The sequence below is a fragment of the Paenibacillus sp. GXUN7292 genome (assembly GCF_050864975.1).
Taxonomy (GTDB): Bacteria; Bacillota; Bacilli; order Paenibacillales; family Paenibacillaceae; genus Pristimantibacillus.
Genome location: NZ_JBOZWO010000001.1, coordinates 346,029 through 403,699 on the forward strand (window position 1 = coordinate 346,029; position 57,671 = coordinate 403,699).

A 57,671-nucleotide genomic window follows, 5' to 3' on the forward strand; every position below is an offset into this window, starting at 1 on the left:
GGGATGAGAGCAAATTTCCGGATCATCGGTTGCATGCCACGTCATGCCAACAGACTGCATCAGCCTCTCCATCATTTTTCGATAGTCCCAAACATTCATTTTTGTTCCTTCCAAATCCCAATGCCAATAATATTCTGTCGCAAAAACAATGGCATTTTCCAGCTGTTCCTCGGCGAATGCCATTTGAACCATTCGTTTTCCAAGACCGTAGGAGCGGTAATCCTTCGCAACCTCGACAGCCCCAAGCTCGATCAGGTCTACCATATTGCCCTTGGACCAGCGCTCAAGCTCGTCTGGATAATGAAAGGTTATATATCCAACGATAGTATCGTTTTCGCGCACCGCAATAATGCGGCCTTCCTCTAGGCCGGCAATCTCGACAAGCGCTTCAAGCTGATCTGCGGGCCTGCGAAAAGCATCCAGCGAGGAATGTATGGATAATTTCGCCAGCTGCTCGGCAGGAATAGGTCCTTCTATCACTAGTTCGCGATTGTCGGACAAAGAAATCGTACTGCGTTGCAAACGTTTACGATGCTCCAAAGTGATTTTCCCCTCTCACAAATAATTTGCAACTTCATTAGCTAATAAGAGTGATTTGTGTAAATTTATCCCCTAATATTGTTTATAGCAAACATTTAGACAAATGAAAAGCGTAGTCGAGATGAATTCGATTGTGGTATAATAGAAAAGGTGGATGTAAGCGTATTCTTGTTCACAATATTGTGACAGATATTACAGGAGAGTGATCGAATGACTAATTTGCATCAGGAGCGACTAGAAGTAACGGCTCAAAATCCAAATTTGCCAAGTTATGAAGCTGCAAGAGAAACATTCAACTGGGAATCCGTAGAGAAAGAGTTCAGTTGGTATGAGACGGGCAAAGTAAACATGGCCTATGAAGCGATTGATCGTCATCTTGAGCAAGGAAGAGGCAGTAAAACTGCATTGCTTTATAGTGATAATGAGCGTAATGAGTCTTATACGTTCGAACAAATAAGCAAACAATCGAATCGATTTGCCAATGTGCTCCGCAAACTGAACATTCAAAAGAGCGAGCGTGTATTTGTATTTATGCCTCGTACTCCTGAACTCTACTTCAGCGTTTTCGGCATTCTTAAAGTGGGCGCTGTTGTCGGTCCGTTGTTTGAGGCGTTTATGGAGCAGGCTGTCAAGGACCGCTTAAAGGATAGCGAAGCAGTTGCTATCGTTACTACGCCTGCCCTTTTAGCAAGAATTAAGCGAGACGAGCTGCCGCTTCTCAAGCATGTCATCGTTGTTGGCGACGATATAGCAGAGGAAGACGGAATAGTTGATTTCAAGAAAGAGATGGCCGCTGCTTCGGAAGAAGCGCATATCGAGTGGCTGGGACGCGAGGATGGAATGATTCTTCATTACACATCCGGCTCCACTGGCAGCCCGAAAGGCGTATATCATGTACAGAACGCAATGGTTCAGCAAAAGTATACAGGCCGAATCGTTCTCGATTTGAAGGAAGATGATGTATACTGGTGTACAGCCGATCCAGGCTGGGTTACGGGAACAGCATATGGAATATTTGCACCATGGCTGAATGGCGTAACGATGGTAGTCCGCGGCGGACGCTTCAGTCCTTCGGATTGGTACAGTGTATTGCAAAATAATGGCGTAACCGTTTGGTATAGCGCTCCTACAGCTTTCCGCATGCTTATGGGAGCAGGGGATGATCTTACCAAGCAATTCGACCTATCCAAGCTTCGCCATGTGCTTAGCGTTGGCGAGCCTCTTAACCCTGAAGTCGTGCGCTGGGGAATGAAGGTATACAATCAGCGTATTCATGATACTTGGTGGATGACGGAGACGGGAGCGCAGCTAATTTGCAACTATCCTGCCATGGAGATTAAGCCAGGCTCGATGGGCAAGCCAATTCCAGGCGTTGATGCTGCTATCGTTGATGACAGCGGGAATATTATGCCTCCATACAGAATGGGAAATCTTGCCATTAAAACACCATGGCCGGCTATGATGCGGCAGGTATGGAAAAACCCTGCTAAGTATGAGGAATACTTCCATCTGCAGGGCTGGTATATTTCCGGTGATTCGGCTTATATGGATGAAGACGGATATTTCTGGTTCCAAGGCAGAATTGACGATGTTATCAACACCGCTGGCGAGCGGGTGGGGCCATTCGAGGTAGAAAGCAAGCTTGTTGAGCATCCAGCAGTAGCGGAAGCAGGCGTAATCGGCAAGCCGGATCCGATGCGCGGCGAAATTATTAAAGCATTTATTTCCCTGCGTGAAGGCTTCGAGCCATCGGAAGAGCTGAAGCAAGAAATAGCCCAATTCGTAAAAGTTGGTTTAGCAGCTCATGCAGCTCCTCGCGAGATCGAATTTAAAGACAAGTTGCCTAAGACACGAAGCGGTAAAATTATGAGACGTGTCCTTAAAGCTTGGGAGTTGAACCTTCCAACAGGCGACCTGTCAACTATAGAGGACTAATCAAATTATTTCTTTTTACTTATAGAAAGAAGAGCGGCGAGAGGATTTTCCTCTCGCCGCTCTTTATTTTTACGAAGCGATCTTTACCTTATTAGAAGGAGCAGATTCACCGCTGCTGTTTTCAGCCGTTATATAGTAGGTTCCAGTCAGTAAAGGTGAAATATGCTCGAAATTGGTTTGTCCTGTGGAGGCGATTTTAGAAAAATTACCGTTGCTTTCAGGACTGTAATAAATATTGTACTGATACGTTTGTTCAGATATTGGACTTGCAGACCAATTGAGTAAAATGCTCATATCTGATTTCTCATAGCTTAAGCCGGAAGGGGAGGCTGGCAATGGCAATTCTGATGAATTGCCGTCGCCATTGCCATTGCCGTTGTTATTCCCGTTTCCATTGCCATTCCCGCTATTGTTGCTTCCGTTGCCATCTATGCCGCTATTGTCTCCATCGTTGGGATCTGTTGGGTCCGGTATTTCTGGCAGCTTATGCCCATACTCCATAATGGAGCTTGGCGCTGACTCTTTGCCCGATACGTCAACAGCGACTACGTAAAATGCAGCGCTGCTGCCGGCTGGTGCTGCGAAGGTAGCTTTATATTCTTCGTCCAGCAAAATAGAAGAACCTGCTTTTTCGTAATTGCCAGGCAGTAAAGAACGATAAATGCGATACCCGACCACATCTTTGGCTTTGCTGCCTGTGAAGGTTATCGTCAGCTGTCCGCCGCTTTCCTTCATCTGCACATTTGAAGGCGCGTCAGGCGCAGCGCCGTCATCTACGCGCGGATCAACTTTGGAAGGTGCATCCTGCCCGGCATCAGCAGGCAAATAAACGCTCATATTGCGTCTGTTTTTGGCCGGCAGCTTACCTTGAGCCGCTTCAATCTCGTCCATTAGGGCATCGAGCGGCTTTTTACGCTTGATTACAATTTTTTCTTTCAGCATATCCTGAGGCGTCGCATCCTGAGGCACATAGTTGATGCCTTCATAAGAGATATATGACATTTGCACCAAGGCGTCATCTGATTTTTTCGGCAAGTATGCTTTGTTGAACCAATCCGTAACTAGCAAGCCGGATTGACGGGTCAGAGCGGTAGGTAATAGGCCGCTTGCTTTGGATACAGTTGCTTTTACAATGCCGTCCGGCATAGGGAATTTATCTGTATTAAACAATTCTGGCTTAGCCTCTGTCGTTTTATTCATAATTAACGACCAGATTGATCTCGCTCGCGTTCTACCGTTATTAGATAAAGTGTGAATCGGTTTTTCATAGCCGGCCCATACTCCAAGCGTAATATCCGGTGAGAAGCCGACAAACCAGACGTCAGCGTAGCTTTGTGTAGTACCTGTTTTACCTGCAATCGGTATTTTGCTGAACTGTTTGAACTGGCTAGTCAAAGAATGTCCGGAGCCGCTAGGGCTTGTAATAACGCTTCTAAGCATGTCGCCTACAAGGAAAGCAGTTTGTTCAGAGAATACGCGCTTTGGATTATGCTGATGCTCGTATATTACTTTTCCATTGGCGTCGGTAATCTTTTCAATCATATAGGAATCGTTGTACATGCCTTGGTTCGGAATTGAACCGTAAGCGTTGGTCAGCTCTTCGACGGATACGCCGATGCTAAGCCCGCCAAGAACGCCTGTCTGTGCATGATCATCCTGCGGCTGCAGGGTAGTGATGCCCAGCTTTCTTACAAAATCCCAAGCGCCTTTAATCGTTACGTCATCGTTGAAGATTTTGAGCGCCGGCAGGTTGATGGAACGGGCAAGCGCATCTCTGGCAGTAACCAGTCCCGAAAACTTGTTGTTTACGTTCATTGGGATGTGGAAGCCTTTTTGACCGTCCTTCATAACGATGGGAGCATCGTCTATTATGCTAGCAGGCTGGATTAAGCCTTGCTCGATAGCAGGCAAATATGCCGCTAATGTTTTCATCGTGGAGCCGGGCTGACGGGTCATTTGAGTCGCGTAATTAAGCTGCTCTTCATAGAAGTCCCGGCCTTCCAGCATGCTCAGTATAGCGCCTGTGCGGTGATCGATCATTACCGCAGCAATTTGCTCAAGTCCTTTTTCTTTGCTGTACGGAGAGAAATTGTTTTCGTCGTTGCCGATTTCTCTCATTAATGAATAAATATCTTTATCGATTGTTGTATAAATATGATATCCGCCACGGAGCAGCGTCTCGCGCATATTTTCAATCAGCTCGGCATTTTCCTTCTTGCGAAGATCTTCCTTGGTCAGCTCAGGACGCTGCTTAAGCAACAGCACCTCTGCGGCTTGACGCTCAGCTTCAAGCATTAAATAAGGATAGGTGTTATATGCCTTCTCAACAGATGGGGCAATTGAGCCCCTAATATCAAAATTTAAAGCTTCATCATATTGTTCATTCGTTATTCTGCCTGTCTCTAGCATACGGCGAAGTACTAGCTGCTGACGCTGTACAGCGTATGTAAATCCTTTTTCATTGAATTTACCTGAGCCTGTAAATGCAGTATATAGAGATGGCAATTGCGGCAATCCTGCTAAGTATGCGGACTGGGCGATATTAAGTTTGGATAAGTCCTCAATCCCGAATATGCCGCGTGCAGCAGCTTTAATGCCGAATACCTGGTAACCGCTAGAACCGTTGCCGAATGGCATTTTGTTTAAGTAAGCAGCCAAAATTTCTTTCTTGGTAAGGTGGCGTTCCATACGCAAAGCCAGGAAGATCTCTTTAATCTTGCGGCTGTCCGTTTTGTCTAGGCTCAAAAACACGCGTCTTGCCAGCTGCTGTGTCAGCGTACTGCCTCCAGTTTGCGTATCTTCATTAAATAGCTTCTGCTTCACAGCGCGGCCAAGCCCGTTAATATCAACGCCATAATGCTCGAAGAAATTTGTATCCTCAGTCGACAGCAGCGCATCGATAACGGATTGTGGAATTTCATCGTAAGTAATAACAACACGGTCTTCATCAGTGCGGAGCTGGCCAACGAGCGAATTATCATTAAAATAAACGTAGCCAGTCATTGAATATTCGCCGACCTTCTCCTGAATAACCGATTGGGGGCGAATTTCTTCATCCTTGACCAGGGCGGCTACGTATCCGGTTGCAATACCTCCGGCCAGGAGCCCGAAGAATATGCCGAAGAATATAATCCATTTCACTGTAATAAAGGACACAAGTCCAAATGTACGCCATTTACTATACCGCTTTGGCGCAGGTTTTTGTTCCTCTTGCATCTATTAAACTCCTCCTCCAAAATAGCAGTTTCATTATAACACAAATCGTCAAGGGATACAGTTGTCATTGTCGTTTGCTGTAAGTTAGGCCAGCTGCAAATATATATACGCAGTTTTATAGGAAAAAGTTGTAGCCGGTTCTGGTGCGAGTGCAGCGTTATGGAATATAAAGTAAATGTGCCTGTTCATAGGACGGCGAAGTATTTTATTGTTGACGCATATCGCTGAAAATAAAGAATAATTATTATTTTAGAAACCAGTTAAAAGGAAAAACGTACTATCTATAGAAAGCTATAACAGGCGGAATTTGTCGGAAGGGAGATGAGCGTGTATGGAAACTTTATTTCTAGTGTTGCTAATAACAGGCATATTATATGCGGTAGTCACCTTTTTCTTTGGCGATTGGGTAGGTGATGTGCTTGATGGCTTTCCGTTATTTCAGTCGACAGTGCTCGTCAGCGGGTTGACGGCGTTTGGCGGAAGCGGACTGCTGCTTTATCGTTACAGCCCCTTGCAAGGATTCATTTTGGTTGGCGCCGCGCTAATTATTGCTGCAGCTTTAGCAACCTTAGTATTTTTCCTGTATGTCAAGCCAATGAAAAACAGCGAGAATTCAATTGCGTTTAAGCTGCAATCATTGGAGGGGGCTATTGGAGAAGTGCTGACGCCGATTCCGGCTTCTGGCTATGGCGAGGTGCTTGTAAAGGTTGGCGCAGGCGTCACGAATCAAATCGCTGCCAGCTATGACGGCACATCGATTCCATCCGATGCGAAAGTCGTTGTCGTGGAAGTAAAGGAGCATACACTTTTTGTATCGCCCATTCGCCTGTAACCATCATTTTAAAATAGAAAGGAGATATGCTTATGCAAGAAATTTATGTTATTCCAGCTATTGTTGTTGGTGTTATCGTTATTCTTGGTCTTGCCTTTTGGGCTAGATACAAGACGGTCAGCCCGGACGAAGCGATGCTGGTCACAGGTTCTTTTCTCGGAACCCGCAATTCCTTGATTGATGAATCGGGAAGAAAGGTAAAAATCATTCGAGGAGGCGGCGCGTTTATATTGCCGATTTTTCAGAAGGCAGAGTTTTTGTCCTTGCTTTCCTTGAAGCTTGACGTATCGACTCCCGAGGTGTATACCGAGCAAGGTGTTCCTGTTATGGCCGATGGCGTAGCCATTATTAAAATCGGCGGAGCAGTAGAAGATGTTGCTACCGCAGCCGAGCAGTTTCTAGGCAAGCCTACGGAAGCGCTTAAAAGCGAAGCACAAGAAGTATTGGAAGGTCATTTGCGCGCTATTCTCGGCTCCATGACGGTTGAAGAGGTTTATCGCAACCGCGATAAGTTTGCTCAAGAGGTGCAGGCAGTTGCTGCAAAGGATTTGAAAAAAATGGGTCTGCAGATCGTTTCCTTTACCATTAAGGATTTGCGTGATAAGCATGGTTACTTGGATGCGCTTGGTAAGCCGAGAATTGCTGCGGTTAAGCGTGATGCCGAAATAGCGGAAGCCGAAGCGGTTCGTGATGCGCGTATTCAGAAGGCGCATGCAGCTGAAGCTGGCCAGAAGGCGGAGCTGCTGCGTGATACGAATATCGCCGAAGCTGAAAAGGATAAAGAGATGAAGGTTGCTTCCTTTAAGCGCGATCAGGATACAGCGCGCGCTGAAGCGGATCAGGCCTATTCTATTCACGAGGCGAGAGCGAAGCAGAATGTTGTTGAAGAACAGATGAAGGTTGAGCTCGTTCGTAAAGAACGTGAAATCGATTTGGAAGCCAAAGAGATTTTGCGCCGTGAAAAGCAGTATGATGCTGAAGTGAAGAAGAAAGCGGATGCTGACCGCTATGCTGTTGAGCAGGCTGCTGAAGCAGACAAAGCAAAGCGTCTCCGCGAAGCGGATGCATTGCAATATCGCATTGAAGCGGAAGCCCGCGCTTTGGCGGAGCAGAAGCGTCTTGACGGTCTTGCGGTAGCTGAAGCGGAAAAAGCGAAAGGTACAGCTGAGGCTGAAGTTATCCGTTTGCGCGGTTTGGCAGAGGCGGAAGCGAAGGAAAAGCTGGCTGAAGCGTTTAGTAAATTCGGCGAGGCTGCGGTTCTTGATATTATTGTTAAAATGCTTCCAGAGCTTGCTGGCAAAATTTCCGAGCCAATCAGCAATATTGACAAGCTGACAGTTGTCGATACAGGAAATGGAGAAGGGGCTGCTCGTGTGAGCAATTATGTTACTTCTTTAATGGCCACTGCTCCAGAAATGTTGAAGAGCGTATCTGGAATCAACGTAAACGAACTTATCCAAGGCTTGACTCAAAAGGCTATTAAGCTGCCGACAGCAGACGCAGCGCCTGTCAAAGCGACAGCAGAGCCTGCTGCTAAAGTGATTGCTGCCGCAGAACAAGTCGATCCTTCAAAGCTGTAAAAAGCTTTAGGATCCCGATCAGGCAAAACATAGAATATCGAAAGAAACAAAAAGAAGGGGCTGTCCCAAAAGTAGGTTTGCTCGCTTGATGAGATAGCTCGCTACACAAAAAAACTTAAAAATAAAGGAATGGCGATGCAAAGGGAGATCATCCCTGCATCGCCATTCCTGATTTTTGGTCCATAGCTGCCTTCTTGAGTAAATTATGGGCGAGCGAAAGCCACCCGACCTCAAGGCTAACCTTCGGCAGGCCTCGAAGCAGAAAACGCGATATACGTGATGAGGCTGGCACGCTTGGGAATGCACGTTGTTCCGCAATGAAGGTCCTTTTATATCAAGTCATTTAATTATGCTGGCAATAGGTATAACGATTAAAGAGTGGGGCGTGCCGCCGCCTGAGTCGTTTCAAAGGCGACTATGGTAATAGAGCGCCCTATATTATAAGGCGCCCTAAAAAAAGGTTTTAGACTGTGCGACGACGACGCTTTTTACAAACTACAAGTACTTTTTGACCAGGATGAAGAAATATCGTAATCGGTCTTCTGTGTTTTCTCATAGAAGTCACCACCTTGTACCAAGATAATCTAGTATATGTTTTTTTAGTAGATTTGATTCGGACGGGTGTGTATTTTCTGGAAAAACCTAGTAATCTGATTGACCCTATTCACTAAATATATTGGAGCGGTGTACAATGGCCGACAAACAAATTACCAATAGGAGGAATAAAAGTCACAAATGTATTAAGAAAAGGCCCAAAATGGGCCTGGGGGGCGAAAAATATAAGAAGGTAACTTTTAACTTATTTGTTGGGGGGTGATGAAATTAGAAGCCAAATCCACCGCCACCAAAGAAACCACAAGTACAAGCAATAATGACCAAAAGAATGAAGAGTACAAGAATAAAGCTAGAGTTGTTATTGCCACAACCAACACCACCTACAGCACCCACTAAGCTCTCACCTCCTGTGTGTTAGTACACGATAAGATATGCACTCTTTTCATAATGTGATTGGGTGTTTGTACTGAGGCATTTAAACCGTGATATTAGTTTAGATGCATCAGGATTCGCCAGCTTCAAAATAAAAAGACCGGACAGTTTTTTTGTCCGATCCTATGGGAATTAGATTAAATCAATCCATAGTCCCATGTAACTGCCAATAAAGTTGAACAATTGCTTTTCAAACATGAAATGCTTCTGGTAGAAATGTATATGTTTTTCTGGGTCTATATGTTCATAAAACTTTCAGAATGTTCCTTACGAAAAAAAATGAAAAAGTCGTCCCTATATGAGACGACAATTATCTATTCCTCATTTAAGTTGTGTAAAGGTACAGTTAGCTCTTTCTCTGGATCATCAATAGGGTAGATCCTTGCCATTTCAGTTGTTTCGTCAACATGTTGGATATATATTTTTAATCCTTGATAGGTCACGTTAGCCATGTTGGGTGAATCGACGATCTCTTGCGCTCTTTGCTTGTTAATGTTGAAAACCTCCACATTTGTTATGACTACATTTTATTATTATACAAATATCAATAGTTATTCTTATTTATAGGATCCCTATTCTTAGACATGGGACTTCAGGTGTTTTTTAGACCTTAACTTACCCGCTAATGGACCTTAATGATGGCACAAATGTAGCATCTATGTTTTTTTCCTTTTTTTGTTTCAGGTTTTCATCAGAAACGACTTAACACCACCAACAAAAGAGGATTTTGAAGAACATAAACAGATGCACGCAGACCACAAAAAATTCATGATTGAAAAGTATTGAATTAACTCTATGCTAGAAGTAATAAAAAATCGTAAGTGTAGAGAGGTGAATCCTTTGATAGAATGGTATTATGCCACTAACCAATAAAATCCACTTATGATCTTTGTATCACAGGTGGCTTTTTTATAGGAATATATTACTAGAAATCATTGTGTATTATGTATGAATTTGTAACAATTTGTTTATGTTTAAGTATTATATTGCAATTAAAAACGAACGTTTTGGTGAACCATTGAGCAAAGAAGAAGCTCTTAAACAGTACTTTGAACTCAAAGCAAGTTTTAAAGACTTATGCATATTGATTTATGATGAGAAAGATAGATTATGTGGGAGAATACCTAAAAAATAGCCGCATTAGAAAGCATCCCTGCCACTCTTTTGTATATACTATCCATTAGCGTCTACCCACGAATTATTATTATTAATTAGCCCTAAAAACAGCCCCAAATAAGTGCATTTCTTTGCTTTTTCCTGCATTTTTGTCAAAATGAAAAAAAGCCCAGAACCCTTGATATAAGGGTTCTTAGGGCTTTTTGTGCATCCAGAGAAAATCCGTTAACGGCTGTAGAACTCAACGATTTGCTTCTCGTCGATTTCCTGGGACAATTCGTCACGAGCAGGTAGACGAACGAATTTGCCTTCTAGCGCTTGCTCGCTGAACTCCAAGTAGTTAGGAAGGTGATTGCGGCCTTCCATAGCTTCTTTAACCGTTTTAAGAGAACGGCTGCGCTCACGCAAACTAATTACATCGCCAACAGAAACAGTGTAGGAAGCGATATCCACTTTCTTGCCGTTTACTGTAATATGACCATGAGATACAAGCTGGCGTGCGCCTGCACGAGTGTTAGCAAATGCAAGACGGTAAACAAGGTTGTCCAGGCGGCTTTCAAGAAGGATCATGAAGTTCTCGCCGACAATACCTTTCATCTTAGCAGCTTTGTCGTATAGGTTACGGAATTGCTTCTCTTGCAAACCGTACATATGACGAAGCTTTTGCTTCTCTTGCAATTGAATGCCGTATCCGCTAATTTTTCTGCGTAGGTTTGGTCCGTGTTGTCCTGGAGGGAACGGGCGTTTCAAGTCTTTTCCGTTACCGCTCAAGGAAATGCCTAGGCGGCGGCTTAATTTAAATTTAGGTCCTGTATAACGTGCCATGCGTCGTGTTAACTCCTTCATCAAATGAAATTTTGATAAATGGGGTTGTGTTTCGCCGAATACGTTCTGCTGACGAATTAGCTCGTCCCTGATTTGCACTTCAGCCGCTGGCGAATCAGTGAACATATTACATGAGGGTGACACAAAACCCGTACGCCCATATATTCAACATTTATATTATAGGAGATTCATTGCAAAAGTCAAGAGAAAGACAGGCGGGAATTGAAATGCGAATCAAGGTACCACTTTGAGCCGATTTGTTTCATAATAATAATATTTCTAATTTTAAAATAAAAGCATTCAAGGCGATATGAGAAAACTGTCAGATTCATTAATCTTTTGTAAAAAAGAGTCTAAAGTCCTATAAATTTTACATTATTATAGTGCAAAATCCTTAACAATCAAGTATGATGAAAGAAAGAGGGCTCATCTCCTTGTAAATTGCTGAAAGGGTGGGAGCTGAATGAAAACTATACTTAATAACGAATTAATTTGGTTTGCCAGCGAAGATTTTAAACACGCTGATCAGCCGTACCTCCCCCCCTTGTTGAGTGAGAGCTTTGCAAAGTGGAGAAGCGAGGCAGCACAAATAACAGCTAGTGACGAAGGGTATTTTATTTTAGTTGACGACTGCGGCAGGAGGCACGGCGTTAGCGGGAACACCTCCTCGTTTCAATTAGAGCAAGGCGATTTGAACATCCTATTGCAGAGCGTAATCTCCGAAGCAATTAGAGAAGGCTCGCCAGCAGTGCGCAGTCACGGAGAATTCAAGGTGATGGCGGTACCTCTCCTTAAGCGTACGGAAGATGCAGTGTTTGCTGTATTTTTATACGCAGCTCTCCAGCACACCAGCATGACGGAGGCAACAATACAAGCATGCGCCATGCATTATCGCAGTTGCTTCTATTATATATTTGAACAAATTTACATGAAGGCTATCATTGAGCAAGAGGAACGGATGGTACGCGAGGCAAGAAGAGGGGAAGCACTGCTTATTGCATCTCGCAAAATGTACAATCAGAATGACGTTTCCAGTGTGCTCAGCGAGCTGCTTAAAGGCGTAGAAATATTGTATGAATCCTCAGAAGCTCATCTGTATTTGTCCCAGGATCATGTGCACGGTGATCCGAGAGTGCATCCGCTAGTATTCGACGTGATGGCCCATGATATTATTGCAGAAGCTTTTTTGAATGAAAAGCCTGTTATTGAACCGTATGCAAACGGTCAGCTCGCGATAGCTGTGCCGCTGACGGGCAAGCAGGCCGCTTATGGCATACTTAAGATTTTAATCGCAAGCGATAACTGGAATGATTCAGATTTGCACATCATTCGCTTGTTCGCGGACACGGCAGGCTCGGCATTTGAGAATGCAAAGCTGTATGAGCAGTCTAATATGCTTATTAAGGAGCTCAGGCTGATTAATGAGATGACCAAGCGGCTCAACCAATCGCTAAGCCTGAAAGAAATATTTCAATTCGCGACGAATGAACTGTTGTCGATTTTTCAAGCCGACTACTGCTGTATACTGCAGCTAAGTAAGGAAAGCGATTCCTTTGAAGTGAAGGCGAGCAATGTGCCAATGCTTGTCAAAACCAAATTTGCGATCGAGTACGGATTCAGCGGCATTGTTTATCGTACGAAAGAGCCTTTGATCATTTCTGATTATATGAATTCTTCCGCCGTTTCTTCTACTTTAATGGATAATACAGATTCCCGTTCATTAATTGCAGCCCCTATTTTTGTAGAAGGAGAAGTCATCGGCGTTATTTTAATTGCACACCGCATTGCGAACTACTTTTCCTATGAAAATTACAAGCTGCTGCAAGTAATCAGCACGCATGTAGGTTTGGCGATTGCCAATGCATCGCTGCATGCAGAAGTGCGCCGCATGGTGATTACAGATAATTTGACCGGGCTGCATGCGCGCCATTATTTGAATGAGCAAATCGTTAACAAGCAACGTTATGATAGCTGCGGTTCGTTAATTTTGGCCGATATTGATTTGTTTAAACAAATTAACGATACATTCGGTCATCTCATTGGCGACGAAATATTAGTTCAAGTTAGCAGCATTATACAAACCGCTATACGATCAGGCGATATTGCAGCCAGATGGGGCGGGGAAGAGTTAGCGATATATTTGCCGAAGATCGGCATTGAGCAGGCGCGTGTCATTGCCGAGCGAATACGCGATCAGGTTTCCAGCAAAACGAATCCTCGAGTAACGGTATCCTGCGGCGTGTCTGAATGGCAAAGCACACATGAGAAGATAAGTGTAGAATCGCTGTTTTACCGGGCGGATATGGCCCTGTATGACGCCAAGCATAAGGGCCGCAACAGGATCGTTGTAGCTGCGGAATAGCAATAGGAGAGCTAGCAGTCAAACTATATATGTTCGATCGAAGGAACGCCGTCAGGCGTTTTTTTATTTTAATAATTACTATTGGAAGGAATAATGAACGGTTTGCCTAGGGATGCTAGATTGTAACTGGCCTATTGGCAGAAGTGTGAAAGTCTGCAGCGGAGCAGAAAGCTTTCTGTCAGAATAACCAGAACAAAGCTATTGGAGGACGCAGTAATGAAATGGTTAAGCAAGAACCGTAAAAAGGCTTTAGTCAGCATCGTCGTCATTGCAAGCAGCATCGCGCTGGCAGGCTGCAACATCATGAAGCCCAGGCTGGAAGCAAAGGACTGGATTTCGCTGGCCTATGCGGGACTGGAAGCAACGGATCATTATGAATTCACAGGCTCTACTTCCATTGAAGCAGATGGTTATTCTATGATGAAGCCGTTTACCTTTCAAGGGAAAGTAACCGACCATAATCAATTGACCGTGCAGTCCAGCGCCGAAAAATCGCAATATTCGCATCCTTCGCAAATTTTAAGACAGCTGAAGGCGGATAACTATGAGGCTTCTATCGTTGAGTTTGGCAAAGATCCGGAAACATCTGCGTCTACAGTAAAAATAAAATTGGATGAGCTAAGCGAGAATGCTAAAAAACGCTGGGAGGAGCAGCTTAAGGATCAATTGAAGGAAATTGCTGTCTCATTGCCAGACGGCAGCGGCAGCCACACCAAAGAGTGGGAAGAGGAGCTTAAGCGCTCCGAGGAGCAGCTGGCCGCTATGCTGGGCACGCTGCAGGTAAGCTCATCGACTGCAGTTGTTATCGATACAGCGCGCATGCTCCCGCTTAAGCTGAATGAGTATACACAATTTCAATATGAGCGCGACGGCAAGCTGATGAAGGAAGTAAGAAGAACCGTTCTGCATCTGCATTCCTTTGACGGCCGAGCAAGCAATGCTATGCAGCGCTAATGAAATCGTGATACGATTATATTATGAAATTTTAGTTATGCAAGCGGGAAGGAGATTAGACAATGCGTGATCCAAGATTACAAAAGCTGGCACAAAATTTGGTGCAATACTCAATTGATGTACAGCCAGGTGAAAATGTTTTGATTGATATGATAGGCAAAGAGGTAGAGCTAGCCAAATGCTTGATTGAGGAAGTGGCGAAGCGAGGCGGCAGGCCTTTTGTTGAAACAAGCGATCGCTCCGTTTTGCGGACTATGCTGATGCATGCCACTAAAGAGCAAATGGAGCTATGGTCGTCCTTGGATTTGGAAAGAATGAAGCAAATGCAAGGCTATATAGCTGTTCGCTCGGGAGACAACATCAATGAACTGGCTGATGTGTCTGAAGCTAACATGCGACTGTATGATCAAATCTATCGTAACCCAGTACATATGGAGCAGCGAGTGAAGCGAACGAAGTGGGTTGTGCTTCGTTATCCGAACGCATCGATGGCGCAGCTTGCCAATATGAGCACAGAAGCGTTCGAGGATTTTTATTTTAATGTTTGCAACCTCGATTATTCCCGTATGGATAAGGCGATGGATCCGTTGCAGCAGCTGATGAATCGCACGGACAAGGTGCGCATCGTTTCGCCTGGCACGGACTTAACCTTTTCAATTAAAGGAATCGGCGCGAAAAAATGCGCAGGCAACCGCAATATTCCTGACGGTGAAGTCTTTACAGCGCCAGTGCGCGATTCCGTACAGGGCACGATTACGTACAATGCGCCAAGCGTACAATCGGGTGTGACATTTGAGAACATTAAGCTGACATTTAAAGATGGAAAAATTGTTGAAGCGACGAGCAACGATACTAAGCGGATCAATGAAATATTCGATATGGATGAAGGCGCGCGCTATATAGGCGAATTTGCAATCGGTTTTAATCCTTATATTCAGCATCCGATGAATGATATTCTTTTTGACGAAAAAATCGACGGCAGCCTGCACTTTACGCCAGGCCAGGCTTATGAAGAGACCGATAATGGGAATCGCTCTGCCTTGCATTGGGATTTAGTATTGATACAGCGTCCTGAGTACGGAGGCGGAGAGATTTATTTTGACGATGTGCTCATTCGCAAGGATGGACGATTTGTTATTCCGGAACTGGAATATTTAAATCCTGAGCATTTGAAATAGGCGTGAATATGCTTTTAAGCATAATCATTATAGGCTGTGAATATATACTGATAACCGCTTTAAAATATAAAATTTCTCTTGAAGGATAGTACGTTTTAGGTTAACATGGTTTCAAAGGAAAGCTTTACTAAAAATAGTATGGAGGGATCCCCCATGTCCAATAACGCAGCTATCGTTGAAATTTCTCAGGCAGCAGGTCAATTCACATCATCTATCGTTCTACAGGCTGATAATAAATATATAGATGTGAAAAGTATTTTGGGACTATTTACTACATTGGTGGGCGGTCATTCCTATGAGCTCCATGTACACGGTCCGGATGCAGAAGCAGCTAAAGAAGCAATGTCAGCCGTTTTTGCAAAGCATAACCTGAATGTAAAAGTAATTTCTGAATAATAGTGTCATGGCAAAGGAGCGCTTCTTACGAAAAAGAAGCGCTTTTTTGTTTTGTCCTTGTGTATTGACAAGTTTTCGACTAATATAAATATATAAGACAGTGGATGTGCACTTAGGGGGGAAAACGATGTCTGTGCCTGAAATCACAATATTAATGCATGAGAAGGCGCTTCGTCTTCTTCAAGAGGATGCTAGTAAAATAGAGAAGCTAATCGAAGTTCAAATGGAAAACTTGACGACGCGTCAATGTCCGCTATATGAAGAAGTGTTAGATACTCAAATGTATGGTTTTTCTCGCGAAGTGGATTTCGCTGTACGAGCAGGCTTGCTTGGAGAATTAGCGGGTAAAGAAATCATTAGCAGGCTGGAACGGAATTTAGCAGTGCTATATGAAGCATTGGATCGAAAGAGCAGCCTTTAATACAGGCTGTTTTTTTTATTGCTTTCGCGGAAGAGGATAGGCTGGTTTGTTAGGTTGGTGCACCGTGTAAAAAATAGTGCAAATTTGGACAAGATTCATTTATTTATGATTTAAAAAATACAATAAATGCTTGTTTTTACATGACAATTGTCATATTTATTGCTGAAAGCCGCGTTCGTTCTTGCTTGTGGCCCACAGTTCTATTACAATGGACGTATATGGTAAATGGAGGAGTGAATGACATGACCGAAGACCTTCAAACGGGTATGATTCGAATTTCTGATGATGTAGTAGCTACAATTGCAGGACTTGCTGCGCTGGAAACTCCTGGCATAGCAGCTATGTCCGGTGGTATTTCCGAGGGCCTTGCAAAGCGTCTGAGCGGTAAAAATGTTCAGAAAGGCGTATCGGTCGAAGTCGGACAATTGGAGGCTGCCATTGATCTGCGTATTATTGTCCACTATGGTATTCCCATTCAGGAAGTTTGCCGTCAGCTTCAATTGAACGTTCGCGAGTCAGTTGAGAATATGACTGGTCTTAACGTAGTCGAAGTAAACATAAAAGTAGAAGGTGTAGCTTTCAAAGAAGAAGAAGCAGTTGAAGAGCCGCAGCTTCGTTTGAAATAATTGACTAACGGCATTTCTCAATTCGAGAAATGCCGTTGTTTTTATAAGCAAGATCAAGTTGAAAGCAATGCAGTACACCAATATTTTAGGCTCAAATGTTAAAAAGCTGCCCTACAATTGTGGGCAGCCATGCATATTCATATAAGTGCGGTTATGTTTGATTAGCTTAATGCTTTGGCAAGCTGCTGCAAGCGCTGCTTCACCGTGTCCATAATATGTCCTGGAACTAGCGATTCATACTCCAAGCCATGAGGGAATGTTGCCCGTCCGATATAAACATGCTCAATTTCAAGAACAGCATGCGGATTTTCGAGCTTGCCTTCGATTGCTCTGGCATTAATGCGCAAATAGTAATCTGAGCCGGAAGCGCGATCAGAAAGCTTAAGGTCATATGTTGCACGGAAGTAATCCCACTGCCAGCGCACGAAGCCAGCTTTTTCAGTGGAAGCATCCAAGTGATGAAGTTCAGTTTGAATGCCGTTAAGGCCGCTATTTTCAATAATCATTGTGTTTCCTCCCAGTTATAACTAATTATCATGGTTGATCGTCTTTTCTCATGATAGTATGTTTCCCCACTCCGCGCAACCCTATGATGCGGTCAATTGACGGTTAAAAACAACAATTTCAAGAAATGTTCATCACAAACGTACATTTAGGACCATTTATGATGCCATCCTTTTATATTCAAGCATTTATTTGCTAAAATACATACACGAAGCAATAGGATCCCAGATCTACATTTATGCTTTATTCAGAAGAAGGAGGGGGAAGATAATGAGCAAGCAAGCAGAACAATTTATGGGGCGCATTGAAGAGCTTATTATAAATTGGCGAAGACATCTGCATCAATATCCGGAGCTTTCCTTTCAAGAAGCGGAGACATCCAGATGGATTGCCGGACAATTAGAGCAGCTGGGCTGCCAGCCATTAACCAATATAGGCGGTCACGGCATCATTGTAACAATTGACAGTCATAGGCCAGGACCAACCGTTGCCCTTAGAGCGGATATAGATGCCTTGCCGATTCAAGATGAAAAAGATTGTACATACCGGTCAAGGCACAGCAATGTCATGCACGCCTGCGGGCATGACGGCCATACTGCAGCATTATTAGCGATTGCTGCCTATTACCAGGACAACAAGGATTGGGTTGGCGTAAGAAAGCTGATTTTTCAGCCTGCGGAGGAGGTTAGCCCGGGTGGAGCGGCAAGCATGATCAAGGCTGGAGCGCTGCAAGGGGTTGATGTTATATATGGGGTACATTTATGGACGCCGCTGGATATAGGCAGCTGTTCGTCCGTCAGCGGCGCATTTATGAGCACAGCAGATGAATTTATAATTGATATTTTTGGAAAAGGGGGCCATGGCGGCTTGCCTCACCAATCGGTAGATGCCATTATTGCGGGGACTGCTCTTGTACACTCTGTACAAACGATTGTTAGCCGCAATGTTAATCCGCTGCAGCCGGCCGTCATAACGATTGGCTCTATACATGCAGGCTCTGCTCCTAATGTGATTGCAGAGAGATGCCAATTAAAAGGGACGATACGCTCCTTCGACGAGCCTACGCGCCAATATATGCAGCATAGGCTGGAAGACGTTATCCAGCATGTATGCGCGCTGTACCAAACTGAATATAAGTACGAGCTTAGAGAAGGCTATCCTACGCTTGTCAATAATAAGGAGGAGACGCAGCGATTTTTTGAAGTCGCGCGGGCGCAATTCGGCGAGGAAAATACGATACAAGCACAACCGATCACAATTGCAGAAGATTTTTCCTATTATTTGCAGCAGATCCCGGGATGCTTTATGTTTGTAGGCGCGGGCAATGATGCGGCAGGCGCCAGCTATCCTCATCATCATCCTATGTTTGATATTGATGAGCGGGCAATCGCATATTCCGCCCGTTTGCTAATCGGCATGGCGGAAAGCTACTGCGCCGAGCACAAATAGCCTCCAGCTGTATGTGCATCAGCTTGAAGGCTTTCGTTCAAATGAATTTAGTTATCCTCCCACACAGCCACCAGTTCATTTTTGTCCGTATACAGCTCTGCTGGATCTTTTTCATTAAGATGCCAGATATTATCTGCTTCCCAAATCAATGTATTTGGGGAGCTCTTTTTATTAACAGCATTTTTTCCTGAAGCGATTTGTACGGAACTATTGGCCTCCAGTGCATAATCATGAAAAACAAAGGTTTGGTTATCTTTTACGCTAACGAGCTTCCATCCGTCAAGCTCGATGCTGTTTTGCGATATATTCGTAATTACGACGAGCTCATCCTCTTTATCAACCCAAATACGAATTCCTAATTCATCCGCTTTTTTTACAGGGATATCCACATTTCCTGCTTCTGTGCCTGAGCGCCAAATGCCATTTTGATTTTGCTTGGCTGTTTGTTCAATTCCTTTGTAAATATTTTCCATCTTCACATTAGGTTCGTTAATGACAACAGTCGCCAATCCTTCCTCAAGCAGCAGCTCATTAAGAATTCTGCCATCTCTCAGCTCAACGATTGCTTCTAATTGTCCTAAAGCATTAACTGCCTGTTTATCAAAGGTAAGTTTTACTTCTTTTGAATTTTCTAATTGGGTGCGAGTGAACAGTGCAGCCTGCAGTCCTAAATGCTTAAGATCATCGGGTGTATTTTTGATTTCCGGCACTTCCAGTGATAAAAGCTTAACTGTATTTGTTTTATCGCCATTTTGAATATGAAAGGTGTCTCCATCGACAAAGCTGGATACCGTATACCACTGGTTAGCTTTAGGCACGTCAACCTTGGAGCTTGTCTGGCTGGAGCAGCTGGCAAGCAATATAGTAAATAAGATAAAAACGATATATTGTTTCATTAGAGGAAACCTCCTGCATAATGAGTAAAAGTTTTCTGATTGTCATTACTATACCATATCATAACTGAAATCATAATAATTTGGATATGCCAAAGAGCATAAATTTCGCAACAACTATTCATACTGGATAATAAGGGTTATTAGAGAGGGAGCGAATGTAAGGAAAATGAACTATTCGGCAGGCGCAATTACCGTCCAATCGGATTTGACCATATTACTTAATCATGCACATCCTGATGCTGCTGTGGCAAGAGAAAAATTAAACGCTTGGACAGAGCTGCTCCATAAAGCCGGAACGATCCATCTTTACAAGCTGTCGGCGCTATCTTTATGGAATGCAGTGAGCATGGGTGAAAATGAACGAGATATGCTCGAGTGGATGAAACAAAACAGTACGAACGGATTGCCGCTTAAGGCAGAAGCGATGATACGGGCATGGTTGAACAGGTTTGGCAAAGTAGTGCTGTATTATGATAAGGAAAGGCTTATATTGGCTTTTGATTCCAGTTTGCTGCATACTGCGCCATTAATGAGCTTGGTACATAAGTGGGCTGTATCATCAATCAATGAGTGCCGTTTCGTAGTTAATGCTGAAGATCGCGGGCTCATTAAACAAGAGCTCACGCGAAGCGGCTTTCCGGTTATCGATCAAGCGGGCTATATAGCGGGGGAAGATTTGCCGGTGCAGCTGCGGACGACAACGCGGAGCGGCGTTAGCTTCAGGCTGCGCAGTTACCAGCAGGAAGCGCTGGCAAGATGGAAGCATCAAACAGAGCTGCTGTGCGGCAGCGGTGTTGCCGTTTTACCCTGCGGAGCGGGCAAAACGGTTGTTGGCATTGCGGCGTTGGCAAGCTTACGCAAGGCTGCGCTAATATTGACCTCCAGCTCTACCTCTGTACAGCAATGGAAACAAGAGCTGCTCGACAAAACAACTTTAACTGAGCAGGATATTGGCGTATATTGCGGACGAAGCAAGCAGGTTCGGCCGATCACAATTGCTACGTACAATATTTTGACTCATCGCAGTTCCAAAACTGCTGATTTTGCGCATATGCAGCTTTTTACCGAGCGGGAATGGGGAATCATTATTTATGATGAGGTGCATCTGCTGCCTGCTCCTGTATTCCGCATGACAGCCGATATACAAGCGACTAGGCGATTAGGGCTGACGGCGACTTTAATACGTGAGGACGGCTGCGCTGAAGATGTCTATTCCCTAATCGGCCCTAAGCTATATGACATGAATTGGAAAAATGCGGAGCAGCAGCAGGTTATAGCCGAAGTTCATTGTACAGAAATCCGGGTGCCCCTGGATAAAGCTGTGCAAATGAAGTATGAGAAGGCGGGAGCGCGCGAGAAGCTGCGTATCGCTTCGGAAAATGCAGAGAAGCTGACGGTTGTACGGCAGCTTTTAGAAAAGCATGCGGATAAGCAAACGCTCGTTATCGGGCAATATTTGTCACAGCTTAGCGAGGCGGCCCAGCTGCTGCAAGCACCTCTATTGACTGGCGAGGTAAGCCATGAAAAGCGGCAGAAAATATTTGATCAATTCAAATCAGGGCCAATTCGAGTGCTCGTTTTATCTAAAATAGCTAATTTGGCTGTTGATTTGCCGGATGCGAGCGTTGCGATACAGCTATCCGGCAGCTTTGGCTCCAGACAGGAGGAGGCTCAGCGGATCGGCAGATTGCTAAGGCCTAAGCAAGGTACGAATGAAGCTTGGTTCTATACGCTTGTTACCGATCAAACGAAAGAGACGGAATTTGCAATGAAGCGCCAGCTGTTTATGCTTGAGCAGGGGTATCAGTATGAACGGGTAGAGCTTAAAGAAAAGGTATAGATTAAGGGTGATTATTGATGCTTTTGTCTGATATGCTGGCAAAATTATGTGCAGCCAGAGTTGAAGAGATCGGATCTTATCATATATGGAGAAAAGCGTTGCGGAAAAATGAGCAATGGCATAAAGCGGTTATTCAGGCTGAGGCTGCCAAGCGAGCCGCATTTTATTTGGAGGCGGAAGCAAGGATGGTTTTGCCAGCCTATATGAATGTTTGCGGTGTGCAGCCCATTGAAGAACAGCAGCTTATGGAGCGATTAATGCAGGAAACGAAGCAATCCGGTGTAAAATGTATGATCGGGCTTAAGCAGCTGGAAGGCGCTGGCATTTTGTTTGCGCTTCAAAGGGTATGGGGGGAGAGGCATTACTTGATGCCAACGGACATTTTTTTAAGCTGGCATATTATATTTTTTCCGTGTGCTGCTCGTCCGCTGGATGCTGATCAGGAGCTTGCGCTGTGGGGAGCAGGCGAGGTGCTGGCAGGAGCGCGTCCGCTGGATCGGCAGATGCTCAGCATGCTGGCCGAATTGGGTCGCTCCGGGCTCAAATTTACTAGCAAGGGCTTGCTGCCGCTGCCTGTTGCAAAGCGTTTAGCGGCTGCTGTCGATATGAAAGATAATGCTTTGCAAGCCATTGGGCTTGCTGCATCGGGCAGTCAGCCTTCCAATGCAGTTGCTTTTTTGCTTGCTGCCGCGCTGTCTCTTGGCCTGCTTGCTAGAAGCGAACAGGCCTTAAGCTGGAACATGGCAAAGCTGCACAGCTGGCTGGCAATGCCGCCAAATGAGCGGATCAGCCAGCTGCAGACGCTTGTCCTTGATCAGGCGATCAGTAATACTAAAAATACTAATGCAGGCGAAGCGGCTGCCTACACTCAGCTGGATTGCGGGCATTGGTACAATTCATCCGAAGTAATTGCTTATCATCAATTACTTCATCAATGCGGCTGGCTTGATTCAATTTATGACGTTAAGAGCAAGCAAACCTATATTCGAAAACGCTTGTTGGGGCAATATTCCGGCAGCGAAGTGATCGTACAGGCAAATGGAGAAATTTTAGTGCCTGCTGATTATTTTTTACTCAGATGGGAGCTTGAGCTGGTAGCGGAATATGTGCATGACGATCATATGGCGATTTATAGATTAACGAAAGAGTCGCTTTCTCGGGCAGCTCAATACGGTCGCAAGCGGTCGGATATTATACAGCTGCTGCAGCATCATGCTGGAACGCTTCCTGCCTCCATAGCGGCTATGCTTGCGGAATGGATGAGTGAGGAAAATGCAGAGGAGCGCACTTATTCTGCTGGCCAGCAATACCCGCAATTTCAAGCACAGCTGGCTGGCGAGCTGACCTATGAGGTGAATTTTGTAGAGTCTGATATAGCTCAGTTTTTGTTCGCTGCTCAATTAGACTTGCGGCAATATACTTGGTCTGAAGAGAGTGTGGCAAGAATGGAATTGAAAAATGGCTTGCTGAATCTGCCTCCAATGTGGACCGGAAAATATCAGGCGTATCACAGCTCAACAAAAAAAGAGCTGATTGAACAAGCTATTCTTTGGAAAACAGAGGTGCTTATACAATATTCGGGCAAGCCGCGTCTGTTTATTCCTTTGTATACGGAGCTTGCCGGCGATGAATGGCGTGTTGCAGGCCACTGGGCAGATGATCGAGATACAGCGGATCCTGCAGCCGAACAGCTGGTTTGGCTGCGGTCTGATCAGTGGAATGAGATGCAATTAATAGCACCTGAATCGCTCTAGCCATATCGCCTTTAGCGGTTATCCTCTTAATTCCTGCTATTCAGGCATAAAGTATATATGATATGATTAATAAGTAAATGATTTTGAAATGAGGTGGTATAATGTTTGCTGCTGAGCGCGTATATGAAGCGCAAGAAACGAATGCGCCAATCGGCACAGCATCATTGGATATGGCATCGCTCTTAATGAGCGCCTATGATTTAGGAGACTCCATTAATCAGTCCGCTGAAGTGGCTGAATATTTATATTGGAAGAAAGTTGTTTTTGAAGATGCTCAGGTTATGGAGGTAAGTAAAAAATTCGAAAAAGCGAAGGAATTTTTTGCCGAGTGCGAGCGCTTCGGAAGATTTCATCCCGACTATCATTCTGCAAAGGATAAAGTAAAGCAAATTGAGCGCGAGCTGGGAGCAATCGAAAGCGTAAGCAAATTCAAAGCATCAGAGCTCGTTGTGGATCAGATGCTGCATGATATAGCAACTATGATCGCAGGCTCTGTATCCGCTAACATTAAAGTGCCAAGCAATGAAAAAAAATTGGGCGGCTGTGGTAGCGGCGGCTCATGCGGCTGCGGAAGCGGCGGCTGCGGCTAACATTTGCATATTTAAGGAGTGGGGCAATGCTACCTGAACGTACAGGGTACATTATTTGGGTAAGTGATTTGAAAGCGGCAAAAAGCCTAGAGCGTTTTGGCTCGGTTCATTATATGTCCAAAAAGCTGCATTATGTCGTTATATATATGAATGCTGACAGGGCGGAGGAAGCTTTAAAGCAGCTGGGCAAGCTGCCTTATGTACGCAAAATTGAGCGTTCTTACCGCAATGAACTGAAGACCGAATATACGAAAGATACAGAAGAAAAATCAAAATTTTATAGCATGTAGCCTTTTACAGGCACCTCATCAGTTATATTGATGGGGTGCTTTTTTTTGAATACTAGAAAGTATATGTTTTTTCCCTATACCTGTTTTAAATTTCGTTGGTAAACGTGCCTGTCCAAAGGACGGCGGAGCCGTTTAATCTCTTTGAGCCATGAAAGGGTTCCATAAATGGAAATAGTTTAGCAGGAATGCGAAAAGTTTATTGAATTATTAGACAATCATGATAGAATGGAATAAAAAGAATAGGAAAAAAGACCCGGTTCTTTGGAAGGAGGTGTTGCGAATTGAAGGATAAAATGACGAGCAGATGGAATACTTATGAATCCTTTCATATTGAGCTTGGCGATAAGAAGGTTGTAGATGTCATTATTACGAATCATGCCCGCGAACGTTGGCAGGATCGCATTGAAGGTGAGAAAACCGGCTATGATGATATTGCAAAATATATATGGGATTGCTTGAAACAGGGCAGGGTAGCGCCATATTATCGCAATGAAGAGGATGTTTATGTTATCGACGAAGATTTAGTATTTGTTGCTGAGTTCGCAACATCGTTGACTGAAACTGATATTATCGGAAATCCACTGCATCAGATGGTCGTTGTTACTTTTCTGGGCAGAATGTCTGAAACGATTGAATTACGTGACCTTAAGTCCTACTATTCGTGGCTGCGGCATTCGAGGCGCATGACGCTTGTAAAAAACAGCCGCAAAAGAAAATGATATTTATGAGTCGTTAGTGTTAATATAATAATAGTGGAATTATGAAGCTTGCGGCTATAATATTAGTCGCAGGCTTCTTGATTTATAGTAGTAATGCGCAAGAGGAGGGTTTATAGATGGAACAATTAAACAGTAAGTTACATAACAGAGCTGATTTGCATGTTCATACGACGGCCTCGGACGGCTTGCTGCAGCCGGCTCAGGTTGTGCAGCTGGCAAGCCGATTGGGCTTGTCGGCAATTGCCATTACTGATCACGATACGACTGCAGGCGTTGCGGAGGCTCAGGAGGAAGGGAACAGGCTGGGTATCCGCATAGTGCCGGGCGTTGAGATAAGCACCGCAATAAACGGCTCTGAAATTCATATACTGGGCTATGGCATCAAACTTGAAGATGCTGTGCTTCAATCCCGACTGCAAGAGCAGCGGAATGCGAGAAGCAAGCGTAATGAACTCATAATCGGCAATCTAAACAAAATGGGCATTGCGATAACTTTAGAGGATGTTCACATGGAGGCGGCAAACGCTGATCATGATAGCCAGACAGGATCGAAAGATGATAAGCGAAAATCTATCGGCAGACCGCATATCGCTGCGGTGCTCGTTAAGCGGGGTATTGTAAAGACGATTAGAGAAGCGTTTGACGAATATTTGGCAGCCGGCGCCGCAGCTTATGCAGCCGTACCGCGCATTACGCCATTTGAAGCGATTGACTGGATTCGTGATGCGGGCGGTGTAAGTGTAATTGCTCATCCAGGGCTATATCATAACGACAGACTAGTAGAGGAGCTGCTGCAAAAGGGGGGCGCACTAGGCATAGAGGCCTATCATTCTGATCATGATACTGAGGCAGAACGCCGTTATTCGCAGCTGGCACAAGTATACAATGTGCTGATTACAGGAGGATCGGATTATCACGGTGAGCGGGCTGAGGGAAGCTATCACGGGGCGCTTGGCAGCAAATCAGCAGATATAGCGATTGTTGAAAAGCTAATGCAAGGATAAACGGATACCCCGTCTTTTGAAAAGAGGCCCATGGTCATGGATATGACAGGGCCCCTTTTTGATGGTAAACGATAGATTTGGCTAAAACGTCGGAAATGAATTTCACAGTTTATTTCGTTTCTACCTTTAACGCTTTAATACGCTCTTCGTCGGGTGTAATAAAGATCGTTTTTTGGTTGTCATAAATGACGAAGCCCGGTTTTGCTCCATTAGGCTTGCGCACATGTCTAATCTTTGTGTAATCGACCGGAACTAGGCTGGAGCCTTTTGCCTGACTGAAATGGGCGGCAAGCATCGCTGCTTCTTCAAGCGTCGCATCGCCGTAATTTGTTTCGCGTATGACGACATGTGAGCCGGGAATATCTTTCGTATGCAGCCATGTATCATGGATTGCAGCAAGCCGGTTCGTCAAATATTCATTTTGCGTATTGTTTTTCCCCACATAAATGGATATACCCTCCGAGGAAGTATAGCACTGCAGGGTCGGCTTAGCCGATTTTTTCTTTTTAGGCCCGCGTTTGGCGCGTTCTCTCATATAGCCTTCCGCAACAAGTTCCTCGCGAATTTCCTCAATATCAGCGATCGAGGCGCTGTCCAGCTGCTGCAGAAGCGCTTCGAAATAGGTAATTTCTGTGCTTGCTATGTTCATTTGCTCATGTACATAAGCGAGGCTGTTTTTAAATTTCGTATATTTGCGGAAATAGCGCTGGGCATTTTCAGATGGAGCCAGCCCCGGGTCAAGCGGTATCGTTATTTCCTCTTGGTTCTCATCATAAAAATTAAGCAGTGAAATTGATGTATCGCCGCGCTTGATTTCGTGCATATAGGCGGTTAGAAGCTCTCCTTGAATACGATATTTTTCGGCATCCTTTGCTTCTTCAAGCGATTCCTTAAATTTATTGATTTTAGTTTCGTTTTTGGCGCGTTCGTTCATTACAAAGCGGATCAGATCAGCAGCGCGCTGTTTGACTGTGTCACGCTCTGCCCTGTCGCCATAAAACTGCTCCAAACACTCGCTGATTGTGCCATAGGTCGTGCTGGCTCCTTGTACATGAGTAAGCGAAATAATAGAAAAATAAGATTTATCGGTTCCATCCTCAATAACGATAGTCGGCTCATAGCTGCCCGCCGCTGCTTGCTGCATGACGGAGTAGAAGCTGTCCCAAGGGGAAACTTGTCCGGCGCTGCGATATATAATTTCTTTTGCAAGAAGCGGGCTGATGCCGCTGTACAATTGAACAAGCTTTTTGTATGGCTCAGCTGCGGCAGGCAATTCTGCATTTTCTTCGCTCGCATCATTCCACAGCTGATCAAATTGCTCTTTGCTGGTGATGGAGAACGGATCAAGCTTGCCCTGCTCAGGAGGGGCTATGTAGCTGCTGCCAGGTAAAATAATACGATGGCTGCTTATAGCGGGAGTGACGTGATGAATGCCGTCATGAATAATGCCGGTCGCCGCGTCGGTCAATATAATATTGCTGTGTCTGCCCATTATTTCTACGATGAGACGTTTGGCTGACATATCCCCAAGCTCATCGCGGTGTTTAATATCGATGTGCAGCACGCGCTCGCGTCCTACCTGCGTCACCGCTTCGATGACTCCGCCTTCACAATGCTTTCTTAGCAGCATGCAAAACATCGGCGCTTCCAGCGGATTGACGTACGTTTTATTTGTAAAATGAATGCGCGGATAGGTTGGATTTGCTGAAAGCAGCAGCTTAACCTGCCCGCCTGCGCCTCTAATCGTAAATACAAGATCATGCGGGGAAGGCTGATAAATTTTATAAATTCGAGCGCCTGCATATTTTGCAAGCTCTTTCGCGATTGCGGATGTAACAATGCCGTCTAGTGCCATAGGTATTCCTCTTTTCTTCAAGCAGTCTTCCTCTATCATGCCATATTTAAAGCAAAAACTTAAGCGGCAATGTGATATTTTACAGTCTGTCCGAATATATTGCACTAGATGGCTGTCCACAGGATCGGCAAATTACGGGAGGGAGTCATACGATGGAACAAATGAAATGGCATCAGATGGGGATAGACAAGCTGACGAATACGCTGGAATGCTCTCCTGAGCAGGGGCTGCAGCCTGCTGATGCAGCAAAGAGATTGGAGCGAGATGGTCGCAATGAGCTTACAGAAGGGAAAAAGGCATCGCCAATCATTATCTTTTTAAGTCAGTTTAAAGATATTATGGTGCTTATTTTGCTTGGAGCAACGCTGATTGCCGCTTTTCTGGGCGAATATCTCGATGCGATTACGATTGTAGCGATCTTGGTTCTAAATGCAGTGTTAGGTTTTATCCAGGAGTTTCGTGCAGAGCGTTCCTTGCGGGCATTGAAAGAATTGTCTGCGCCTACGGCGCGCGTGCTGCGAGGAGGAGAAATAGTATCGATTCCGGCCAAGGAGCTGGTAGTTGGTGATGTCGTTTGCTTGGAAAGCGGAGACAGGGTGCCGGCTGATATTCGTTTTATTGAGACGAACAGCTGTTACATAGAGGAATCTGCACTCACGGGTGAATCCGTGCCTGTCGGCAAGCATCAGTCCGTTATACAAGAAGCAGAGCTGCCTCTGGGCGATCAAAAAAATATGGGCTTTATGAGCACGATGGTAACAAGAGGAACCGCAAAAGGAGTTGTTATCCGCACCGGCATGGCGACTGAAATGGGGAAAATAGCCGGAATGATCCAGCAAACGAAGGAAATGGACACCCCGCTGCAGCACCGGCTTGAGCAGCTTGGCAAGCTCTTGATTATCGTTGCGGTTGCTTTAACCATAATGGTTGTTGTTGCAGGAATTATGCACGGCCAGCCGGCTTATAATATGTTCCTTGCCGGGGTAAGCTTGGCGGTAGCAGCAATACCGGAGGGATTGCCTGCTATCGTTACGATCGCACTTGCATTGGGTGTGCAAAGAATGATCAAGCGAAGGGCGATCGTGCGCAAGCTTCCTTCTGTAGAAACGCTTGGCTGTGCTTCGGTTATATGCTCTGATAAAACCGGAACGCTTACACAAAACAAAATGACGGTCACGCATATGTGGATCGGCGGCAGGAAATATGAAGTAAGCGGTGAAGGCTATGAGCCAGTTGGCGAGCTTTACGAAGGCGGCAAGCAGGTTGATTACCGTCATGATTCTTCCATTAAACGATTATTGCAAATCAGCGCTCTTTGCAACAATGCGCAGCTTGTAAAAAATAATGATAAACGCAATAAAAATGCGGAGCAGGAGGATTGGATCCTTAAAGGCGATCCTACGGAAGGCGCGTTGGCCGTACTAAGCGCGAAGCTTGGCTCCTCCGGAAAAACGCTTGAGAAGCTGTACAAGCGCGAGCAAGAGTTTCCATTTGATTCTGAGCGAAAGCGCATGTCGGTCGTCATTTCTCATCAGGGCGGCAAGCTTGTATGCTCCAAGGGCGCTCCTGACATTTTGCTCGAGTATTGCAGCTATGTGCTGTGGGAAGGCAAGGTCGTTCCGCTTACAGGTACACTGAAGCGCAAATGCATAGAAGCCGGCGAGCAAATGGCGCATTCCGCCCTGCGCGTGCTAGGCATGGCCTATCGCGAGCTGCGCAAGGATGAGAATTGCGATTCGGAGCAGTCCGCGGAAAAAGGACTTGTGTTTGTAGGGCTTACCGGCATGATTGATCCTCCTCGCCGCGAGGTAAAGGATGCGATTGCAACCTGCAGCAGAGCTGGAATCAAGACGGTAATGATTACAGGAGATCATCAGCTTACAGCTGAAGCGATTGCTGGTCAGCTTGGCATTATGAAGCGCGGCGGCTCGGCGATGAGCGGCAAGCAGCTGGAGGCAATTTCAGATGAGGAGCTGGACCGGATCGTCGATGATGTGTATGTATATGCGCGAGTTTCACCAGAGCATAAGCTTAGAATCGTCAAATCCTTGCAGCGAAAAGGCCATGTAGTGGCGATGACCGGGGATGGCGTCAATGACGCGCCGGCAATTAAAGCTTCCGATATCGGCATAGCGATGGGCATTACCGGTACGGATGTCACCAAGGAAGCAGCTTCTTTGGTGCTGAGCGATGATAATTTTGCGACGATTGTTTCGGCGATTGAAGAGGGCAGAGGGATCTATGAAAATATTCGCAAATTTATTCGATATTTGCTTGCCTCCAACGTCGGAGAAATTTTAGTTATGTTTTTTGCTATGATGGCAGGCTTGCCGCTGCCGCTTGTACCTATTCAGATTTTATGGGTCAATCTTGTAACGGACGGCTTGCCTGCCATGGCGCTGGGTGTAGATCAGGCGGAGAAGGATTTAATGCAGCAGAAGCCGCGCGGCGCCAAGGAAAATATTTTTGCAAGGCGCTTGGGATGGAAAATTATTAGCCGTGGCGTGCTGATTGGTCTGTGTACGCTAGGCGCCTTCTGGCTGACGCTCATTCAAGGCGCCGGCGATGCTGATTCGCTAAAGGAAGCGCAGACGGTCGCTTTTGCGACATTGGTTATGGCGCAGCTCATTCATGTATTTGATTGCCGCAGCTCGCGCTCCATCTTCCACCGCAACCCTTTCCAAAATAAGTATCTCGTGCTTGCAGTTCTGTCTTCTATCCTGCTGTTAGTAGGTGTAGTGTACATTGAAGCGCTGCAGCCGATATTCAAAACAGTGCCGCTCGGCTTCAGAGAATGGTGTCTGGTCATAGTAGCGGCTGGAATCCCGACCTTCTTTATGGGCATTGGCAGCGTACTGGGCAAATCGAAGCCGAAGCATAAAAAGCAATGGCCGGCAGCAACTAGAACGGCTTAAATATCTGGCCTCACCTAATTTAACTAAAACAGCACTGATTCCGTAAGGAGTCGGTGCTGTTTTAGTTAAAATATAGTTTATAAGCTTAAGCACCCTATCTTTGTTTATAGATTGTTGTTTTTGTTTGTACTTTTAATAAGGCACGTAAACTATAATGGAATAAACGATTTATGCGGCGATTGTTTTTGTGTTATGAAATGTTTTCATAATATGGCTTGTTCATATTAGAAAAATCAATTAAAATAAGGCATAAGTTCATGAAGGGCATAAAACGTATGCCTCTACTAATTTTCGTCAACAATAGTGCAATAGCAATTACGCAAATGTTGCAATGAGATGAGTATGGGATTTCATGCATAGCAAATGCATCAGTCATACTGTTATTTTTAACTCATAAGTTACGAAAATAGGTTAAGCGCGTTGAGGGACCGTAAGCGGAGGGAGGATCTGGCTTGGCTATTAAACTTATTAATATCGGATTCGGCAATATCGTATCAGCGAATCGAATTATTTCTATTGTTAGTCCAGAATCGGCTCCGATAAAACGGATTATTCAAGAAGCTCGAGATCGGCAGATGCTGATAGATGCTACCTATGGGCGACGAACAAGAGCTGTTATTATTACAGACAGCGACCATGTCATTTTATCAGCAGTTCAGCCTGAAACAGTGGCACATCGTCTTTCCACCAAGGATGACGATAACGACGAATAGTACAGGGAGTATTGTGCAGATGGGATTGTTAATTGTTTTGTCCGGACCGGCTGGCGTAGGCAAAGGAACAGTTTGCGCTGCATTGCGCAAGCGTATGCCGGAAATCGTCTACTCGGTATCGGCAACGACAAGGGCACCAAGACAAGGTGAGGTAGACGGAGTCAACTATTTTTTTAAAACAAGAGAGCAGTTTGAGCAAATGATCAAGCAGGAGGCCTTGCTTGAGTACGCTGAGTATGTGGGCAACTACTACGGCACTCCGCGTGATTTTGTAGAGCAAACGCTCGCCAGCGGTAAAGATGTTATATTGGAAATTGAGGTTCAAGGCGCACTGAAGGTAAAAGAGAAGTTTCCGAGTGCCGTCTTTGTTTTCCTGCTGCCGCCTTCGATGGAAGAGCTTAAGCAAAGAATTACTGGACGTGGAACGGAATCTCAAGATACAATTAATACGCGCATGAACGTAGCGACTCAAGAGATGGAATTGCTCAGTCATTACGACTATGCTGTGGTGAATGATGAAATCGACGCAGCCTGCGATCGCATTCGCAGCATTATTATTGCCGAGCATTGCCGCACGGCCAAACAGCTGGGCACAAGAGCTGAGATGCAGGCCGTAACTCAGAAAGACTAAGTGAGGGGGATATTTCATGCTTTATCCGTCAATAGATGAAATGGTTAAAAAAGTAGATAGCAAGTATACGCTTGTCGTAGCCGCGTCAAGACGCGCCAGAATGCTGCGCAATGGCGAGAAGTCGGATCTAGGGGATCCGCGCTCGCATAAATTTGTAGGCGTAGCCTTGGAAGAAATTTATGGCGATTATATACAAGTAGAAACGCTTGCCTCCAAGGATGAGTAAGGCAGCATGGAACAGGATGTGGAGTGCAACTGGCGACAGTGAGCGCTCCTTTTTAAATTTTAAGGGCTATTTAGCAGGCTTGGCCATTATTCTTGTTAAAGAGAAGGCATAGAGGACAGCCGGAGCAGCGGTTTAATTTGGTTTTCGAAGAATAATGAAACGGGAGCTGCTTGAATAGCATAATTATAGGCATCTCATGCACACTCTTGTTTTTGTTATTCCTCTTTGAATATAAGCAGTGCCAAAACAAACGCATTCAACTTAAATATGAGGAGGAGATAATAATGGAAGATTTACGCTATCCGATTGGAAAGTTCGCTTTTGAAGGGATGTCGTCGCAGCAGCGCGAGCAGTGGATTAATGATCTGGAGCAGTTTCCAAAGCTTTTGAAGGATGCTGTAGCCGGCCTTAACGATAAACAGCTGGATACCCCTTATCGAACAGGCGGCTGGACAATCAGGCAGCTTGTACATCATCTGGCTGATGCTTCAATGAATGGCTTTACTAGATTCAAGCTGGCTCTGACAGAAAACAACCCTACGATCAAGCCGTTCAACCCCGACTCCTGGGCTAACTTGATTGATGGTGCCAATGCTTCTATATCTCCAAGTCTTCTTATGGTTGAAGGTATATATGTGCGCTGGGTGCAGCTGCTGCGCTCCATGCAAACTACTGATTTTGCAAAGCAATTTTATCACCCGGAGCGGGGCAGCCAAATTCGCCTTTCTTATTTTTTAGGCTTTTCGGCATGGCATGTTATGCATCATTTGACGCAAATAACAAACGCAAAGCTTCGCAAGGATTGGTAATAGAACGTACGAAGTAGCATGAACAGACAGGAGACTCAGAAATGAATTTACCAGGCAGCACGATTCAAGGGAAGACGATTTTATTGGGCATTACAGGCGGTATTGCCGCATATAAAGGCGCCGTGCTTTGCAGCAAGCTCGTTCAAGCCGGCGCCAATGTTCATGTCATAATGACGGAGTCCGCCGCTAAATTTATTACGCCGCTCACACTGCAAACATTGTCGCGCAACGCTGTTCATATAGACACCTTTGATGAGCGCAATCCCGAGGTTGTTACACATATTCACTTGGCAGACCAGGCTGATCTCATTATTGTTGCGCCTGCTACCGCAAATATTATTGCCAAGATGGCCGGAGGCTTCGGGGATGATATGCTTAGTACGACGCTGCTGGCTGCATCCTGTCCGATTGTTATTGCGCCGGCAATGAATGTTCATATGTATGAAAATCCGGCTGTCATAAGCAATATGGAGAAGCTGGCTGCGAGAGGGGCTATGTTTATTGAGCCCGGCACAGGGCAGCTGGCTTGCGGCTATGTAGCCAAGGGACGGCTGGCTGAGCCTGAACAGATTGTTGAGTCTGTCATACAGTGGTTTGAACGCAGCAATAAGCTTGCTGGCAAGAAGCTGCTTATTACGGCAGGCGGCACAATGGAGCGTCTTGATCCCGTGCGTTATTTGACGAATGATTCTTCCGGCAAGATGGGGTTTGCCATTGCGGAGGCTGCTCAAAAAATGGGAGCTGACGTGACGGTTGTGGCTGGACGCGTAACGGCGAAAATGCCGGAAGGGATAACGCTCGTGTCTATCGAATCCGCGCAGCAAATGCAGGATGAGGTGCTGGCAAGGTTTGAGACGGCTGATATCGTTATAAAGGCAGCAGCAGTTGCCGATTATAGACCGGTTGTTAAAAGCGAGCAAAAAATTAAAAAGAGCAGCGACCGGCTCGTGCTTGAGCTTGAACGAACGACGGATATATTGAAGCTGCTTGGCGAAAAGAAAAAACAGCAGTTCCTTGTAGGCTTCGCTGCCGAAACGGAGCAGCTGGAGCAATATGCGATGGATAAGCTAAGGCGCAAAGGCTGCGATCTTATTGTGGCGAATGATGTGAGCGCTGCAGGAGCCGGCTTTAACGGCGACACAAATATTGTGCAAGTATTTGCAGAAGAAGGACTGGTTCAATATTTGCCGTTAATGTCAAAGCGCGAAGTCGCGGGCAGGCTAATGGATATCATATACGACCGTTACACCGCAAAGCGGGGGACGATCGAATGATTGCAAAAGTAATTGTAGATGTGCCGAGCCGCCAGACGGATCGGCCTTTTGATTATTTAGTGCCCTCTGAGATGGAGCAATGGATCGAGGTTGGCAGTCGGGTAGGGGTCCCCTTTGGGGGCAGAGTTTTGCAGGGCTTCGTCATTGGCCTGGCCGGCGATACGTCTATTGAGCAGTCCAGGCTGAAGCCTGTGTCCGAACTGCTTGATCCTGTACCGCCCTTGCTGCCGGATTTAATTGAGCTTTCCAAATGGCTCAGCGACAAGTATTGCTGCTCTTGGACGCAGGCGCTGCAAGCGATGATTCCCGTCGCGCTAAAGGGAAAAGAGGAGCGCTATGTTGCAATTGGACAGCTGGAGGAAGTGCAGCAGACACTGTCCGGGGAAGCGGCGGCATGGATTGAGAAGCATGGACCTTATGTGCTGCTCGATCAGCTGACAGCGCGCTTTCCGGAAGATAGCAAGCGGATTAAGGAATTGCTCAAAACGGGTGCGCTTTCGCTGCATCCGACGATAAAAGATAAGCTTTCAATTAAAACGATATTGACGGCCTGCTTGTCCGAAGCTGCCAGAGCTGCTGGACTTGAAGAAAGCTTGCTTAAGCTTCCGAAAAATGCAGGCAAGCAGGCTGCAGCTCTGACTTACATATATGAAGCGGAGGAGCCTGTTTCACTTGCTTATCTGGCCAAGGAGCAAGGGATATCGGCCTCGGCGGTTCGCGCGCTGGCGGATAAAGGGCTGATCGTTATAGAAGAGACCGAGCAGCAGCGGGATCCCTATGCCAAGCGTCATTTTGAAGCGACGGAGCCAAAGCCGCTTACTGACGAGCAGCAAAAGGTGTATAGCGAGATTGCAGCTGCTATCGGGGACAAGGAGCCGCAAACCTTCCTGCTGCACGGCATTACAGGAAGCGGCAAAACGGAGGTGTATTTGCAGGCGATTCAGTATTGCCTGGAGCGGCATCAGCAAGCGATCGTTCTCGTGCCCGAAATATCTCTTACGCCACAAATGGTGGAAAGATTTAAAGGCAGATTCGGGGATGAGGTCGCGGTGCTGCACAGCCGGCTGTCAAGCGGTGAGCGCTATGATGAGTGGCGCAAAATTAGAAGCAGGCAGGTTCGGGTAGCGATCGGCGCACGCTCTGCCATATTTGCTCCATTCGAGCAGCTTGGTTTAATTATTATCGACGAGGAGCATGAATCTTCCTACAAGCAGGAGGAAAGTCCTAAATATCACGCCAGAGATGTTGCGGTATATCGCGCCAAGCAGCATGGCGCTACCGTAGTGCTGGGATCGGCTACACCTGCGATGGAAACCTATGCGGCTGCCGCCAGAAGGACTAGCTCAGAGACAGGCCCGCGCCGGTCGTCTTTGCTGGAGATGCCTAATCGTGTCGGCCATCGGCCAATGCCGCAGGTTAATGTAGTCGATATGCGGGAGGAGCTGCTGGCTGGCAATCGCTCCATGTTTAGCCGCAAGCTGCATGAAGGGCTGCTGCAAAGGCTTGAAAGAAAGGAACAGACCGTGCTGCTGCTTAACCGGCGCGGTTACTCCACCTTTGTCATGTGCCGTTCCTGCGGCTATACTGCGGGATGTCCGCACTGCGACATCGCGCTCACTTATCATCAAAAATCACAGGTTATGAGATGTCATTATTGCGGTTATGCTGAACATACGCCTAAAGTGTGCCCCTCCTGCCAAAGCGAGCATATCCGCTTTTTTGGCACAGGCACGCAGAAGGTGGAAGAAGAGCTGGCCCGGCTTTATCCCGGTATTAGAGTGATACGTATGGACGTGGATACAACGACCGAAAAAAATGCACATGAACGGCTGTTGAAAAGGTTTGAAAATCGCGAGGCAGATGTTTTGCTAGGCACACAGATGGTTGCCAAGGGGCTCGATTTTCCTTATGTGACGCTTGTTGGCGTTATAGCCGCCGACACTTCCTTGCATTTGCCCGATTTTCGCGCCGCAGAGCGGACGTTTCAATTATTAACCCAGGTTGCCGGACGGGCAGGCCGCCATCATTTGCCGGGAGAGGTCGTCGTGCAGACCTACACACCTGAGCATTACGCGATTACTTGCGCATCACAGCATGACTTTAATTCGTTTGTGCAGCGCGAGCTGCAGCATCGCAGCATGCTGGGGTATCCCCCTTACTGCAGACTGATCGTCGTGACGATGTCGCATGATCAGCTGCCGCTGCTGTCAGCTGCCAGCGCACAGTTTGTCGACGATCTGCGCGGTCTGGCTGCGCATCTTGGCGTGCTCGTGCCGCTGGACAGCGGATTGCCAAGAGCGCTGGAAATATTAGGGCCGGTCGCATCGCCCATTGCCAAAATGAAAGATCGCTACCGCTTCCAATGTGTGCTAAAATATCGAGGGAGCGTTAATGCCGCCTCGATTATTGAGCAGACGCTCGCGCAATATGCGGAGCGCTCCGCGCAGAAGCAAATTCATTATAGTATTGATGTAGATCCGCAAGTTATACTGTAGTCACGAATGAATGCTTTTGAATAAATATAATATAGATAGCCTATGTCTACGAAAAGGATGAAGAATGATGAGTATACGATTAATAGTGAAGGAACCAGATCCTGTCCTGCGCGAGGTTGCGAAGGAAGTTACGAAATTTAATCCGAATTTGAAAAAGCTTCTTAAGGATATGGCGGAAACGATGTATGACGCTGAGGGCGTTGGCCTTGCCGCGCCGCAGGTCGGCATTTCCAAGCGGGTCATCGTAGTAGATGTGCGAGACGAGAATGGCCTTGTTGAGATGGTTAATCCTGTTATTGTCGAGCAGTCTGGCGAGCAGGTTGGGCCGGAAGGCTGCTTGAGCATACCGAATTTGAATGGCGAAGTAAAAAGAGCTGACCGTATTGTCGTAGCGGGGCAAAATAGTGATGGCGAGCCGATCACGATTGAGGCTTCCGGTTTTTTTGCACGCGCGTTTCAACACGAAATCGACCATTTGAACGGGATCCTGTTTACTGATATTGCGCTTAATGTATATGACATATCCGAATTAGCTAGAAAAGGCGGCGAGTCTTAATGCGTATTGTTTTTATGGGTACGCCGGAATTTGCTGTTCCTTCTTTAAAGCTGCTTGTTGAGCAATCGTATGAAGTCGTCGCGGTTGTATCACAGCCGGATCGTCCAAAAGGCAGAAAAAAGACGTTGACGCCGCCCCCTGTAAAGGAAGCGGCGTTGTCGCTGGGCCTTCCGGTGCTGCAGCCTGAACGAATGCGCAGCCGCGAGGCTGTCGAGCAGCTGGCGCAGTATAAGCCTGATTTAATTGTAACGGCGGCTTACGGGCAAATTTTGCCTAAGGCTGTATTGGACATGCCACAGTACGGCTGCATTAATGTGCATGGCTCCCTGCTGCCCAAATATCGCGGCGGCGCGCCTATTCAGCGCTCCATTATTAATGGCGAGTCGGAAACAGGCGTTACCATTATGTATATGGCCGAAGGCTTGGATACCGGTGACATGATTAGCAAAGTGTCCGTACCGATTACGGATGGGGATACGTCAGGTACTATTTTTGACAAGCTGAGCAAAGCTGGTGCGCAGCTTCTCAGCGAAACGTTGCCAAGCATTGCAGACGGCTCGGTGCAGGCTGTCCCGCAAAATGATGAGGAAGCGACATATGCTCCGAATTTAACGCGCGAGGACGAGAGAATTGATTGGAATAATCCAGCCAGAGCTATATTTAACCAAGTACGCGGCTTGTCGCCTATGGCAGGAGCGTTTACTTATTTGAACGGTGAAGTATTTAAAATATGGACATGCAGCGCCAGAGACGGCCAAACAGGTAAAGCTGCCGGAACGATCATTGCGATTGACGGCGCGGGGCTGCATGTGCAGACGGGTGCGGGAGTGCTTGTTGTTAATGAAGTTCAGCCGGCAGGGAAAAAAGTAATGAGCGCTGCGCAGTGGCTGCAGGGCGCAAGAATTGAGACTGGAGCAGCGTTCCAGCAGGGAGCCGAGCAATGACGGGGCGCCGCGCCGGTGGCCGCGCTCCGTCCCGCAAATCTGCGACCTCGCGCGATGTTGCCCTTGATACGCTGGTTAAAGTCGCGGAGGGCGGCGCATACAGCAATCTTCAGCTCAACCGCGCTCTGCAGGAATCAAGCCTGTCCCGTGCCGATGCTGCGCTCGCGACAGAGCTAGTATATGGTACTTTGCAGCGGCAGCTGACTTTGGATTACTGGCTGGCGCAGTTTGTTGCCAAGGGGCTTAGGAAGCTCGAGCCTTGGGTGCACCAGCTGCTGCGCTTAAGCTTGTATCAGCTGCTGTTTCTCGACCGTATTCCTGCTCATGCAGCGGTTAATGAAGCTGTTTCGATCGCACGGCGCCGCGGACATGCAGGCATTGCCAGCATGGTGAATGGCGTGCTGCGCAATGCCGATCGCAATCGAGACCGTTTGCGCATTGAGCATATAAAGGCTGATACCGCTGTTGAACGGATAGCACTCCAATATTCTTACCCGCAGTGGCTGGTTCAGCGCTGGCTGGCAAGTTATGGCGAAGATGCCGCAACTGCAATATGCAGGTCAGGCAATGAGCAGCCTCATGCCAGCATTCGCGTTAATCCGCTTGCGGCAACGCGCGAGCAGGTGCTTTTGCAGCTTCAGAAAGATGACCTTGAAGCTATTCCGTCGCCGGCAGCCCGCATGGGCATTGTCGTAAAGGGCGGGGGCCATTTGGCCGAGCGCCAAGATTTTGTTGAAGGCAAATGGTCGCTTCAGGATGAGAGCTCTATGCTCGTCGCGGAAGCCGCTTCGCCACAGGCAGGCATGAAGGTGCTGGATTGCTGCGCGGCGCCAGGAGGGAAAAGCACTCATCTGGCTGAGCTGATGGAAGGCAAAGGCAAGGTGTGGGCCAATGATTTGCATGCCCACAAGCGCGCTTTGATTACAGCCCAAAGCGAACGGCTTAAGCTGCGCAATGTAGAGGCGATCACCTCTGACGCCCTGCTGCTTGGCGAGCGCTTCGAAGAGAAGTCAATGGACGTCGTGCTGCTGGATGCGCCATGCTCAGGTTTTGGCGTTATTCGCAGGAAGCCTGAGATCAAATGGACTAAAACGGAGGGGGATATTGCAGAGATTGCCGCCCTTCAGAAGAAGCTATTGCCGGTCGCAGCGCAACTTGTTCGCAGCGGAGGCGTACTTGTTTATAGCACCTGCACGATCGAGGCTGCAGAGAATGAGCAGCAGGTTCAGCATTTCCTGGCAGAGCATCCTCACTTCAAGCTGGATGCAGCCTGGCCGGAGGATACGCTGAGCCGCTTGCGCGAGGCAGGCATTATTGACAGCACATTCAATGGCATGCTGCAGCTGCTGCCGCAGCATTTTGGCAGCGACGGCTTCTTTATAGCGCGCATGGTCAGATGCGATTAAGTGGACTGGATAAGAGGCAGCAAAGGACAAATGTAGCTGAACAATGCCGCTTATGTTAAAATAAAACGATGGCAAGTCAGAATAGGCGTTAAAAACGTATAGCTGCTTGCCGCGAGAAACATATATTGGTGTACAGGTTGTGATAAAATGAAACCATTTATTTATGATTATACGTTAGAGCAGCTGCAGGAATGGATGGCCAACAATGGAGAGGCTTCCTTTCGGGCTGACCAGCTTTTTGACTGGATCTATGTGAAGCGGGTAACAAGCTTTGAACAAATGACGAATTTGTCCAAGCAGCTGCGTGAAAAGCTTACAGAGCACTTCCAGTTCGTTACGCTGCAGGAAATTACACGGTTTGAATCCAAAGACGGTACGGTCAAGTTTTTGTTTGGGCTGCATGATGCCCATGCGATCGAAACGGTTATTATGCGGCACAGCTACGGCAACAGCATCTGCGTAACAACACAGGTCGGCTGCCGCATTGGTTGTACGTTTTGCGCCTCCACCTTGGGCGGGCTCAAGCGCAATCTGACAGCAGGCGAGATTGTGGCACAGGTTGTAACTGCCCAGCAAATACTGGATGCGACAGATGAACGAGTATCTAGCATCGTGATTATGGGCTCCGGAGAACCATTTGAAAATTATGATGCGACTATGAATTTCCTACGCATTATGATTCATGAGAAAGGGCTTCATATCGGACAGCGCCACATTACCGTATCGACGAGCGGAATTGTGCCTAGCATGTACAAATTCGCAGATGAAAATACGCAAATAAACTTGGCGCTTTCCATACATGCGCCGAATGACAAGCTTCGCTCAAAGCTGATGCCGGTCAACCGCAGATTTCCGTTTGAAGATGTAATGGAGGCTTGCCGCTATTATATTGCCAAGACGGGCCGCCGGATTACGTTCGAATATGCTTTGATTGGCGGTGTAAATGACCAGCCTGAGCACGCTCAGGAGCTGGCTGATGTGCTTAAAGACTTGCTTTGTCATGTCAACTTAATTCCGGTCAATCATGTCCCGGAGCGCAAATATGTTAGAACGTCGCGGGATGAAATCTTTCAATTTCAACGTATTTTGGAGCAAAACAATATCAACGCTACCATACGCAGGGAGCAAGGCCACGATATTGCGGCTGCTTGCGGCCAATTAAGGGCGAAGCATATGGAATCCACTACGAGGTGATGAACGATTGTTAATGGCTAACCGCAGTAATATTGGATGCGTCCGTCAAGTCAACGAGGATCAGTCTTGGACGGGGAAGCTTAGCACAGGAACGGCGCTTGCAGTTGTAGCAGACGGAATGGGCGGGCATCAAGCCGGAGACGTTGCCAGCCGTATGGCAGTGGAAGCATTTTGCTTCGCTATGAAGTCTAATCTTCCGGGCGACGGTTTCTCCTTGCCGGAGGGCAAAATGCTTATGCGCCAAGCTATTACAGAAGCTAACAGCACCGTTTATGAGTTGAGCTCGCGCGAGGAGCGCTATCGGCATATGGGAACGACAATTGTAGCGGCGCTTTTGCAGGAAGCAAATATTATTATTGGCCACGTAGGCGACAGCAGAGCCTACAAAGTTAGCGAAGGCGCTATGGAGCAGCTTACAGTGGATCATACTCTGGTCAATGAGCTGGTGAAATCAGGTCAGCTTAGTGAGGATGAGGCAGTCAATCACCCGCGCCGCAACGTATTGACTCGAGCAATAGGAACGGATGCGCATGTAGAAATCGACGTACAGGCAGTAAAGTGGTCATCTTGCGATACGCTGCTGCTCTGCAGCGATGGATTGACAAATATGGTCAGTGAGAATGAGATCGTAGGCGCAATCATGAATGAAGAGCTGGAGCTTGAGGAAAAAGCCGACCATCTCATACAACTGGCACTGAATGGCGGTGGAGACGACAATGTAACAGTCGTCCTGATCCAGCCGTCTGCAGACAGGGAGCGAGAGGAGCGACTGCAATGATTGGACATGAATTAGGCGGGCGATATGAAATATTGTCGCGTATAGGCGGCGGAGGCATGGCGCTTGTCTACAAGGCTCATGATATTTTGCTTAATCGCAAGGTTGCGGTTAAGGTGCTGCGTCAGCAATTTGTCCATGATGAAGAGTTTATACAGAGGTTTCGCCGGGAGGCACAGTCAGCGGCAGCTTTGTCGCATCCCAACGTCGTCAGCATTTATGATGTCGGGCAGGAAGGCGAGACGCATTATATCGTAATGGAATATATTGAAGGCCGAAATTTAAATGAGATTATTAAAGAATTTGCTCCGCTGCAAGTGAAAGAGGCTGTAGGCATAGCCGCACAAATTTGTGACGCGCTTGACCATGCGCATCACAATCATATTATTCATCGTGATATTAAGCCTCATAATATATTGATAGGAAATAACGGACGAGTGAAGGTAACGGATTTCGGCATTGCGAGAGCTGTTACATCCTCGACGATTACGCATACCGGCTCTGTCGTAGGTTCTGTGCATTATTTTTCACCTGAGCATGCCAAAGGCATCAATACGGGGGAAAAATCAGATTTATATTCTTTGGGAATTGTGCTCTATCAAATGCTGACTGCACAGCTGCCATTTCTCGGCGAAAGCCCGATCAGCGTGGCGCTTAAGCATTTGCAAGAAAACTTTGCGGAGCCTAAGGCAATTAATCCGCATATCCCGCAAAGCGTCGAAAATGTTATTTTGAAGGCGATGCGCAAAAATCCGAGCGAACGCTATGCCTCTGCCGAGGAAATGATGTCTGATCTGGAAACCTGCTTGCTTCCGGAACGGCTTCATGAGCCTAAGCTCACCTTCCATACTTTTAATGATTTGGACGAGACAATTATTATGCCTGCCATCCGCGGTGAAAATCCGTCTACGGCTGCGGCCTCTGCAATGGGCACAGGCAAACAGCCTAGTGTGAATGCAAAGCAGAATACAGCCAGACAAGACGATCATCCGCTTTTAGAAAATACAGCAGCGATGCCTGCTGCAGAGCAAGCCGGACGACCGTCTAAAAAGTGGAAGAAGCCGCTTGCTGTCGTTGGGGTGACCTTGTTTATTCTTGCCTTGATCGTAGCCGGTTTTATATGGATTCTGGACCGATTCAGCGTAGATGATGTCTTGGTGCCATATGTAATTGATAAACCGATCGAGGAAGCGAAAGCTTTGCTAGAGGAAGCGAAGCTGAGAGTCGAGTATCCGCTCATTAGGGAATTCAGCAAGGACGTGCCGAAGGACGTCGTCATAGACCAGTCCAAAAAGAACACGAAAGCGAAGGAAGGCTCCTATATTCAGCTGCACGTCAGCGACGGCCCTGAAATGAAAGAGATGAAAAATTATGTCGGTCAGCCGATCCAAGCTGTCATTGATGAGCTGACAGGTATCGGAATGCGCGAAAAAGACCAGATTATAATTAAGGAATCATTCAGCGAGGAAGCTCCAAATACAATTTTAGAGCAGTCCTTGCCTGAAAAAGAAATGTTTGATCCTACCGAAGCTATAGTTACATTTACAGTAAGCAAAGGCCGCGAGCAAGTGGAAATGCCCGAGCTGGTTGATATGAATTTGAAAACGGCACGTAATTTGCTCAAATCACTAGAGCTGGTGCTAAAAGAAGAAGATATTATATACGAAGCAAGCTATTTGGTTGAGAAGGACAAAATTATAAGCCAGGACAACCACCAGCCTGGTGATATGGTAGCTAAAGGTTCGACGATTACTATTCGTGTATCCACGGGGATTCCGGCAGATTCGAAAACATATCAGTTCAATGTAGTTATTTCTCCAGCTAAAGTAGGTCAGTCAAGCGAGGTTAAAATTGCTTATTCTGATGCCAGAGGAGAAAATGTCGAAACAGTTTCCCGTGTCATTACAACTACTGAAACGATCCCGGTTACGGTAGTTTTGGCTCCGGACACAATTGCTAGAATTTCTATTACGCGAGATAAACAGCTGATCGATATTAAACAAATATATTATGAAGAGCTGGCTCAAGGCTCTAACAGCGGAACCGTGACTATACCGGGTGAAGAGGAAGAGCATGTGCCCGAGGAAGAGCCGGCTGAGCCGGTGGACGGCCCGCTTAATGGCAACGGGCACAATAAAGATCAGGAAAGCGAGCAGCTAAATGATGAGCATGGAAACGAACAAGAAGGATAAATCTGAACAATTGGAACAAGTAGGGACGATTATCAAGGCGCTTAGCGGCTTTTACTATGTGCGTGCCGATGATGCTTTGCGGTTTCCGTCAGAAATCCAATGCCGGGCCAGGGGAGTTTTCAAGAAGAAAGGCCTTACTCCGCTCGTCGGCGACCGGGTTCGTTTTAGCATGACAGATAATGGCGAGGGAACGGTTACGGAACTGTTCCCTCGTTCCTCCGAATTGGTCAGGCCGCCTGTTGCTAATATTGATTTGGCGATACTGGTGTTCTCCGTTACGGAGCCGTCATTAAATTTGCAGCTGCTGGATAAATTTCTTGTGCATATTGAGCATGCGGACATCCCTGCTGTGCTTTGCCTCAGCAAAAAGGATCTTGAGCAGGACGGGGATGAATCTGAGGAAGCCAAAGCGATGTCAGCCGCCGTTAACGAAATATACGGAGCAATCGGTTACGAGGTTTACAGCACGAGCGCCAAGCGCAACAACGGCATTGGGGAGCTTAGAGAGAGGCTTAAGGGCCATCTCGCTGTATTTGCCGGCCAATCAGGGGTAGGGAAATCTTCCTTGCTTAATACGATCGTGCCTGGCTTGCAGCTGGAAACAAATGCGATCAGCAATCGCCTTGGCCGCGGCAAGCATACGACCAGACATGTGGAGCTTATTGATATAGGCGGAGGCTTGGTGGCAGACACGCCTGGCTTTAGCCAGCTGGATTTTGTCGAGCTTGGCGTAGACGATTTAAGCTCATGCTTTGTGGAGATGCGCGAATTGTCCCCGAATTGCAAATTTAGAGGCTGTACGCATATTCAAGAACCCGGCTGCGCTGTGCTGGAAGCGCTCGAAGAGGGCAGGCTGGCACCGAGCAGGCATGAGCATTACAAGCTGTTTCTAGAAGAAATGAAAGAGAAAAAACGGAGGTACTGAAAATGGCATCAATTATTGCACCATCCATCCTATCTGCTAACTTTGCACAGCTTGGAGATGACATTAAAGCAGTCGAGAAAGCAGGTGCAGACTGGATACATATCGATGTAATGGACGGTCATTTTGTTCCAAACCTTACGTTCGGTGCGGCCGTAATAGCAGCAGTGCGAGCTGTGACTAAGCTTCCATTCGATGTGCATCTTATGATAGAAAAGCCGGAGCTGTCGATCGACCAGTATATTGCTGCCGGTGCTGACCGTATTACGATTCATGCAGAGGCTTGCGTTCACCTGCACCGCACCGTCCAATATATTAAGAGCAAAGGGCTGCCGGTTGGGGTGGCTATCAATCCTGCTACTCCGGTATCTGCATTGGAATCGATCATTCATGATTTGGACTTGGTTCTCATTATGACGGTAAACCCTGGATTCGGCGGGCAATCTTTTATTATGCATGCACTCGACAAGCTTCGCCAGCTAACAAAAATGATCAATGAAAAAGGTATCGGACATATCGATGTTCAGGTTGACGGCGGCATTAATGCAGAAACAGCCGCACTAGTTCGCGAGGCTGGCGCTAACGTGCTTGTAGCAGGCAGCGCAGTGTTTGGTGCTCCAAGCTTAGAGCAAGCTATATCATCACTTCGTTAGGAGGAGAGTTATGGAACGCTCCCGATTTATGACCGCTTTAATTGTGTGCGCGTATTCGCTGTTAGCGGGATTGTCGCTTGCGCTATTTTCTAATATTACAGAGTTTCACCGCTATATTTTTTCTTTGTTAGCGCTTTATATAGGCATTCGCTTTTTCAAAAATTTTGAGCGATTGGGTCTTCGCATTACGTTTTTCGTACTGGCTATCTTTTTCTTTTTCTTGTCAACGATTATATATGCCATGTACATATATGCTAAAGAACACCCTGAATTATTTACAAATGTGTCTTAATCCTCGAATATCCGCATACGCATAGGAATAGTACGGAGCAGCCTTGCATAGTATGAATACATAAGCGTAGGTTTTGTGACGGCCTAATTCGAAGAGCGTGTCTGAGGAGGGATGAGGCATGAAATTTTATACGATCAGATTGCCTAAATTTTTAGGCGGGTTTGTAAAAGCAATTTTAAATACCTTCCAAAAAAATTAAATATGCTGTCCTATTACTCACCTACGGTCTTTAATTGCTAAGTGCTAGCTTTATTATGAGCTTGATTCATATTGCAGCAGCCGTGGCATTTTGCTATAGGATAATGATCCGGGACATTCGCAGTAAATATAAGCTAAGTATAGGGAAGCCTATACTTACTTATATTTTTTTTACAAAAAAGCCTAAGTGTTTGAATCTGACTTGCTACCTGCTAATATTGATCTTATATTTCGCCGGCAGCTTTCCCGGGGATGGCGAGCCGCTTACCTTGTTGAATACGCAGACTGGCCATTGTTGAGCGCTTGAAGCAGCTGGGGGAGAGCATGCCGGTTAATAAAAAAAGCACCTGTGATCAGGTGCTTTTGTCTATGGCTGAGCCATTACTATACGCGTTGTACTTTACCGGATTTCAGAGCGCGTGTGCTAACGTAAACACGTTTTGGTTTGCCGTCAACTAGGATGCGAACCTTTTGCACGTTTACGCCCCAAGTACGGCGGGACTTGTTGTTTGCGTGAGTAACGTTGTTGCCTGTTCCAGGCGATTTGCCTGTAAGATAACATCTGCGGGACATGACTACACCTCCTTAAAATGTTGCAATGAAAAAACGGGTTCCATATTGCGCTTAATTGAATCAATTTCATAATATGGCTAACTGCTGTAATCAAGAAAATATAGATCGATGAAACTAAGGATCTACATCTAATCATTGCAATGAGTTATGAAATTGATTTAACCAGCAATGCGATAGCGTAATCGTATCTGTAAAAAAGCAGAATACCGACGCCTGTTAAAACACACTTGGATATCGTACCATAAATTGCGTGGTTCTTCAACCAGTATCTGCTTTGTTACAACGTTTTGTGTTACAGACTTCAATAACGTGGTAGTTTATAGTACAATGGTAATTAGTCCATACTTGAGAGGGTAAGGGAGCGTGTTAGGATGACTTTGCAGCTTAAATCCGAGCTAGGCGCTATTTATGTGTCGGAAGAATGCGTTGCAGTTATTGCAGGTTCCGCAGCTATGGAATGCTATGGACTGGTAGGCATGGCTTCGCGAAAACAATTGAAGGATGGTCTTGCTGAGCTGTTGGGCAGGGACAATTGGTCTCGCGGGGTTGTTGTAAGAAAAGAGAATGAAGAGCTGCATATTGATCTCTATATCATTGTCAGCTATGGAACAAAGATCTCTGAAGTAGCGCACAACATACAATCCAAAGTAAGATATGTGCTGAATGATGTAGCAGGTTTGCAAGTAGATCAAATCCATATATTCGTACAAGATGTAATGGTATCCAGGTAGCGGAAGGGGAATTTTTCATTGGGTAAGCGCTCTATTAACGGAACGGATTTTGCCGCCATGGCGTTGTCCGGCGCACAATATTTACAAAGGAATGCAGAATACGTCAATGCGTTGAATGTATTTCCTGTGCCGGACGGCGATACTGGCACAAATATGAACTTAACTATGGACTCTGGTGTTCGAGAGCTGAAAGGCAAGCCGTCAGAACATTTGGGTAAAGCGGCAGAAGCGTTGTCGAAAGGACTGCTAATGGGCGCACGCGGCAATTCCGGCGTCATATTATCGCAGCTGTTTAGAGGGTTCTCGCGCTCGCTCGCGGCGTATGAGGAAGCAGGAACAACTCAAATTGCGGCAGCGTTGCAGCATGGGGTAGATATGGCCTACAAGGCGGTAGTCAAGCCGGTTGAAGGTACGATACTTACCGTTGCGAAGGAAGCAGCCAAGCATGCTGTTGCCTATGCGCGCCGCAGCAGTGATGTTATTGCACTTATGCGTGAAGTATACGAAAGAGCAAATGAAGCACTTCAGAAAACACCGGATTTACTTCCTGTACTTAAACAGGTTGGCGTAGTGGATTCAGGAGGTCAAGGGCTGACCTTTATTTATGAGGGCTTTTTGCGCAGTCTGCTGGACAATGAGTCTGGCGGTTATTCTGATTCGTTATTTATGACCTCTGAAGCTGCTCTGCCTGAAGAGGTAGCTGTACCAGCAGCGGCTGTCAGACCTGTTGCAGTGCCAACCTCGGCACAAGCGAAGCTAGTGACAGACGATATTGAATTTTTATACGATATGGAATTTTTTATAAATCGCAAGCTGGCAAAAAGTTCTGCAGTGTTTTTTGATGAATCCGCTTACAAGAGGGCGCTTGAAAAGGATGGCGACTCTATACTTGTTATCGTAGATGACGAAATCATCAAAGTGCATGTCCATTCGCGCAAGCCGGGCGATGTGCTTAATCTTTCTTTGCCTTATGGAGAACTTATTGATATTCATATATTGAACATGCGCGAGCAGCATCGGGATTTGCTTGAGGAAAGCCCGGCGGCTACCGTCCATGTCGATTTTTCCGCGGCTGAGCTGCTTGCAGGTCAAGCACCTGAAGGAGTGTCATTAGGACAAATCTATGAGCGCGCTCCATTCGGAATGGTTGCTGTAGCAATGGGTGAAGGCATTTCCGAGATGTTCCACGCAAGCGATGTTGATATTGTGCTGTCAGGCGGGCAGACGATGAATCCAAGCACAGAGGATTTTTTGAATGCGATAGAATCACTTTCAGCGGAGCATATTTTCCTTCTTCCCAACAATGGGAATATTATTTTGGCAGCGGAACAGGCTGCTGAATTAAGCGAGCGCAATGTAACGGTTATTCCTACAAGAACCGTGATACAAGGCTTGTCTGCCGTACTGGCCTTCAAAGAAGATGAAAGCGCAGAACGCAACAAGGAATGGATGATCAGCGCTGCTTCGCATGTACAGTCCGGTCAAGTAACTTCAGCAGTACGCGATACAGTTATCGAAGGAATTGTCATTAAGGAAGGCGATTTTATCGGCATCAAGGAGAAGGAAATCGTAGTTTCAGACGCAAGCCTTCTCGCTTCCTGCCAGGCTCTTCTGCAAAAAATGCTCGCAGATGGCGGCGATCTGCTTACTGTTCTATATGGTGAAGGCGCAGATGACGCGATTACGAAGCAGCTTTCTGCTTGGCTGGAGGAGAATTACAGCGACCTTGAATTAGAGGTTCATGCAGGGGGTCAGCCGCTGTACCCGTATGTATTTGGACTAGAATAATGCAGCGACTATGAATGAGATAGGAGAGTTAGCCTATGGGAAAGGTTCGTATCGTTACGGATAGCACCGCTGATATTCCGCAGGAGGAGCGGGAGCGGCTTGGAATTGCTATGATTCCGCTAAAAGTACATTTCGGCGAAGAAACTTATTTGGATGCAATTACGATTGGCACCGAGCAATTTTATAAAAAGCTGGTACAATCGCCTATTCTGCCAACAACGTCTCAGCCATCGCCGGTAGAGTTTACAGAAGTATACGAGAAGCTGTTGGCTGAGGAGCCGGATACGTCTATTATTTCAATCCATTTGGCAGCGGTGCTTAGCGGCACCTATCAATCCGCTACGATTGCGCAGTCGATGATTGAAGGGGAAGCGGATATTACAATTGTGGATTCCAAGTCCGCTTCTTTCGGTATTGGCTATTTAGTTGTCAAAGCTGCCGAGATGGCGCAGGCAGGCCGCTCCAAGGATGAAATTGTAAAGGAGCTTCAAAGGCTTCAGGAAGGCTTTAATTTGTACTTTCTTGTGGATACGCTTGAATATTTGCAGAAGGGCGGCAGAATCGGCAAGGCGTCAGCCCTGATTGGCTCCATTCTTAATATTAAGCCTATTCTTACCTTGGACAAGGAAGGCGGCGTGTTTCCGGTAGACAAGGTGCGCGGCTCGAAAAAAGCGATGGGCCGGATTGTGGAGCTGCTTAAAAAAGATTTTGGCGATGAGCCTGTCGGCTTGACGCTGGCATGGACAGATGATACGACGGTCGCGATGGAGCTTGGCGAACGCATTAAAAGCGAATTAAACGTGAAGCAGGTTGGCTATACGACGGTAGGTTCCGTTATTGGAACGCATACGGGTCCAGGCACCTCTGCTGTATTTATGTATAAGGTGTGAAAGTAATATGGCATTCATTCATGAGGTTTCAGTAAGACAAGTTAAAGGCGTGACGGCTCTTAAAGAACAAGAGCTTCACGCCTTTGGCATACATACAATTGAAGATTTGCTGCTCTATTTTCCTTTTCGTTACGAGGATTATCGCGTGAAGGAGCTAGCGGAGGTCAAGGATGGCGACAAGGCGACTGTGCTGGGCATTGTGCGCGGCATGCCGATGCTGCAGCGGTATGGCCGCAATAAGTCGAGACTGTCTTGCAAGGTGGAGTGCGGCGGGATGCTGATTACTGCAGTATGGTTTAATCGCCATTTCCTGAAGGATCAGCTGTTTCCCGGCCGTGAGCTGATGCTGACGGGCAAATGGGAGCAGCAGCGCCTGCAAATGACTGTATCGGAATCAGAATTTACTGGTGGCGCTTCAGCGACAGCATTGGCTGGCTTTGAGAAGCTCAGCCCTGATCGGTCTGCAAAAACGAGCAAAACAGATACGCTGCAGCCTGTATACTCGATTGGCGGCAGCATTACACAAGCGTGGATGCGCAAAACTATCGCGCAGGCGCTGCTGCAATTTGAGACACTTATTGATGAGGTGCTGCCTCATGAGCTGGTGGAGCAGCATCATCTGATGGCAAGACGTGAGGCGATTAGACGGATTCATATGCCTGGTGATGTTGGAGACGGGCTGGAAGCCCGCCGCCGGATGGTGTATGAGGAATTGTTTTTATTTCAGTTGAAGCTGCAAGCTTACCGTTCTTTGCACGTAAAACGCAATGATGGGATCGCTATGCCGATCGACAGCCAAACGATACGCGATTTTGCGGCTACGCTGCCGTTCGAGCTTACAGCCGCCCAGAAGCAGGTCGTTAATGAGCTGTTGAAGGATATGAGACGCAGCAGCGCAATGAATCGGCTGCTGCAAGGCGATGTAGGCTCCGGCAAAACCGTAGTAGCTGCTATCGCTCTGTATGGCGCATATACAGCAGGACATCAAGGAGCGCTTATGGTGCCAACCGAAATACTTGCCGAGCAGCATATGAAGTCTTTGCAAAAGCTATTCGCCGGCACAGGAATTGAGCTTGGACTTTTGACCGGCAGCCTGACCGAGCGGAAAAGGCGAGATGTGCTTGCAGGCCTGCAAATGGGCATGATTCATATTGCAGTCGGCACCCATGCGCTTATTCAGGAGGACGTACATTTCCATAGCCTGGCACTTGTTGTTACCGATGAGCAGCATCGCTTTGGCGTTAATCAGCGCAGCATACTGCGTCGTAAGGGGCCCAATCCGGATGTGCTGACGATGACCGCGACGCCGATCCCAAGAACACTTGCCATTACCGCCTTTGGCGATATGGATGTGTCAACGATTCGGGAAAGGCCGCAGGGGCGCAAGCCGATCAAAACTTATTGGGTCAAGCATGACGCTTTCGACCGGGTCATTGGATTTATTCGCAAGGCGGCATCGGCAGGCAGGCAGTCTTATGTTATTTGTCCGCTTATAGAGGAATCCGAAAAACTCGAGGTGCAAAATGCGATCGATTTGCATATTCAACTGCAGCAGGCGCTGCCTGATTTGCAAATTGGCTTGCTGCATGGCCGCATGTCAGCAGCAGAAAAGGATGAAACGATGGGCGCCTTCGGTGCAAATGAGTCTCAGGTTCTTGTCGCTACAACAGTTGTCGAGGTAGGGGTGGATGTTCCTAATGCGACAGTGATGGTCATTATGGATGCAGAGCGCTTTGGCTTGTCGCAGCTGCACCAGCTGCGCGGCAGAGTGGGCCGGGGAGAGCATCAGTCGCATTGTATATTGATTGCCGATCCTAAATCAGAAACTGGCCGTGAGCGCATGAAGGTGATGACTGAGACGAATGACGGCTTTGAGGTGGCACGCAGAGATCTGGAGCTGCGTGGCCCGGGAGAATTTTTTGGCACCAAGCAAAGCGGTCTGCCAGAGTTCCGCCTTGCCGATATGGTGAGTGATTATGAGGTGCTGGAGCAGGCGCGCGATGATGCGGCAAGGCTTACGGAACGAGAGGACTTCTGGCAAGAGGAACGCTTCTCGCGCTTGCATGCAATCTTGAGCCAGGATGAGAGATTTCAAGGAGAGCAGCTTGATTAGGAAAGAAATGCCTCTATACAGCATATAGTGAATGGATGGGGTCATGGACTTAGCTGTATGGAGGTGTCAAGCTTATGAGTTATCAGAAATATGGTATTAGCCAGCAGCTTGTGGAAAGAATTAAGCGCAAAATGAAAAATCCGGCTGTAAAGGAGCGGATGCGCCTGCTGCTCAATGGTGTAACCAAATATGATCTGCAGGATAGAACGAGAGTGAAAAGGCTCGTAAAGGCTGGAGCGGCTATCGTATCAGAGAAGCTTTCAGACACGCAGGAGGAGCAAATTATTACTTTTGTGCTGGCGCAAAAAATCGATCCGAAAAATACGTTTCATTTGTTGAAGCTATGGGGAATGTTTCGTTAGCTGATAGGTAAATGTAAATATGAAAATGAAAGGCTCGCCGAATGATTGGCGGGCCTTTTGAAATATAACCATGTACAAGTTTTGAACGCTTTTATTATTCTGAGCTACCAGAGCTCAAGCTGGCCTTCAATTGCCTGCCTGTCTATGAAAGAAGGTGATTCGGCGCGGGCATTTCCAACTTTGGGCGATACGGGATACGCCTCCATCTCTTCGGCAGGATAGGGCTTTAAGAGCGGAAGCAGCAGCTCGCTGCTTTGTAAGGATCGATCAAGCCAAAGCTGTTCATCCTGCTTGTTCAGCAGGACTGGCATTCTATCATGAATCGGAGCTACGACACTATTGGCAGTCGTCGTAAGGATCGAACAGCTGCTGACTTTGCTTTTATCCGGTGCAATCCAAGTATCATATATGGCGGCCATACTGAATAGCGAGCGGTTCTTCATCACAATGCGCATGGGCTGCTTGCCGCCGGACGTCAACACCCATTCGTAGAAGCCGTCGGCAGGTATAATGCAGCGCTTGCGCTGGAAGGAATCGCGAAACGCCGGTTTTGCGGCAACCGTTTCGGAGCGGGCATTAATCATGCTGCTTCCACGCTTGTCATCATCAGCCCACGAAGGAATGAGGCCCCACTTAAGCAGGCCAAGCCGATTGCTCTGCCCGTCATGAATAATAGCGGGAATTTGCTGGGAAGGAGCAACATTATATCGCGGCTGATGGAATGGAATGTTCGTTTCTCCCAGCTCGTATCTGATGATCAGCTCCTCTAAGGTTACAGTAATCGTATACCTGCCGCACATTTTCAGCGCCCCTTTGTACAGTTCCGTAATTAGATGTAATTATATTATACACCTCGGAATCTACGAAGGCGAATGAAGCTGCGCACTTTCGATGTCTGCTATTGGAAACCATTCCCCGTCAACCATAAATCTGTTTTGTGAATGATCGATATAGTCAACGATGCCGATGACCTGAAGCTGCTCGAATGGATGAAACAGAGTAATGGAAATTTGCTTGCGAAGCTTTAGCGAAGTACTCATCATGCATGAAATGAGCTGACATTCCTGCTCGTCAAGCTCGATTCGCGATCGCCGTCTAGCGGTTTCAACATGCTGGGCCAAGGCGGCCTTATGCTCAGGCAGCATCATCCGGCTTGACTCCCACATCCCGTTGCCTTCCAGCTTTTTGCTATGCTTTGTATTCATTTAAAATGACCTCCTATCAATTTGGATCGAAGTAATGCTTGGCCTGGCTGTGTTATGGATACAGCTCGAAAAATGCTGGAATCGCCATACTTGGATTTAATTGCATCCGTAGCCTTTTCCAGCGCCATCATTTTTTCCCGGTTTAAATCAAATAAAGACAGCTGGTATTCGTCGTCGGCACATAGCCCGGAAAGGCTGACCCCTACTTTACGTACGGGCAAGCCGTTCCAATGCTTCATTAGCAGCTTGACGGCGGTATCATAGATGCGGTTAGTAATGTTGGTCGGGTCGAGCATTTTCATCTGGCGATGAAAGCCGTTCGGACGCTCGTAATCTGCGCCCATGCAGCTGACCGAAACCACGTAGCCCATATAGCCTTTGCTGCGGCAGCGCTGGGCAACAAGCTCCGTCAGCTCAAGCAGCACGATTTTGATTTCGCTTGCGCTGCTGTAGTCTTGCGGCAGCGTCATCATATGCCCGATTGATTTGGGCACTGTTTGGGCGAGCGTCGTTGTTACAGGGCTGTCGTCAATGCCGTTGGCGATGCGCCAGTACAGCTCCGCATTAATATCGGAATCGCGCCCGAATTTGCGGCGCATCATTTGCTTCAGCTGCTCCAGCGGGGTAGAAGCGAGATCGCCGATCGTTTCGAGCCCCATCATGTTCAGATGGCGATTCATGCGGCTGCCAACCATGAACATGCGAGCAATCGGCAGCTTCCATAGCTCCTCCTTCATTTGCTGGCTGCCCATTGTATAAATGCCACTGCTGTTCTTCTTGGCGAAATTGTCGCAGGCCATTTTGGCTAAAATTTTGTTGGAGGCAATGCCAAAGCGAGTGTAAATGCCAGTTTCGGCAAGCACGCGCGCTTGAATCGTCTGGGCGAGCTGCTCCGCTGTCCCATAAAGATGGAGGGTGGAGGTTACGTCAAGAAATTGTTCATCGATAGAATAGGGCTCCACAATGTCAGTAAACGATTGATAGATAGTTGTAATCATAAGCGAGACATCAATGTAGAGCTGCATGCGGGGCTTAGCAACGATCAGCTCCGGGCATTTGGCGAGTGAATCGCCAAGCCGTTCAGCTGTCGTAACGCCGTATTTTTTTGCTACAGGGCAAGCGGCCAAAATGATGCCGGAGCGCCGTTCGGGATCGCCGGCTACAACAAGCGGCAAATGCTTTTGCTCCGGCCGCTCGGCTTTTTCAACAGAAGCATAGAAGGATTGGCAGTCTGCAAGCATAATAATCCGGTTCGCTGCCATGATCAAACACTTCCCCTCTCACTTTTAAGAACATGTGTTCTATAATATTATATACAGAACGCACGTTCTTATTCCATATCATTTTATGGAAAATAAGCTGGAAATGTTCGACATATATACATGCAAAAAACGAGCAGATGCTCGCGAAGAAGGCATTGCCCGTTTTTTGTCGCCTGCTATTGCGCAAGGTTATTAAAGTAGTTCTCATTAAACTTTACACTTGGATGCTCGGGGTTCAGCTTTTTTGTCTCTTCATGGTGCGCTAAAGCGCGCTCGCGGTCGCCTATTCTGTCGTAGCATACGGTGAGCTGAAGATGCGGCAGCCACGTCCAGGAGGCATGATCGATCGGGCTAAGCAGATGAGCAGGAACCTCCAGCAGCGTGGCTTGGCGGAACCAGTGTATCGCTTGCTGCCAGCGTCCGCTTTCCATAAAAACATTGCCGAGCTGACAGCAAAATTCTGCCCGTGGCAGGTCATAGACTAATGTTCTGAATAAAGCTTGCATTTGTTTTTCCCGCTGCATCAACTGACCGTAGCAAAATGCTTGCTTCATGCATGCGCCGATTTCATCCTCAACCCAGCCGAGCCTCGTATTCAAAAACTGCTCATACATATCGATTGCTTCGGCATATCGTCCATTGTCACGCAGCTCATTGGCAAAATAGTATTGGTCTCGCGGCGAGAAATTTTCTCCTTTTTCTTTACGCTTCAAATAAATTTGCAGGTTGCGGTCGGTATGTGTACGCTCCTTGCGGTGCCGCACAGCTATGTCACTGTTATATACACTGCCGGACACGGCTAAATATTCATGGACAGGCCCATGCCACTGAAAGCCGCAGCTTCTGCGTACAAGGCGATTTCTGCGCAGACTGTATACAGGATTGCCTTTTTGATCGACCGTAAGCACATAATTCATCGTGACGCTGTCGTAGTCAAACGGCTTTTGCTGCTTCAGCGCAAGCAGTCCTTGCAGGTCCTCATCCCCCAGCACATCATCTGCATCCAGCCACATAATAAACTTTTGGGTTGCTTTGCTGAAGCTGAAATTGCGAGCTGCCCCAAAATCGTCTATCCAAGGAAAGTCATATACTTTAGCGCCGAAGGATTCGGCAATTTCTTTGGTGCGGTCGGTTGAGCCGGTATCTGCGATTATAATTTCATCCATGGCTTCTTTGACGGAGGCGAGGCAGCGCCCAAGGCTTTCCTCCTCGTTTTTGACAATCATGCATAAGCTGATGGTAATCATGCGTTTCTAATCCCTCCCATGCCAATAGCGTGTATGAAAATACACGTATGATATAAGGTATGACGAGCTTCTTGAAGTGTGCGCATGACAATAAAGAAATTATTTGCTATGATAAAGTATGCTTCAAATGTTAAGAGTCTTTAATTAGGCTCTCTTGGCATGGCTTATAAGTAAGTACTGGGGAGCTGGTTGGACCGGCTGAGAGGGGATGCTTTACATTCCGACCCATATACCTGATCCGGATAATGCCGGCGTAGGAATCGTTTTGCATACTGTCCATATTGGCGTCCTTCTCATATGCAGTTGGCGTCAGCGTGACAATTATTCGTGCAGACAGCGTTTCTCCGGATCGGGAGAAGCGCTTTTTTTTGTGCGAAGGAGACGGTTTGCCGGTGAGTAAGCTGCTGCTCCAAAGGTGCTTGGTGCATTTGAAGCAGGCAGAGAAAGGATAGGCAGGAAATAGAGAAAGGGGCAAGTCAAATGAGAAAATATGCTGGAAGATGGACAAAGGGGATTACGGCAGCTATGCTGGCAGCTTTGCTTATTATTTCAGGCTGCGGCGGCAAAAAAGAGAATAACCAGACAGGAGAGAGCAGCGGGAAGCAGCTGAAAAAGGTGCAGCTTTTGCTCGATTGGTCGCCAAATACGAATCATACGGGAATTTATGTCGCTCGTGACAAAGGATATTTTGCGGAGCAAGGTCTTGATGTTGAAATTATAATGCCTGGCGACGATGGTGCGAATCCGGCAGTAGCTGCCGGTACAGTGCCATTTGGCGTAAGTTATCAGGAAACAGTAACGATGGCGCGTGTAGAGGGGCTGCCTATTGTGTCGGTCGCGGCGGTTATCCAGCATAATACGTCAGGCTTTGCATCGCCGAAGGAGAAAGGAATCGATTCTCCCAAAAAGTTCGAAGGAATGCGTTATGGCGGTTGGGGAGCACCGGTAGAGGAAGCGGTTATAGACTCGATTATGCGTACTCAGGATGCTGATATTGAAAAAGTAGAGCTGCTGAGTATTGGAGATGGCGATTTCTTTACAGCTGTCAAGCGGGATATTGATTTTGCATGGATTTTCTACGGCTGGACAGGTGTCGAGGCGGAATTGCGCGGGGAAGAGCTGAATATGGTTTATTTGACAGATTACAGTGAGAAACTGGACTATTATACGCCTGTTATTGTTACGAATGAAAAAATGATTGCAGAGGAGCCGAAGGTAGTTGAATCCTTCGTTGCTGCTGTTGCGAAGGGCTATCAGTTTGCAATCGAAAAGCCGGAAGAAGCAGCGGACGTATTGATAAAGGCAGTGCCGGATTTGAATGAAGAGCTTGTACGCGCAAGCCAAAAATGGTTGAGTCCTTATTACAAGGATGATGCGCCGCGCTGGGGAGAGCAGAAGCTGAGCGTATGGCAAAATTACGCTGACTGGATGCATGA

Annotated in this window: 52 protein-coding genes and 1 riboswitch (2 of these 53 cut by a window edge); of the genes, 39 read left to right on the plus strand and 13 right to left on the minus strand. The window is 46.8% G+C overall.

What is annotated here, in order from left to right:
* Positions 1-540, minus strand: the 5' portion of a protein-coding gene (locus ACRRU2_RS01540; RefSeq protein ID WP_331701735.1) for a GNAT family N-acetyltransferase. Its footprint begins 96 nt before the window's first position; the window shows 540 of its 636 coding nt (coding positions 1-540); its start codon is at positions 538-540; the stop codon falls past the left edge of the window.
* 210 nt (positions 541-750) lie between these two features.
* On the opposite strand from ACRRU2_RS01540, the gene acsA reads away from it, so the two are divergent.
* Positions 751-2,475, plus strand: a complete 1,725-nt coding sequence (gene acsA / locus ACRRU2_RS01545; protein ID WP_432499738.1) for an acetate--CoA ligase — start codon at positions 751-753, stop codon at positions 2,473-2,475.
* Between the two features lie 69 nt (positions 2,476-2,544).
* Here the strand turns inward: acsA and ACRRU2_RS01550 are convergent, their stop codons facing one another.
* Complete coding sequence (locus ACRRU2_RS01550; RefSeq protein WP_432499739.1) at positions 2,545-5,691, minus strand: transglycosylase domain-containing protein; 3,147 nt, start codon at positions 5,689-5,691, stop codon at positions 2,545-2,547.
* A 331-nt stretch (positions 5,692-6,022) separates the two neighbouring features.
* Between ACRRU2_RS01550 and ACRRU2_RS01555 the strand changes: the two genes are divergently transcribed.
* Complete coding sequence (locus ACRRU2_RS01555; RefSeq protein ID WP_331701731.1) at positions 6,023-6,523, plus strand: NfeD family protein; 501 nt, start codon at positions 6,023-6,025, stop codon at positions 6,521-6,523.
* A 32-nt stretch (positions 6,524-6,555) separates the two neighbouring features.
* A complete protein-coding gene (locus ACRRU2_RS01560) occupies positions 6,556-8,103 on the plus strand; it encodes an SPFH domain-containing protein (protein ID WP_432499740.1) in 1,548 nt (515 codons plus the stop codon).
* Between the two features lie 822 nt (positions 8,104-8,925).
* On the opposite strand, the gene ACRRU2_RS01565 is transcribed toward ACRRU2_RS01560, so the two are convergent.
* The 3 genes from ACRRU2_RS01565 to rpsD all read right to left on the minus strand — a co-directional run bounded on the left by ACRRU2_RS01565 (position 8,926) and on the right by rpsD (position 11,031).
* Positions 8,926-9,051: a sporulation protein YjcZ gene (locus ACRRU2_RS01565; RefSeq protein ID WP_331701728.1), complete on the minus strand. Its 126-nt coding sequence runs from the start codon at positions 9,049-9,051 to the stop codon at positions 8,926-8,928.
* A 353-nt stretch (positions 9,052-9,404) separates the two neighbouring features.
* Entirely contained in the window at positions 9,405-9,584 is a 180-nt protein-coding gene (locus ACRRU2_RS01570) for a small acid-soluble spore protein H (protein WP_331701769.1), read from the minus strand.
* An 847-nt stretch (positions 9,585-10,431) separates the two neighbouring features.
* Entirely contained in the window at positions 10,432-11,031 is a 600-nt protein-coding gene (gene rpsD / locus ACRRU2_RS01575; protein ID WP_331701727.1) for a 30S ribosomal protein S4, read from the minus strand.
* Between the two features lie 463 nt (positions 11,032-11,494).
* Between rpsD and ACRRU2_RS01580 the strand changes: the two genes are divergently transcribed.
* The 6 genes from ACRRU2_RS01580 to ACRRU2_RS01605 all read left to right on the plus strand — a co-directional run bounded on the left by ACRRU2_RS01580 (position 11,495) and on the right by ACRRU2_RS01605 (position 16,968).
* Entirely contained in the window at positions 11,495-13,393 is a 1,899-nt protein-coding gene (locus ACRRU2_RS01580; protein WP_432499741.1) for a sensor domain-containing diguanylate cyclase, read from the plus strand.
* A gap of 216 nt (positions 13,394-13,609) precedes the next feature.
* The gene (locus tag ACRRU2_RS01585) at positions 13,610-14,347 is read left to right on the plus strand and encodes a hypothetical protein (protein WP_432499742.1); all 738 of its coding nucleotides are present in this window, start codon (positions 13,610-13,612) and stop codon (positions 14,345-14,347) included.
* 62 nt (positions 14,348-14,409) lie between these two features.
* Complete coding sequence (locus ACRRU2_RS01590) at positions 14,410-15,525, plus strand: aminopeptidase (RefSeq protein ID WP_432499743.1); 1,116 nt, start codon at positions 14,410-14,412, stop codon at positions 15,523-15,525.
* Between the two features lie 153 nt (positions 15,526-15,678).
* Positions 15,679-15,921: an HPr family phosphocarrier protein gene (locus ACRRU2_RS01595; RefSeq protein WP_331701723.1), complete on the plus strand. Its 243-nt coding sequence runs from the start codon at positions 15,679-15,681 to the stop codon at positions 15,919-15,921.
* Positions 15,922-16,048: 127 nt separating this feature from the next.
* A complete protein-coding gene (locus ACRRU2_RS01600; protein WP_331701722.1) occupies positions 16,049-16,342 on the plus strand; it encodes a YlaN family protein in 294 nt (97 codons plus the stop codon).
* 242 nt (positions 16,343-16,584) lie between these two features.
* Positions 16,585-16,968: an Asp23/Gls24 family envelope stress response protein gene (locus ACRRU2_RS01605; protein WP_331701720.1), complete on the plus strand. Its 384-nt coding sequence runs from the start codon at positions 16,585-16,587 to the stop codon at positions 16,966-16,968.
* A gap of 161 nt (positions 16,969-17,129) precedes the next feature.
* Here the strand turns inward: ACRRU2_RS01605 and ACRRU2_RS01610 are convergent, their stop codons facing one another.
* Positions 17,130-17,474, minus strand: a complete 345-nt coding sequence (locus tag ACRRU2_RS01610) for a YugN family protein (RefSeq protein WP_331701719.1) — start codon at positions 17,472-17,474, stop codon at positions 17,130-17,132.
* 268 nt (positions 17,475-17,742) lie between these two features.
* Between ACRRU2_RS01610 and ACRRU2_RS01615 the strand changes: the two genes are divergently transcribed.
* On the plus strand, positions 17,743-18,921 hold the full coding sequence (locus ACRRU2_RS01615) for an amidohydrolase (RefSeq protein WP_432499744.1): 1,179 nt from the start codon (positions 17,743-17,745) through the stop codon (positions 18,919-18,921).
* A gap of 47 nt (positions 18,922-18,968) precedes the next feature.
* Here the strand turns inward: ACRRU2_RS01615 and ACRRU2_RS01620 are convergent, their stop codons facing one another.
* Positions 18,969-19,817, minus strand: coding sequence for a thermonuclease family protein (locus tag ACRRU2_RS01620; RefSeq protein ID WP_432499745.1), 849 nt, complete (start codon positions 19,815-19,817; stop codon positions 18,969-18,971).
* 166 nt (positions 19,818-19,983) lie between these two features.
* Between ACRRU2_RS01620 and ACRRU2_RS01625 the strand changes: the two genes are divergently transcribed.
* The 6 genes from ACRRU2_RS01625 (at position 19,984) to ACRRU2_RS01650 (ending at position 26,014) form a co-directional block, all read left to right on the plus strand.
* Positions 19,984-21,657: a DNA repair helicase XPB gene (locus ACRRU2_RS01625; protein ID WP_432499746.1), complete on the plus strand. Its 1,674-nt coding sequence runs from the start codon at positions 19,984-19,986 to the stop codon at positions 21,655-21,657.
* 17 nt (positions 21,658-21,674) lie between these two features.
* Positions 21,675-23,411, plus strand: a complete 1,737-nt coding sequence (locus tag ACRRU2_RS01630) for a helicase-associated domain-containing protein (RefSeq protein ID WP_432499747.1) — start codon at positions 21,675-21,677, stop codon at positions 23,409-23,411.
* A 101-nt stretch (positions 23,412-23,512) separates the two neighbouring features.
* On the plus strand, positions 23,513-24,001 hold the full coding sequence (locus ACRRU2_RS01635) for a YlbF family regulator (RefSeq protein ID WP_331701714.1): 489 nt from the start codon (positions 23,513-23,515) through the stop codon (positions 23,999-24,001).
* Positions 24,002-24,027: 26 nt separating this feature from the next.
* Positions 24,028-24,291, plus strand: coding sequence for a YlbG family protein (locus ACRRU2_RS01640; protein WP_331701713.1), 264 nt, complete (start codon positions 24,028-24,030; stop codon positions 24,289-24,291).
* A gap of 281 nt (positions 24,292-24,572) precedes the next feature.
* Entirely contained in the window at positions 24,573-25,010 is a 438-nt protein-coding gene (locus tag ACRRU2_RS01645) for a hypothetical protein (RefSeq protein ID WP_432499748.1), read from the plus strand.
* Positions 25,011-25,126: 116 nt separating this feature from the next.
* A complete protein-coding gene (locus ACRRU2_RS01650) occupies positions 25,127-26,014 on the plus strand; it encodes a PHP domain-containing protein (RefSeq protein ID WP_432499749.1) in 888 nt (295 codons plus the stop codon).
* 109 nt (positions 26,015-26,123) lie between these two features.
* On the opposite strand, the gene ACRRU2_RS01655 is transcribed toward ACRRU2_RS01650, so the two are convergent.
* Entirely contained in the window at positions 26,124-27,869 is a 1,746-nt protein-coding gene (locus ACRRU2_RS01655) for an Rqc2 family fibronectin-binding protein (protein ID WP_432499848.1), read from the minus strand.
* A 152-nt stretch (positions 27,870-28,021) separates the two neighbouring features.
* On the opposite strand from ACRRU2_RS01655, the gene ACRRU2_RS01660 reads away from it, so the two are divergent.
* From ACRRU2_RS01660 to spoVM, 17 genes are all read left to right on the plus strand, one after another.
* Positions 28,022-30,784 carry a calcium-translocating P-type ATPase, SERCA-type gene (locus ACRRU2_RS01660; RefSeq protein WP_432499750.1) on the plus strand — a complete coding sequence of 921 codons (2,763 nt, stop codon included), beginning with the start codon at positions 28,022-28,024 and terminating at the stop codon, positions 30,782-30,784.
* Between the two features lie 452 nt (positions 30,785-31,236).
* On the plus strand, positions 31,237-31,497 hold the full coding sequence (gene remA / locus ACRRU2_RS01665) for an extracellular matrix/biofilm regulator RemA (protein WP_331702333.1): 261 nt from the start codon (positions 31,237-31,239) through the stop codon (positions 31,495-31,497).
* A 13-nt stretch (positions 31,498-31,510) separates the two neighbouring features.
* Positions 31,511-32,128, plus strand: coding sequence for a guanylate kinase (gene gmk / locus ACRRU2_RS01670; RefSeq protein ID WP_331702363.1), 618 nt, complete (start codon positions 31,511-31,513; stop codon positions 32,126-32,128).
* A gap of 16 nt (positions 32,129-32,144) precedes the next feature.
* Entirely contained in the window at positions 32,145-32,354 is a 210-nt protein-coding gene (gene rpoZ, locus ACRRU2_RS01675; protein WP_432499751.1) for a DNA-directed RNA polymerase subunit omega, read from the plus strand.
* A 284-nt stretch (positions 32,355-32,638) separates the two neighbouring features.
* Positions 32,639-33,163 (plus strand): YfiT family bacillithiol transferase, encoded by a 525-nt coding sequence (locus tag ACRRU2_RS01680; protein WP_331702335.1) that lies wholly within the window; start codon positions 32,639-32,641, stop codon positions 33,161-33,163.
* Positions 33,164-33,204: 41 nt separating this feature from the next.
* Positions 33,205-34,437 carry a bifunctional phosphopantothenoylcysteine decarboxylase/phosphopantothenate--cysteine ligase CoaBC gene (gene coaBC / locus ACRRU2_RS01685; protein WP_331702336.1) on the plus strand — a complete coding sequence of 411 codons (1,233 nt, stop codon included), beginning with the start codon at positions 33,205-33,207 and terminating at the stop codon, positions 34,435-34,437.
* Entirely contained in the window at positions 34,434-36,932 is a 2,499-nt protein-coding gene (gene priA / locus ACRRU2_RS01690) for a primosomal protein N' (RefSeq protein WP_432499752.1), read from the plus strand. Before coaBC ends, priA begins: the two co-directional genes overlap by 4 nt.
* 67 nt (positions 36,933-36,999) lie before the next feature.
* Complete coding sequence (def, locus tag ACRRU2_RS01695; RefSeq protein WP_331702364.1) at positions 37,000-37,488, plus strand: peptide deformylase; 489 nt, start codon at positions 37,000-37,002, stop codon at positions 37,486-37,488.
* Positions 37,488-38,432: a methionyl-tRNA formyltransferase gene (gene fmt, locus ACRRU2_RS01700; protein WP_432499753.1), complete on the plus strand. Its 945-nt coding sequence runs from the start codon at positions 37,488-37,490 to the stop codon at positions 38,430-38,432. The genes def and fmt overlap by 1 nt, the downstream gene beginning before the upstream one ends.
* Positions 38,429-39,838: a 16S rRNA (cytosine(967)-C(5))-methyltransferase RsmB gene (gene rsmB, locus ACRRU2_RS01705; protein ID WP_331702339.1), complete on the plus strand. Its 1,410-nt coding sequence runs from the start codon at positions 38,429-38,431 to the stop codon at positions 39,836-39,838. The genes fmt and rsmB overlap by 4 nt, the downstream gene beginning before the upstream one ends.
* Positions 39,839-39,985: 147 nt before the next feature.
* Positions 39,986-41,032: a 23S rRNA (adenine(2503)-C(2))-methyltransferase RlmN gene (gene rlmN / locus ACRRU2_RS01710; protein ID WP_331702340.1), complete on the plus strand. Its 1,047-nt coding sequence runs from the start codon at positions 39,986-39,988 to the stop codon at positions 41,030-41,032.
* A 13-nt stretch (positions 41,033-41,045) separates the two neighbouring features.
* Positions 41,046-41,810, plus strand: coding sequence for a Stp1/IreP family PP2C-type Ser/Thr phosphatase (locus ACRRU2_RS01715; protein WP_331702341.1), 765 nt, complete (start codon positions 41,046-41,048; stop codon positions 41,808-41,810).
* Positions 41,807-43,999, plus strand: coding sequence for a Stk1 family PASTA domain-containing Ser/Thr kinase (pknB, locus tag ACRRU2_RS01720; RefSeq protein ID WP_331702342.1), 2,193 nt, complete (start codon positions 41,807-41,809; stop codon positions 43,997-43,999). The genes ACRRU2_RS01715 and pknB overlap by 4 nt, the downstream gene beginning before the upstream one ends.
* Positions 43,968-44,924 (plus strand): ribosome small subunit-dependent GTPase A, encoded by a 957-nt coding sequence (rsgA, locus tag ACRRU2_RS01725; protein ID WP_432499754.1) that lies wholly within the window; start codon positions 43,968-43,970, stop codon positions 44,922-44,924. The genes pknB and rsgA overlap by 32 nt, the downstream gene beginning before the upstream one ends.
* A 2-nt stretch (positions 44,925-44,926) precedes the next feature.
* Positions 44,927-45,574: a ribulose-phosphate 3-epimerase gene (gene rpe, locus ACRRU2_RS01730; protein WP_432499756.1), complete on the plus strand. Its 648-nt coding sequence runs from the start codon at positions 44,927-44,929 to the stop codon at positions 45,572-45,574.
* Positions 45,575-45,584: 10 nt separating this feature from the next.
* Positions 45,585-45,866, plus strand: a complete 282-nt coding sequence (locus ACRRU2_RS01735) for a hypothetical protein (protein ID WP_331702345.1) — start codon at positions 45,585-45,587, stop codon at positions 45,864-45,866.
* A 118-nt stretch (positions 45,867-45,984) separates the two neighbouring features.
* Complete coding sequence (gene spoVM / locus ACRRU2_RS01740) at positions 45,985-46,065, plus strand: stage V sporulation protein SpoVM (protein WP_331702365.1); 81 nt, start codon at positions 45,985-45,987, stop codon at positions 46,063-46,065.
* A gap of 383 nt (positions 46,066-46,448) precedes the next feature.
* On the opposite strand, the gene rpmB is transcribed toward spoVM, so the two are convergent.
* Positions 46,449-46,637 (minus strand): 50S ribosomal protein L28, encoded by a 189-nt coding sequence (rpmB, locus tag ACRRU2_RS01745; protein ID WP_331702346.1) that lies wholly within the window; start codon positions 46,635-46,637, stop codon positions 46,449-46,451.
* A 371-nt stretch (positions 46,638-47,008) separates the two neighbouring features.
* On the opposite strand from rpmB, the gene ACRRU2_RS01750 reads away from it, so the two are divergent.
* The 5 genes from ACRRU2_RS01750 (at position 47,009) to ACRRU2_RS01770 (ending at position 52,521) form a co-directional block, all read left to right on the plus strand.
* Complete coding sequence (locus ACRRU2_RS01750; protein ID WP_331702347.1) at positions 47,009-47,368, plus strand: Asp23/Gls24 family envelope stress response protein; 360 nt, start codon at positions 47,009-47,011, stop codon at positions 47,366-47,368.
* A gap of 18 nt (positions 47,369-47,386) precedes the next feature.
* Positions 47,387-49,156: a DAK2 domain-containing protein gene (locus ACRRU2_RS01755; protein ID WP_432499757.1), complete on the plus strand. Its 1,770-nt coding sequence runs from the start codon at positions 47,387-47,389 to the stop codon at positions 49,154-49,156.
* Positions 49,157-49,191: 35 nt separating this feature from the next.
* Positions 49,192-50,046: a DegV family protein gene (locus tag ACRRU2_RS01760; RefSeq protein ID WP_331702349.1), complete on the plus strand. Its 855-nt coding sequence runs from the start codon at positions 49,192-49,194 to the stop codon at positions 50,044-50,046.
* A 7-nt stretch (positions 50,047-50,053) separates the two neighbouring features.
* Entirely contained in the window at positions 50,054-52,159 is a 2,106-nt protein-coding gene (gene recG, locus ACRRU2_RS01765; protein WP_432499758.1) for an ATP-dependent DNA helicase RecG, read from the plus strand.
* 74 nt (positions 52,160-52,233) lie between these two features.
* Positions 52,234-52,521, plus strand: a complete 288-nt coding sequence (locus tag ACRRU2_RS01770; RefSeq protein ID WP_331702351.1) for a stage VI sporulation protein F — start codon at positions 52,234-52,236, stop codon at positions 52,519-52,521.
* Between the two features lie 104 nt (positions 52,522-52,625).
* On the opposite strand, the gene ACRRU2_RS01775 is transcribed toward ACRRU2_RS01770, so the two are convergent.
* The 4 genes from ACRRU2_RS01775 to ACRRU2_RS01790 all read right to left on the minus strand — a co-directional run bounded on the left by ACRRU2_RS01775 (position 52,626) and on the right by ACRRU2_RS01790 (position 56,235).
* The gene (locus ACRRU2_RS01775) at positions 52,626-53,321 is read right to left on the minus strand and encodes an SOS response-associated peptidase (protein ID WP_432499759.1); all 696 of its coding nucleotides are present in this window, start codon (positions 53,319-53,321) and stop codon (positions 52,626-52,628) included.
* A 60-nt stretch (positions 53,322-53,381) separates the two neighbouring features.
* On the minus strand, positions 53,382-53,726 hold the full coding sequence (locus ACRRU2_RS01780) for a YolD-like family protein (protein WP_331702353.1): 345 nt from the start codon (positions 53,724-53,726) through the stop codon (positions 53,382-53,384).
* On the minus strand, positions 53,723-54,988 hold the full coding sequence (locus ACRRU2_RS01785; protein ID WP_432499760.1) for a DNA polymerase IV: 1,266 nt from the start codon (positions 54,986-54,988) through the stop codon (positions 53,723-53,725). The genes ACRRU2_RS01780 and ACRRU2_RS01785 overlap by 4 nt, the downstream gene beginning before the upstream one ends.
* A 176-nt stretch (positions 54,989-55,164) precedes the next feature.
* Positions 55,165-56,235 (minus strand): glycosyltransferase, encoded by a 1,071-nt coding sequence (locus ACRRU2_RS01790; protein ID WP_331702355.1) that lies wholly within the window; start codon positions 56,233-56,235, stop codon positions 55,165-55,167.
* 168 nt (positions 56,236-56,403) lie between these two features.
* Positions 56,404-56,514: riboswitch (TPP riboswitch) on the plus strand.
* Between the two features lie 201 nt (positions 56,515-56,715).
* Here ACRRU2_RS01790 and ACRRU2_RS01795 point away from each other — a divergent pair.
* Positions 56,716-57,671, plus strand: partial view of an ABC transporter substrate-binding protein gene (locus tag ACRRU2_RS01795; protein ID WP_331702357.1) — the 5' portion only. The gene runs 73 nt beyond the window's last position; only the first 956 of its 1,029 coding nucleotides appear in the window; its start codon is at positions 56,716-56,718; the stop codon falls past the right edge of the window.

What these genes read in the sequence shown, in the direction of transcription:
- ACRRU2_RS01775 (WP_432499759.1), bottom strand. Translation starts at nt 53,321, where the DNA reads ATGTGCGGCAGGTATACGATTACTGTAACCTTAGAGGAGCTGATCATC.
- ACRRU2_RS01600 (WP_331701722.1), top strand. Translation starts at nt 16,049, where the DNA reads ATGTCTGTGCCTGAAATCACAATATTAATGCATGAGAAGGCGCTTCGT.
- ACRRU2_RS01660 (WP_432499750.1), top strand. Translation starts at nt 28,022, where the DNA reads ATGGAACAAATGAAATGGCATCAGATGGGGATAGACAAGCTGACGAAT.
- rpsD (WP_331701727.1), bottom strand. Translation starts at nt 11,031, where the DNA reads ATGGCACGTTATACAGGACCTAAATTTAAATTAAGCCGCCGCCTAGGC.
- ACRRU2_RS01655 (WP_432499848.1), bottom strand. Translation starts at nt 27,869, where the DNA reads ATGGCACTAGACGGCATTGTTACATCCGCAATCGCGAAAGAGCTTGCA.
- ACRRU2_RS01750 (WP_331702347.1), top strand. Translation starts at nt 47,009, where the DNA reads ATGACTTTGCAGCTTAAATCCGAGCTAGGCGCTATTTATGTGTCGGAA.
- coaBC (WP_331702336.1), top strand. Translation starts at nt 33,205, where the DNA reads ATGAATTTACCAGGCAGCACGATTCAAGGGAAGACGATTTTATTGGGC.
- ACRRU2_RS01715 (WP_331702341.1), top strand. Translation starts at nt 41,046, where the DNA reads ATGGCTAACCGCAGTAATATTGGATGCGTCCGTCAAGTCAACGAGGAT.
- ACRRU2_RS01585 (WP_432499742.1), top strand. Translation starts at nt 13,610, where the DNA reads ATGAAATGGTTAAGCAAGAACCGTAAAAAGGCTTTAGTCAGCATCGTC.
- priA (WP_432499752.1), top strand. Translation starts at nt 34,434, where the DNA reads ATGATTGCAAAAGTAATTGTAGATGTGCCGAGCCGCCAGACGGATCGG.
- ACRRU2_RS01735 (WP_331702345.1), top strand. Translation starts at nt 45,585, where the DNA reads ATGGAACGCTCCCGATTTATGACCGCTTTAATTGTGTGCGCGTATTCG.
- ACRRU2_RS01560 (WP_432499740.1), top strand. Translation starts at nt 6,556, where the DNA reads ATGCAAGAAATTTATGTTATTCCAGCTATTGTTGTTGGTGTTATCGTT.
- pknB (WP_331702342.1), top strand. Translation starts at nt 41,807, where the DNA reads ATGATTGGACATGAATTAGGCGGGCGATATGAAATATTGTCGCGTATA.
- ACRRU2_RS01615 (WP_432499744.1), top strand. Translation starts at nt 17,743, where the DNA reads ATGAGCAAGCAAGCAGAACAATTTATGGGGCGCATTGAAGAGCTTATT.
- ACRRU2_RS01770 (WP_331702351.1), top strand. Translation starts at nt 52,234, where the DNA reads ATGAGTTATCAGAAATATGGTATTAGCCAGCAGCTTGTGGAAAGAATT.
- ACRRU2_RS01640 (WP_331701713.1), top strand. Translation starts at nt 24,028, where the DNA reads ATGCTACCTGAACGTACAGGGTACATTATTTGGGTAAGTGATTTGAAA.
- ACRRU2_RS01780 (WP_331702353.1), bottom strand. Translation starts at nt 53,726, where the DNA reads ATGAATACAAAGCATAGCAAAAAGCTGGAAGGCAACGGGATGTGGGAG.
- ACRRU2_RS01550 (WP_432499739.1), bottom strand. Translation starts at nt 5,691, where the DNA reads ATGCAAGAGGAACAAAAACCTGCGCCAAAGCGGTATAGTAAATGGCGT.
- ACRRU2_RS01630 (WP_432499747.1), top strand. Translation starts at nt 21,675, where the DNA reads ATGCTTTTGTCTGATATGCTGGCAAAATTATGTGCAGCCAGAGTTGAA.
- ACRRU2_RS01580 (WP_432499741.1), top strand. Translation starts at nt 11,495, where the DNA reads ATGAAAACTATACTTAATAACGAATTAATTTGGTTTGCCAGCGAAGAT.
- ACRRU2_RS01555 (WP_331701731.1), top strand. Translation starts at nt 6,023, where the DNA reads ATGGAAACTTTATTTCTAGTGTTGCTAATAACAGGCATATTATATGCG.
- ACRRU2_RS01785 (WP_432499760.1), bottom strand. Translation starts at nt 54,988, where the DNA reads ATGGCAGCGAACCGGATTATTATGCTTGCAGACTGCCAATCCTTCTAT.
- ACRRU2_RS01760 (WP_331702349.1), top strand. Translation starts at nt 49,192, where the DNA reads ATGGGAAAGGTTCGTATCGTTACGGATAGCACCGCTGATATTCCGCAG.
- rpoZ (WP_432499751.1), top strand. Translation starts at nt 32,145, where the DNA reads ATGCTTTATCCGTCAATAGATGAAATGGTTAAAAAAGTAGATAGCAAG.
- def (WP_331702364.1), top strand. Translation starts at nt 37,000, where the DNA reads ATGAGTATACGATTAATAGTGAAGGAACCAGATCCTGTCCTGCGCGAG.
- ACRRU2_RS01610 (WP_331701719.1), bottom strand. Translation starts at nt 17,474, where the DNA reads ATGATTATTGAAAATAGCGGCCTTAACGGCATTCAAACTGAACTTCAT.
- rlmN (WP_331702340.1), top strand. Translation starts at nt 39,986, where the DNA reads ATGAAACCATTTATTTATGATTATACGTTAGAGCAGCTGCAGGAATGG.
- acsA (WP_432499738.1), top strand. Translation starts at nt 751, where the DNA reads ATGACTAATTTGCATCAGGAGCGACTAGAAGTAACGGCTCAAAATCCA.
- rsmB (WP_331702339.1), top strand. Translation starts at nt 38,429, where the DNA reads ATGACGGGGCGCCGCGCCGGTGGCCGCGCTCCGTCCCGCAAATCTGCG.
- ACRRU2_RS01790 (WP_331702355.1), bottom strand. Translation starts at nt 56,235, where the DNA reads ATGATTACCATCAGCTTATGCATGATTGTCAAAAACGAGGAGGAAAGC.
- rpmB (WP_331702346.1), bottom strand. Translation starts at nt 46,637, where the DNA reads ATGTCCCGCAGATGTTATCTTACAGGCAAATCGCCTGGAACAGGCAAC.
- ACRRU2_RS01620 (WP_432499745.1), bottom strand. Translation starts at nt 19,817, where the DNA reads ATGAAACAATATATCGTTTTTATCTTATTTACTATATTGCTTGCCAGC.
- recG (WP_432499758.1), top strand. Translation starts at nt 50,054, where the DNA reads ATGGCATTCATTCATGAGGTTTCAGTAAGACAAGTTAAAGGCGTGACG.
- ACRRU2_RS01590 (WP_432499743.1), top strand. Translation starts at nt 14,410, where the DNA reads ATGCGTGATCCAAGATTACAAAAGCTGGCACAAAATTTGGTGCAATAC.
- ACRRU2_RS01625 (WP_432499746.1), top strand. Translation starts at nt 19,984, where the DNA reads ATGAACTATTCGGCAGGCGCAATTACCGTCCAATCGGATTTGACCATA.
- ACRRU2_RS01635 (WP_331701714.1), top strand. Translation starts at nt 23,513, where the DNA reads ATGTTTGCTGCTGAGCGCGTATATGAAGCGCAAGAAACGAATGCGCCA.
- ACRRU2_RS01605 (WP_331701720.1), top strand. Translation starts at nt 16,585, where the DNA reads ATGACCGAAGACCTTCAAACGGGTATGATTCGAATTTCTGATGATGTA.
- rsgA (WP_432499754.1), top strand. Translation starts at nt 43,968, where the DNA reads ATGATGAGCATGGAAACGAACAAGAAGGATAAATCTGAACAATTGGAA.
- ACRRU2_RS01650 (WP_432499749.1), top strand. Translation starts at nt 25,127, where the DNA reads ATGGAACAATTAAACAGTAAGTTACATAACAGAGCTGATTTGCATGTT.
- fmt (WP_432499753.1), top strand. Translation starts at nt 37,488, where the DNA reads ATGCGTATTGTTTTTATGGGTACGCCGGAATTTGCTGTTCCTTCTTTA.
- rpe (WP_432499756.1), top strand. Translation starts at nt 44,927, where the DNA reads ATGGCATCAATTATTGCACCATCCATCCTATCTGCTAACTTTGCACAG.
- ACRRU2_RS01680 (WP_331702335.1), top strand. Translation starts at nt 32,639, where the DNA reads ATGGAAGATTTACGCTATCCGATTGGAAAGTTCGCTTTTGAAGGGATG.
- spoVM (WP_331702365.1), top strand. Translation starts at nt 45,985, where the DNA reads ATGAAATTTTATACGATCAGATTGCCTAAATTTTTAGGCGGGTTTGTA.
- ACRRU2_RS01595 (WP_331701723.1), top strand. Translation starts at nt 15,679, where the DNA reads ATGTCCAATAACGCAGCTATCGTTGAAATTTCTCAGGCAGCAGGTCAA.